62 protein-coding genes, 1 tRNA gene, 5 pseudogenes and 1 other annotated feature (1 of these 69 running past the window's edge) are annotated in these 57671 nt (G+C 36.9%); of the genes and pseudogenes, 58 read left to right on the forward strand and 10 right to left on the reverse strand.

What is annotated here, in order from left to right:
- Positions 1–69 (forward strand): annotated as a pseudogene (locus G7Y42_RS00005) (autolysin); the annotation flags it as partial.
- A gap of 308 nt (positions 70–377) precedes the next feature.
- Positions 378–518 carry a hypothetical protein gene (locus G7Y42_RS00010; RefSeq protein WP_165037787.1) on the forward strand — a complete coding sequence of 47 codons (141 nt, stop codon included), beginning with the start codon at positions 378–380 and terminating at the stop codon, positions 516–518.
- Between the two features lie 34 nt (positions 519–552).
- Here G7Y42_RS00010 and G7Y42_RS00015 read toward each other — a convergent pair.
- A protein-coding gene (locus G7Y42_RS00015) for an IS3 family transposase (protein WP_165037790.1) occupies positions 553–1709 on the reverse strand; the annotation gives its coding sequence in 2 pieces (ribosomal slippage) (positions 553–1451 and positions 1451–1709; 1158 coding nt in all).
- A gap of 303 nt (positions 1710–2012) precedes the next feature.
- On the opposite strand from G7Y42_RS00015, the gene G7Y42_RS00020 reads away from it, so the two are divergent.
- The 25 genes and pseudogenes from G7Y42_RS00020 to G7Y42_RS00140 all read left to right on the forward strand — a co-directional run bounded on the left by G7Y42_RS00020 (position 2013) and on the right by G7Y42_RS00140 (position 21845).
- Entirely contained in the window at positions 2013–2357 is a 345-nt protein-coding gene (locus G7Y42_RS00020) for an HNH endonuclease signature motif containing protein (RefSeq protein ID WP_002305386.1), read from the forward strand.
- Positions 2358–2361: 4 nt separating this feature from the next.
- Positions 2362–2643 (forward strand): hypothetical protein, encoded by a 282-nt coding sequence (locus tag G7Y42_RS00025; protein WP_165002690.1) that lies wholly within the window; start codon positions 2362–2364, stop codon positions 2641–2643.
- A gap of 102 nt (positions 2644–2745) precedes the next feature.
- Complete coding sequence (locus G7Y42_RS00030; protein ID WP_165002692.1) at positions 2746–3060, forward strand: P27 family phage terminase small subunit; 315 nt, start codon at positions 2746–2748, stop codon at positions 3058–3060.
- Positions 3038–4732 carry a terminase TerL endonuclease subunit gene (locus G7Y42_RS00035; RefSeq protein WP_165002694.1) on the forward strand — a complete coding sequence of 565 codons (1695 nt, stop codon included), beginning with the start codon at positions 3038–3040 and terminating at the stop codon, positions 4730–4732. Before G7Y42_RS00030 ends, G7Y42_RS00035 begins: the two co-directional genes overlap by 23 nt.
- A 19-nt stretch (positions 4733–4751) precedes the next feature.
- A complete protein-coding gene (locus tag G7Y42_RS00040; protein ID WP_165002696.1) occupies positions 4752–5930 on the forward strand; it encodes a phage portal protein in 1179 nt (392 codons plus the stop codon).
- Positions 5893–6579 carry a head maturation protease, ClpP-related gene (locus G7Y42_RS00045; protein ID WP_165002698.1) on the forward strand — a complete coding sequence of 229 codons (687 nt, stop codon included), beginning with the start codon at positions 5893–5895 and terminating at the stop codon, positions 6577–6579. Before G7Y42_RS00040 ends, G7Y42_RS00045 begins: the two co-directional genes overlap by 38 nt.
- Positions 6579–7736 (forward strand): phage major capsid protein, encoded by a 1158-nt coding sequence (locus G7Y42_RS00050; RefSeq protein ID WP_165002700.1) that lies wholly within the window; start codon positions 6579–6581, stop codon positions 7734–7736. The genes G7Y42_RS00045 and G7Y42_RS00050 overlap by 1 nt, the downstream gene beginning before the upstream one ends.
- Before the next feature lie 9 nt (positions 7737–7745).
- The gene (locus tag G7Y42_RS00055; RefSeq protein WP_002286524.1) at positions 7746–8621 is read left to right on the forward strand and encodes a hypothetical protein; all 876 of its coding nucleotides are present in this window, start codon (positions 7746–7748) and stop codon (positions 8619–8621) included.
- The gene (locus tag G7Y42_RS00060; protein WP_165002702.1) at positions 8618–8929 is read left to right on the forward strand and encodes a hypothetical protein; all 312 of its coding nucleotides are present in this window, start codon (positions 8618–8620) and stop codon (positions 8927–8929) included. Before G7Y42_RS00055 ends, G7Y42_RS00060 begins: the two co-directional genes overlap by 4 nt.
- Positions 8919–9272 (forward strand): phage head closure protein, encoded by a 354-nt coding sequence (locus tag G7Y42_RS00065; RefSeq protein ID WP_165002704.1) that lies wholly within the window; start codon positions 8919–8921, stop codon positions 9270–9272. The genes G7Y42_RS00060 and G7Y42_RS00065 overlap by 11 nt, the downstream gene beginning before the upstream one ends.
- Complete coding sequence (locus tag G7Y42_RS00070) at positions 9262–9663, forward strand: hypothetical protein (RefSeq protein ID WP_165002706.1); 402 nt, start codon at positions 9262–9264, stop codon at positions 9661–9663. The genes G7Y42_RS00065 and G7Y42_RS00070 overlap by 11 nt, the downstream gene beginning before the upstream one ends.
- Positions 9656–10060 (forward strand): hypothetical protein, encoded by a 405-nt coding sequence (locus G7Y42_RS00075; protein ID WP_002286516.1) that lies wholly within the window; start codon positions 9656–9658, stop codon positions 10058–10060. The genes G7Y42_RS00070 and G7Y42_RS00075 overlap by 8 nt, the downstream gene beginning before the upstream one ends.
- 11 nt (positions 10061–10071) lie before the next feature.
- On the forward strand, positions 10072–10677 hold the full coding sequence (locus G7Y42_RS00080; RefSeq protein WP_165002708.1) for a phage tail protein: 606 nt from the start codon (positions 10072–10074) through the stop codon (positions 10675–10677).
- 21 nt (positions 10678–10698) lie between these two features.
- Entirely contained in the window at positions 10699–11061 is a 363-nt protein-coding gene (locus G7Y42_RS00085) for a hypothetical protein (protein ID WP_002299170.1), read from the forward strand.
- Between the two features lie 2 nt (positions 11062–11063).
- Positions 11064–11246: a hypothetical protein gene (locus G7Y42_RS15180; protein ID WP_002305377.1), complete on the forward strand. Its 183-nt coding sequence runs from the start codon at positions 11064–11066 to the stop codon at positions 11244–11246.
- 16 nt (positions 11247–11262) lie between these two features.
- A complete protein-coding gene (locus G7Y42_RS00095; RefSeq protein WP_165002710.1) occupies positions 11263–14880 on the forward strand; it encodes a phage tail protein in 3618 nt (1205 codons plus the stop codon).
- 49 nt (positions 14881–14929) lie between these two features.
- On the forward strand, positions 14930–15667 hold the full coding sequence (locus G7Y42_RS00100) for a phage tail protein (protein WP_165002712.1): 738 nt from the start codon (positions 14930–14932) through the stop codon (positions 15665–15667).
- 9 nt (positions 15668–15676) lie between these two features.
- Positions 15677–17977, forward strand: a complete 2301-nt coding sequence (locus tag G7Y42_RS00105; protein ID WP_165002714.1) for a phage tail spike protein — start codon at positions 15677–15679, stop codon at positions 17975–17977.
- A 23-nt stretch (positions 17978–18000) separates the two neighbouring features.
- Positions 18001–18552, forward strand: a pseudogene (locus G7Y42_RS00110) (hypothetical protein); the annotation flags it as partial.
- A 483-nt stretch (positions 18553–19035) separates the two neighbouring features.
- A pseudogene (locus tag G7Y42_RS15185) lies at positions 19036–19329 on the forward strand (DUF2479 domain-containing protein); the annotation flags it as partial.
- A 16-nt stretch (positions 19330–19345) separates the two neighbouring features.
- Positions 19346–19693 carry a hypothetical protein gene (locus tag G7Y42_RS00120; RefSeq protein ID WP_165002716.1) on the forward strand — a complete coding sequence of 116 codons (348 nt, stop codon included), beginning with the start codon at positions 19346–19348 and terminating at the stop codon, positions 19691–19693.
- Positions 19686–19829, forward strand: a complete 144-nt coding sequence (locus tag G7Y42_RS00125) for an XkdX family protein (protein WP_165002718.1) — start codon at positions 19686–19688, stop codon at positions 19827–19829. The genes G7Y42_RS00120 and G7Y42_RS00125 overlap by 8 nt, the downstream gene beginning before the upstream one ends.
- Positions 19830–19894: 65 nt before the next feature.
- Positions 19895–20314, forward strand: coding sequence for a phage holin family protein (locus G7Y42_RS00130; RefSeq protein ID WP_206215420.1), 420 nt, complete (start codon positions 19895–19897; stop codon positions 20312–20314).
- Positions 20311–21576 (forward strand): LysM peptidoglycan-binding domain-containing protein, encoded by a 1266-nt coding sequence (locus G7Y42_RS00135; RefSeq protein ID WP_165002720.1) that lies wholly within the window; start codon positions 20311–20313, stop codon positions 21574–21576. The genes G7Y42_RS00130 and G7Y42_RS00135 overlap by 4 nt, the downstream gene beginning before the upstream one ends.
- 195 nt (positions 21577–21771) lie before the next feature.
- Positions 21772–21845, forward strand: a tRNA-Ile gene (locus G7Y42_RS00140).
- A 358-nt stretch (positions 21846–22203) separates the two neighbouring features.
- Here G7Y42_RS00140 and G7Y42_RS00145 read toward each other — a convergent pair.
- Together G7Y42_RS00145 and G7Y42_RS00150 are read right to left on the reverse strand one after the other, a co-directional pair.
- Positions 22204–22842 (reverse strand): CPBP family intramembrane glutamic endopeptidase, encoded by a 639-nt coding sequence (locus tag G7Y42_RS00145; protein ID WP_165002722.1) that lies wholly within the window; start codon positions 22840–22842, stop codon positions 22204–22206.
- A 100-nt stretch (positions 22843–22942) separates the two neighbouring features.
- Positions 22943–23575: a pentapeptide repeat-containing protein gene (locus G7Y42_RS00150; RefSeq protein ID WP_165002724.1), complete on the reverse strand. Its 633-nt coding sequence runs from the start codon at positions 23573–23575 to the stop codon at positions 22943–22945.
- A 311-nt stretch (positions 23576–23886) separates the two neighbouring features.
- Between G7Y42_RS00150 and G7Y42_RS00155 the strand changes: the two genes are divergently transcribed.
- Positions 23887–24180, forward strand: a complete 294-nt coding sequence (locus G7Y42_RS00155) for a bacteriocin immunity protein (RefSeq protein ID WP_165002726.1) — start codon at positions 23887–23889, stop codon at positions 24178–24180.
- Positions 24181–24668: 488 nt separating this feature from the next.
- The gene (locus G7Y42_RS00160; RefSeq protein WP_165002728.1) at positions 24669–26924 is read left to right on the forward strand and encodes a Cna B-type domain-containing protein; all 2256 of its coding nucleotides are present in this window, start codon (positions 24669–24671) and stop codon (positions 26922–26924) included.
- Positions 26925–27132: 208 nt separating this feature from the next.
- On the opposite strand, the gene G7Y42_RS00165 is transcribed toward G7Y42_RS00160, so the two are convergent.
- Positions 27133–28077, reverse strand: a complete 945-nt coding sequence (locus G7Y42_RS00165) for a glycosyltransferase family 2 protein (RefSeq protein ID WP_165002730.1) — start codon at positions 28075–28077, stop codon at positions 27133–27135.
- A gap of 339 nt (positions 28078–28416) precedes the next feature.
- On the opposite strand from G7Y42_RS00165, the gene G7Y42_RS00170 reads away from it, so the two are divergent.
- Complete coding sequence (locus G7Y42_RS00170) at positions 28417–28881, forward strand: methylated-DNA--[protein]-cysteine S-methyltransferase (protein WP_165002732.1); 465 nt, start codon at positions 28417–28419, stop codon at positions 28879–28881.
- Between the two features lie 82 nt (positions 28882–28963).
- Here the strand turns inward: G7Y42_RS00170 and G7Y42_RS00175 are convergent, their stop codons facing one another.
- Complete coding sequence (locus G7Y42_RS00175) at positions 28964–30007, reverse strand: putative sulfate exporter family transporter (RefSeq protein ID WP_165002734.1); 1044 nt, start codon at positions 30005–30007, stop codon at positions 28964–28966.
- Between the two features lie 172 nt (positions 30008–30179).
- Positions 30180–31145, reverse strand: a complete 966-nt coding sequence (locus tag G7Y42_RS00180) for a TDT family transporter (protein WP_165002736.1) — start codon at positions 31143–31145, stop codon at positions 30180–30182.
- A 193-nt stretch (positions 31146–31338) separates the two neighbouring features.
- Between G7Y42_RS00180 and G7Y42_RS00185 the strand changes: the two genes are divergently transcribed.
- From G7Y42_RS00185 to sufB, 12 genes are all read left to right on the forward strand, one after another.
- Positions 31339–32190, forward strand: a complete 852-nt coding sequence (locus G7Y42_RS00185; RefSeq protein ID WP_165002737.1) for a LysR family transcriptional regulator — start codon at positions 31339–31341, stop codon at positions 32188–32190.
- Positions 32191–32282: 92 nt separating this feature from the next.
- Positions 32283–33470 carry an FtsW/RodA/SpoVE family cell cycle protein gene (locus G7Y42_RS00190; protein WP_165002739.1) on the forward strand — a complete coding sequence of 396 codons (1188 nt, stop codon included), beginning with the start codon at positions 32283–32285 and terminating at the stop codon, positions 33468–33470.
- Positions 33471–33475: 5 nt separating this feature from the next.
- Entirely contained in the window at positions 33476–33832 is a 357-nt protein-coding gene (locus G7Y42_RS00195; RefSeq protein WP_165002741.1) for an arsenate reductase family protein, read from the forward strand.
- A gap of 1 nt (position 33833) precedes the next feature.
- Positions 33834–34172 (forward strand): glycine cleavage system protein H, encoded by a 339-nt coding sequence (locus G7Y42_RS00200; RefSeq protein WP_165002743.1) that lies wholly within the window; start codon positions 33834–33836, stop codon positions 34170–34172.
- 81 nt (positions 34173–34253) lie between these two features.
- Positions 34254–34509, forward strand: a binding site (T-box leader).
- A gap of 68 nt (positions 34510–34577) precedes the next feature.
- Complete coding sequence (locus G7Y42_RS00205; protein WP_165002746.1) at positions 34578–35612, forward strand: methionine ABC transporter ATP-binding protein; 1035 nt, start codon at positions 34578–34580, stop codon at positions 35610–35612.
- Complete coding sequence (locus G7Y42_RS00210; protein ID WP_165002748.1) at positions 35605–36291, forward strand: methionine ABC transporter permease; 687 nt, start codon at positions 35605–35607, stop codon at positions 36289–36291. Before G7Y42_RS00205 ends, G7Y42_RS00210 begins: the two co-directional genes overlap by 8 nt.
- Positions 36292–36314: 23 nt before the next feature.
- A complete protein-coding gene (locus tag G7Y42_RS00215; protein WP_165002750.1) occupies positions 36315–37160 on the forward strand; it encodes a MetQ/NlpA family ABC transporter substrate-binding protein in 846 nt (281 codons plus the stop codon).
- A gap of 330 nt (positions 37161–37490) precedes the next feature.
- Entirely contained in the window at positions 37491–38264 is a 774-nt protein-coding gene (gene sufC, locus G7Y42_RS00220) for a Fe-S cluster assembly ATPase SufC (protein ID WP_165002752.1), read from the forward strand.
- A gap of 12 nt (positions 38265–38276) precedes the next feature.
- On the forward strand, positions 38277–39566 hold the full coding sequence (gene sufD / locus G7Y42_RS00225) for a Fe-S cluster assembly protein SufD (RefSeq protein ID WP_165002754.1): 1290 nt from the start codon (positions 38277–38279) through the stop codon (positions 39564–39566).
- Positions 39563–40798 (forward strand): cysteine desulfurase, encoded by a 1236-nt coding sequence (locus G7Y42_RS00230; RefSeq protein ID WP_165002756.1) that lies wholly within the window; start codon positions 39563–39565, stop codon positions 40796–40798. The genes sufD and G7Y42_RS00230 overlap by 4 nt, the downstream gene beginning before the upstream one ends.
- On the forward strand, positions 40785–41255 hold the full coding sequence (gene sufU / locus G7Y42_RS00235; RefSeq protein ID WP_165002758.1) for a Fe-S cluster assembly sulfur transfer protein SufU: 471 nt from the start codon (positions 40785–40787) through the stop codon (positions 41253–41255). The genes G7Y42_RS00230 and sufU overlap by 14 nt, the downstream gene beginning before the upstream one ends.
- A gap of 4 nt (positions 41256–41259) precedes the next feature.
- Complete coding sequence (sufB, locus tag G7Y42_RS00240) at positions 41260–42651, forward strand: Fe-S cluster assembly protein SufB (RefSeq protein ID WP_165002760.1); 1392 nt, start codon at positions 41260–41262, stop codon at positions 42649–42651.
- A 97-nt stretch (positions 42652–42748) separates the two neighbouring features.
- Here sufB and G7Y42_RS00245 read toward each other — a convergent pair whose 3' ends face one another.
- Positions 42749–43891 carry a tyrosine-type recombinase/integrase gene (locus G7Y42_RS00245; RefSeq protein ID WP_165002761.1) on the reverse strand — a complete coding sequence of 381 codons (1143 nt, stop codon included), beginning with the start codon at positions 43889–43891 and terminating at the stop codon, positions 42749–42751.
- A gap of 50 nt (positions 43892–43941) precedes the next feature.
- A complete protein-coding gene (locus tag G7Y42_RS00250) occupies positions 43942–44739 on the reverse strand; it encodes a helix-turn-helix transcriptional regulator (protein ID WP_165002763.1) in 798 nt (265 codons plus the stop codon).
- A gap of 199 nt (positions 44740–44938) precedes the next feature.
- Between G7Y42_RS00250 and G7Y42_RS00255 the strand changes: the two genes are divergently transcribed.
- The 11 genes and pseudogenes from G7Y42_RS00255 (at position 44939) to G7Y42_RS00305 (ending at position 52862) form a co-directional block, all read left to right on the forward strand.
- Positions 44939–45238 carry a helix-turn-helix domain-containing protein gene (locus G7Y42_RS00255; protein ID WP_002287692.1) on the forward strand — a complete coding sequence of 100 codons (300 nt, stop codon included), beginning with the start codon at positions 44939–44941 and terminating at the stop codon, positions 45236–45238.
- A gap of 265 nt (positions 45239–45503) precedes the next feature.
- On the forward strand, positions 45504–46379 hold the full coding sequence (locus G7Y42_RS00260; RefSeq protein WP_165003340.1) for a hypothetical protein: 876 nt from the start codon (positions 45504–45506) through the stop codon (positions 46377–46379).
- Positions 46376–46596, forward strand: a pseudogene (locus G7Y42_RS14945) (hypothetical protein). The gene G7Y42_RS00260 and the pseudogene G7Y42_RS14945 overlap by 4 nt, the downstream one beginning before the upstream one ends.
- Positions 46568–49129, forward strand: a complete 2562-nt coding sequence (locus tag G7Y42_RS00270; RefSeq protein WP_206215479.1) for a pLS20_p028 family conjugation system transmembrane protein — start codon at positions 46568–46570, stop codon at positions 49127–49129. Before G7Y42_RS14945 ends, G7Y42_RS00270 begins: the two are co-directional and overlap by 29 nt.
- A 23-nt stretch (positions 49130–49152) precedes the next feature.
- Complete coding sequence (locus G7Y42_RS00275) at positions 49153–49338, forward strand: hypothetical protein (protein ID WP_165002767.1); 186 nt, start codon at positions 49153–49155, stop codon at positions 49336–49338.
- A 3-nt stretch (positions 49339–49341) separates the two neighbouring features.
- Entirely contained in the window at positions 49342–49680 is a 339-nt protein-coding gene (locus G7Y42_RS00280) for a hypothetical protein (RefSeq protein WP_099098420.1), read from the forward strand.
- Between the two features lie 148 nt (positions 49681–49828).
- Positions 49829–50326, forward strand: a complete 498-nt coding sequence (locus G7Y42_RS00285) for a hypothetical protein (RefSeq protein WP_047632222.1) — start codon at positions 49829–49831, stop codon at positions 50324–50326.
- Positions 50311–51648 (forward strand): relaxase/mobilization nuclease domain-containing protein, encoded by a 1338-nt coding sequence (locus G7Y42_RS00290; RefSeq protein WP_165002769.1) that lies wholly within the window; start codon positions 50311–50313, stop codon positions 51646–51648. The genes G7Y42_RS00285 and G7Y42_RS00290 overlap by 16 nt, the downstream gene beginning before the upstream one ends.
- 21 nt (positions 51649–51669) lie before the next feature.
- Positions 51670–51984, forward strand: coding sequence for a hypothetical protein (locus G7Y42_RS00295; protein ID WP_002320994.1), 315 nt, complete (start codon positions 51670–51672; stop codon positions 51982–51984).
- Positions 51977–52471 (forward strand): hypothetical protein, encoded by a 495-nt coding sequence (locus G7Y42_RS00300; protein ID WP_165002771.1) that lies wholly within the window; start codon positions 51977–51979, stop codon positions 52469–52471. Before G7Y42_RS00295 ends, G7Y42_RS00300 begins: the two co-directional genes overlap by 8 nt.
- A gap of 76 nt (positions 52472–52547) precedes the next feature.
- Positions 52548–52862: a hypothetical protein gene (locus tag G7Y42_RS00305; protein WP_165002773.1), complete on the forward strand. Its 315-nt coding sequence runs from the start codon at positions 52548–52550 to the stop codon at positions 52860–52862.
- Between the two features lie 52 nt (positions 52863–52914).
- On the opposite strand, the gene G7Y42_RS00310 is transcribed toward G7Y42_RS00305, so the two are convergent.
- Complete coding sequence (locus G7Y42_RS00310; protein WP_165002775.1) at positions 52915–53688, reverse strand: hypothetical protein; 774 nt, start codon at positions 53686–53688, stop codon at positions 52915–52917.
- 104 nt (positions 53689–53792) lie between these two features.
- On the opposite strand from G7Y42_RS00310, the gene G7Y42_RS00315 reads away from it, so the two are divergent.
- The 3 genes from G7Y42_RS00315 (at position 53793) to G7Y42_RS00325 (ending at position 55935) form a co-directional block, all read left to right on the forward strand.
- Positions 53793–54038 (forward strand): helix-turn-helix transcriptional regulator, encoded by a 246-nt coding sequence (locus tag G7Y42_RS00315; protein WP_165002777.1) that lies wholly within the window; start codon positions 53793–53795, stop codon positions 54036–54038.
- A 132-nt stretch (positions 54039–54170) separates the two neighbouring features.
- Positions 54171–55730 carry a hypothetical protein gene (locus tag G7Y42_RS00320; RefSeq protein WP_096081683.1) on the forward strand — a complete coding sequence of 520 codons (1560 nt, stop codon included), beginning with the start codon at positions 54171–54173 and terminating at the stop codon, positions 55728–55730.
- Between the two features lie 31 nt (positions 55731–55761).
- Complete coding sequence (locus G7Y42_RS00325) at positions 55762–55935, forward strand: hypothetical protein (RefSeq protein WP_157733684.1); 174 nt, start codon at positions 55762–55764, stop codon at positions 55933–55935.
- 561 nt (positions 55936–56496) lie between these two features.
- On the opposite strand, the pseudogene G7Y42_RS00330 reads toward G7Y42_RS00325, so the two are convergent.
- Positions 56497–56793 (reverse strand): annotated as a pseudogene (locus tag G7Y42_RS00330) (tyrosine-type recombinase/integrase); the annotation flags it as partial.
- Positions 56794–56998: 205 nt separating this feature from the next.
- On the opposite strand from G7Y42_RS00330, the gene G7Y42_RS00335 reads away from it, so the two are divergent.
- On the forward strand, positions 56999–57262 hold the full coding sequence (locus G7Y42_RS00335; RefSeq protein WP_165002779.1) for a helix-turn-helix transcriptional regulator: 264 nt from the start codon (positions 56999–57001) through the stop codon (positions 57260–57262).
- Positions 57263–57385: 123 nt separating this feature from the next.
- Positions 57386–57671: the 5' end (the start) of an AAA family ATPase gene (locus tag G7Y42_RS00340; protein WP_165002781.1), read on the forward strand. It continues 1097 nt past the right edge of the window; only the first 286 of its 1383 coding nucleotides appear in the window; it begins with the start codon at positions 57386–57388; its stop codon lies beyond the right edge, outside the window.

Consider the following 57671-nt stretch of genomic DNA (forward strand, 5'->3'; position numbering starts at 1 on the left):
ATGAAGTCGGAAGCTCTAGTAGAGTTCGCAGAAGCGTATAAACACGGAAGAATAATTGCATATAAATAATTTGGCGGTTTTTTGGCGGAATGATGGCGGTTTTTAGCCATTTACCAGTGATATTATGATAGTGTCGAAAGATCAGGAAACAGAATCGACAAAATAAACGAAGGGAGGAAATCTCCCTCATCGTTTTAAACTTCTTCTTAGATAGACAGCAACTAAATATGAAGAAAAGGATGTGAATTCAACTCCTCCTAAGTTCTTCATCGGTTGCTGTTTATTTTGATTAGACAGCAGCGCACAAAAAACTAAACACGTTCTTGTCGTCTTTCAACTGCTGCTGTCTATTAATTTATGTATTGGAGGGAAAACGAATGGAAGTCGAACAAATAAAGTATCAAGGTATGGATCGAAAACGGTTGATTGATATTATTGAGCAACAACGTTTAGAATTGATCCAAAAAGAAGCTGTATGTAAAGAGTACAAAAAACATTTGGAACAAGTAATTGGATAGATGTCAATAAAGTAGACACAAAAAGAGAAGATACTTAAAGACTTTCAAAATAAAGAGCCTCCTTTTCATTTGGTGTAAGCATATCTAATGTTCCATGAGGACGTTTGGTATTATAGAATCCTTCAATGTAAGTGAAACAAGCCAACCGTACTTCTTCGATCGAATGGAATGAACGACGGTTTAATTCTTCTTTTTTCATATATTTAAAAAAAGCTTCGGTGACGGCATTATCCCACGGATAACCTGGTTTAGAAAGAGAATGGACAATCGGATGATTCTCTATAAACTTTCTAAATTCAAAAGAGGTATATTGAGACCCTTGATCTGTATGAAAAAGAACAGGACTCATTAAACTTCGAGAATGAAGTGCTTTATCTAATGTTCTAATGGCTAGATTTGTATCAATCGTTGACCCTACGGTCCAAGCAATTACTTTTCTAGAAAATAAGTCTAAAATGACACACAAATACGCAAATGTTTTCTTACCGATGGGAATATAAGAAAAATCACTAGTCCAAACTTGATTTGGTGCAGGTGGATTGAACGCTTGCTTTAGATGATTAGGGTGTGTCAAAGAAACCTTGTTTTTCCTTTTTTTGAAAACAGGTTTTACTGTAGACATTTTTGGTAGGTTCATTGATTTCATCAAGCGATAAACTCGGCCAATACTAATCGAAATGCCATAATCACGCAAAAGGATCCGGCGGATCTTTGCAGCACCAAGACGTTTTTGAGAAGAAGTATAAATTTCTAAGATCACTTTTCTTAGGTGTTGATTTTCTTTTGTTCTTGGGGCTACTTTCCCAGAAAAACGTTTGTAATAGGTGGAACGATTGACTTTGAGTACACGACAGAGTGTAACAATACTGTGTTCATAACGAAGAATGTGTATGGCTCTTAATCGTTCGTCGAGTGAGGCGTGAATATGGCAATCGCTTTTTTTAGGATTAAATTTTCCTCCTCGAGTTGAGCATTTCGTTTTTGTAGCTGTTTGATCTGACGAGCCGTAAGGATCGTGTCATCATCAATTTTTACTTCGGAATATTGTTTGACCCAACGCGAAATCGAAGAAAGAGCAATGCCGTACTCCTTAGATAAAGCATTTTGAGTTTTACCACTTTCGTGAAGTTTAACAATGGATTTTTTAAACTCTTCGTCAAATTTACGTGGGGATTTTCTGTTATTTACCATATTAAAAAGTCCTTTCAAAATTTGTGTCTATTTGTTTAAGAGTATATCAAAAAATGTGTCCACTTTATTAGGATACATGCATTTTTATTTTGCGTAAAGGAGGCACGACAATGTATAGACCGCAATACTTAGAACAGAAGTATGAAGTAATTACTGTGCAAAATGGTAACGGTGAGATAGTACGAAAGTATAGAAGACCAATAAAGAGCGATACATACAAACGAAAGGAAAGCAATGAGGTTATTCCATTGTATGGCAAAAGAATAGCTAAGCATTAAATAAGATTGCGAAAGGAGACGGAACATGACCGAGGAATTCTATAGATGGCTATTACAGTTGATAAGAGAAGATCGTTTAGTTAAGTTCTATCAGTCTCCTAAATGGCGAAGGCTTAGAGAGAAAGCGATGAAACGAGATCACTATGAATGCCAAGAGTGTAGAAGACTAGGTAAGTATCATAGAGTAGAGAACGTTCATCATATAAAGGAAGTCAAGGATAGACCTGACTTAGCTTTAGATTTAGATAATCTTATTTGTTTATGTGTTGAACATCATAATGAAGTTCATGGCAGATATCTTACAGCGTTAGATAAACAAGAGAAGAAGATAGAAAGCTTTGCTAACTTCGATGCAAGTGAAAGGTGGTAAGTGCATGATCATCAATGACAATGGCAGAGAGTATGACACAGAAAAGATTGAAGAGTATTCATCTTATACTCAGGGATTAATTAAATGTTTGATATACGTTCGCTATGTAGGTATCAGGGATCTGTTATCAGATAACTGTTGCAGTAAATACAAAGTGAATCAAGTAAGAGAAGCGTTGAATAAAGATAATAACGTTGAAAGAATAAAAAATATTTTTGGATATAGCATTGAAGAGATTAATTATTACATTGACTTCGCTGAAGCTTTCATTCCGATGGTGAGATAACCCCCCCTTAAAATAAATCGCAAATTTTTTGGGGGTGATGAAACGGAGGGGGCTGTCAGAAAAAGAGATTTTTTCGAACTTTATCATGAAAGGAGGGCTAAAATGTTTAAAAACGAATTGTCTCAAAATCGCTACAGAGAAAAATTACGCCGCTCTTTAATAAGCCAATTGGAAAATCAGAAAACAAATATTGAGCCATTCTTAGATAATGTTGATCGTTATATCAGTTTATGGGAAACGGCGATATCACTGGAAGAAGATATATCCGAGAACGGTATTAGATTGGAGAATGGTAAAAAGAATGAATCAGTAGCGTTGCTTGTTTCTGTCAACAAACAAATGGGATTGATGTTGGATAAACTTGCCATTACTCCTGAATTGGTAGGTGAAGCAAATGAATCAATTCCTGAGTTATAAGCATATTGAAAATTGGTTCAAAGCTATAGAAGAAGGCACTATCAAGGTATGCAAAGAGCAATTATTGCTAAAAAAGTATCTAGAAGAAAGAGTCTTTACTAGAGAAGATATTTACTTCGATAAGCAGATGGTAGAGGATTCAATCAATATACCAGCACAATACTTTCCATTTGAATTAATTCCGTGGGAAAAATTTCTACAATGTTTTATCTATGGTTGTCGTTGGAAGAAAGATGGAACTTTGGTATTCAATAGATACTTAACTCTGATGGGTCGAGGAAATGGCAAAACGGGTTATGCATCATGGAACAACTTCTTTCTACTAACTGCGAAACACGGTATTAAAAATTATAATATTGACATTTTTGCGAATAATGAAGATCAAGCCAAGACTAGCTTTGAAGACGTCTATCAAGTGATTAAAGCTCATCCTGATTTAGATAAAAAAGTATTCAAAGCAACCAAGGAAGTCATTAAAAATATTGCTACAAATAGCAAACTTCGTTATAACACGGCGAACGCTAGAACAAAAGATGGTAAGCGACCAGGAGCAAACCGCTTTGATGAAATTCACGAAAATGAAGATTATTCAATGATGAATGTGGCTACTTCTGGTGGTGGTAAAATCCGGGATTATAGAGAATTTTATGATACAACTAATGGTCATGTTCGTGGTGGTCCGCTTGATGACATTATAGAAGAATCAAAAATGATTCTTTCTGGAGAACTTGGAATTGACAAGGATGGAGCAGAATTTTCTAGTTTGTTTCCATTTATTTGTCGCTTGGATAACGATAATGAAGTTGATGATCCCGACATGTGGGAAAAAGCTTGTCCAACTATTAATTACAATGCAGATTTAAAACGGAAAATGTTTCAAGAATACTCTCAAATGCAACGTAATGCTGGTTTAAGACTTACATTCATGACGAAACGAATGAACAGACCAATGGAAGATACACGCTTTGCTGTAGCTTCATATGATGATGTTCTTCATACAAAAGAAAAAGAATTTCCTGAAAAAATGGATGAAGTGATAGGAACAGTCGATTTTGCTGATAGACGAGATTTTGCCAGTGTTGGGTTGCTAGGAAAATATGATAAAGATGTTTATTTTACGCAACATACTTTTATCCACGAATCAGCTCTTCGATTACAGAACATAAAACGAGAGGTTATAGATATTTCTATAGATCAAGGCAAATCACAAATCGTTCATGGAAAAAATATAGAAGCAGATTATATCGTAGGTTGGTTTCTTGAAATGAGTAACAAATATTACATTAAAAAAATTGCTATGGATATGTACCGTGCAAAAATATTGAAGCCCGCTTTAGAAGAAGCGGGTTTTACTGTGGAAATTGTTCGAAGCGGATCTGTTACACATGGTATGTTAAAAGATCTGGTTGATGACCTTTTTATTAATCAACGTTTATATTTTGGCGATGATGTAATTATGCGTTGGTACTGCATGAATGTATATGAAGAGCATATTTCTAATGGAAATATACGCTATGAAAAAATAGAACCTGAAACTAGAAAAACGGATGGCTTTTTTTCATTCCTTCATGGTTTGAATTTTTTAGATGATATTTATGATTCTGCTCCTGTAACAGTCACAAATAGCTCGGTAGAAAATACAGGAACTGGATTTACTCCTCTAGTATTCTAACTTGAAAGGAGGTGAGAAAGTGGGGATTTTTCAAAAGGCGGTAGGATACTTCACAAAAAAAGCAACGGTTCCTTTAGAAGAATACTTTTGTAAATTGCAAGTTGATTTTGTGTATCGAAAATTTGCAATTGAAACTTGTATCGATTTGATTGCAAATGCGATGAGCAAAGCGGAATTCAAGTCATATGAAGATGGAAAAAATAAAAAGAATGATCTTTACTATAGGCTGAATGTAGCTCCTAATAAGAAAAATAATGCAACAGAATTTAGAAAAAAACTGATCAGGAGATTAATATTCTACAATGAAGTATTGATTGTTTCTCCGTCTAATAATTCTAGCGAAATATTTATTGCGGATAGTTGGGATGTCACAGAATATGCATTGAAAGACGATGTGTTTTCTCAAGTGCAAATTAACAACATAGTCCTTGATAGAGAATTTCTAGAAAGTGATGTTATCTATATAAAATACGCAGATCAACAAATCAGGCAACTAGTCGATGCGTATTATCAAGCGTATGGGAAACTCATTTCTAGTGCCATGAATGTTTACAAGCGTTCTAACGCTCGTAGATACGTACTGAAAGGTAATTTATTCCGATCGCAAGACAACTCTACTCAGGGACAAATAAATGAAATGATGACATCGCAGTTCAAAGCATTCATGGAAGCGGACAATGCAGGGGCAGTATTCCAACTACAAGAAGGATTCAATTTAGAAGATTTCAGCGGAAATTTTCAAAGCAATTCAAGAGATATAAAAAACTTAATAGATGACATCTTTGAGATGACAGCAGCAGCGTTTCACGTTCCGAAAAACCTACTAAAGGGAGACATGAGTGGGTTATCGGATCAAGTGGACGCTTTTTTAATGTTCGAAATCATACCGATTGCTGAACTTATTCAGGATGCGTTTAACGCTAGTCTCTATGAAGCAGAAGAATACTTGTCAGGGAATTTTGTACGCGTGGATACAACTATGATCAAGATTACTAGCTTCAAAGATTTGGTTGACGCTATTGATGTAGGCATTAGAAATGGGGTATTTACAATCAACGAAGGAAGAGAACGCGTTGGAAATGATCGCTCTGATAAGGCGATGGCAGATGAAATATTTATAACTAAAAACAACCAACAAGTATCGAAAGGAGGTGAGGCGAATGACGACAATGAAAACATTTCTAGCAGTAAAGAATGAAGGCACAGTACCGCAAATTTTTATTCAGGGATTTATTGGTTCTAGTTGGTTCTTTGAAGGGAATACTGACAAGGGAATCAAAAATATTTTGGATAGTCTAGGTGATCAAGAAGAAATTGAAGTAGTAATTAATTCAAACGGTGGAGACGTATTTCAAGGGATTGCTATTGGGAACTTACTTAAGTCAAATAAAGCAAAAATCAACGTTGTGATTAACGGATTAGCCGCTAGTGCTGCTTCAATTATCGCAATGGCTGGCGATACTGTAAAAATTTACAACAATGCGCAATTGATGATTCACCGCGCTTCCACATATGGAGAAGGTAATGTTGATGACTTCCGCACGATTGCTGACCAACTGGAATCAATTGATAAATCGGTAAAGGCTTCATATAAAACACGATTCAACGGTACAGATGAAGCATTGCAAGAACTTCTTGAAAAAGAATCGTTTATGGATGCAGAAACAGCTTTGAGTTATGGATTGGTCGATGAAATTATCGATGCAGAAAATAACTCAGGTATTGAAGCTAAAAAAGAACAAAGCGTTGAAGAAATTTTGAATGACGTTGAAGAAAAAAGAGCAGAAAAAATTGCTGCATTTACAGCAGCATTAAATAAAACATTTGGACAAGGAGATGCAAAATAATGACAGTTAAAAATTTAAAAGGTGTAACAGCTGCAAGCGACCAATTGATGAAAGCTTTTAAAGATGGTAACGAAGAATCTTTTAGCGCAGCTATGGTAAGTTTATCTAAGGAAATTCAGGATAAAATTTTAGAAGAAGCAACAGCAAAAAATCAAGATCAATTAGTATTAATGAACCGTGGTCAGCGTGTGTTAACTACGCAAGAAACAAAATTCTATAACGAAGTGGTGAATAACGAAGGTTTTGCAGGGGTTGAAGAATTAGTACCAGCTACTGTATTTGAACGCGTATTTGAAGATTTAGAACAATCTCATCCACTATTGCAAAAAATTACTTTTGTTAACACAACTGGTGTAACAGAATGGATCGTGTCACGTGGAGTCAATCCAGCATGGTGGGGTAAACTTTGCGAAGCTGTTAAAAAAGTTTTAGATAATGGCTTTGACGTAATTAACATGAAGCAGTTCAAGCTATCAGGTTATATTCCTGTATGTAAGGCAATGCTTGACTTAGGTCCAGTATGGTTAGATCGTTATGTCCGTACTGTTTTAGTAGAATCATTGAGAATTGCATTAGAACAAGCAATTGTTGATGGTACTGGTAAAGATATGCCAGTCGGAATGATGCGTGACATGAGCAAACAAACTAGTGGAGAATATGCTGAAAAAACAGCAGAACCTATTACAGCTTTAGATGCTGCAACTATGGGCGGTTTGATGGCACGACTATCAAAATTCAATATCGAAGGCGTAGATGATCCGATTTATCGTAATGTAAATCCTTCTGATGTGGTCCTAATTGTGAATCCAACAGATTACTGGTCTAAAGTTTTCCCAGCTAAAACCGTACTAACTGCTAATGGAGAATATGTACAAGTATTGCCAGTACCAGTTTCAGACTTGCAGTCAACAGCTGTGCCAGAAGGAAAAGCAGTTATTGGGGTAGCTTCAGATTACTTCATGGGTGTAGGATCTACGCTAAAAATCGAAGCTTCAGATGAATACCATTTTGTTGAAGACGAACGCATTTATCTAGCTAAACAATACGCAAATGGACAACCTAAACGTAACGATAGTTTCATTGTATTAGATATTAGCGCTTTGGGAACTACTACAACTACAAAACCAACAACCACAACAACTACAACACAAGCGTAGGTGATCAGAATGAAGTATATTCTTTGTCAGCCGGCAATCAATCGGTTTAAATGGGAGCTTGAAGTTTGTTTAACTAATCTGAAGAAACTAGGAATCAAAGATATCGTATTGCTTTTCAGCAGACACGATGATCAGATTCCTATTTTTTTTGAGAAGGAATATGGCGTTGAAGTTCATGTGTACGATGATCTGCGGGACGACAAAGAGTATATTCCTTCGATTAAACCATATTTATGGTGGAAATATTTAGAAGAAGATCATTCGCGTGAGGACGACCGATATTTCTATATCGATTCGGATGTCATTTTCAATAAAAGAATTAATTTGCGCAAATTGCCTTCTAAAGATGATGTTTGGTATTGTAGCGACTGCTGTAGTTATCTAAGTCTTGATTATATTAGAAGCTGTGAAAACGGAGAAAATATTCTAAAAGATATGGCAAACATTGTAAATGTTACAGTAGAATCTTTGGAAACTATAAACACTAATTCAGGAGGCGCACAGTGGGTTATTAACCGTCCTAAAGCGAATTATTGGAAAAAGGTTTATCTAGATTCTAATCGGCTATATCGCTACCTTAGAGGGCAAAAAACAAATATACAAATCTGGACAGCCGAGATGTGGGCACAGCTTTGGAACATGATGTATTTCAATATTGGTCCTAAAGTTCACGAGGAATTAGACTTTTGTTTTGCTACTGACCCAATAGAAAAAGTTAAAGAAGTAAAAATCTTGCATAATGCTGGAGTAACAACAAATGATGAAGATTTATTTTTCAAAGGGAGATACGTGACTTCCACACCTTTTGATGAAGATTTATCATTTGTAAACAAGAAAAAATGCTCTTACGCATATGTTAAAGCAATTAAGGCGGTGGTTAGATGACGCCTGAACAAGCGACTGAAGAATTGCTAACAGCTGTGAAGGATAATATTTACGTTACCTGGAATGAAGAAGATGAGTCAATTAAAAAGATGATAGCTAAAAATGCCGTTTATCTTCAAAGTAAAGTGAGTACAACTCTTTCTTTTTCTCCTGAAAGCTTAGAATACGGATTGCTAATCGAAAGATGTAGATACGACTGGAATCGTGCTTTAGATGAGTTTGAACAAAATTTCGCTAGTGAGTTATTAGGTTTCATTCAACATTATGCGCTACAAGAATATATTGCAGGTGATGGGAATGGCGAATAATCGTAGACTCGAAGAAACGTTCAACGATGGTTGGTTAAATATTTTGACGCAAACTACCAAAAGAAATGAACTAGGAAAAAAGATTGGTGTAGAAGATACAGAAATCACTTCTTTAAAATTTAGAAATCTTTCCATGAGAGATAGTGATATAACAGCTATGGATGCGATGGGATCGAAATTAACTAAGAAAGTAAAGACTCCATTTCATCCAATCGCTAAAAAATTTAATAAAGATCAATATTTTATCGTAATCGATAGTATGCGTTACAACGTTATCTATGCCGATTACGATAATTTTTATATCTATTTTTATCTTGAAAGTGTGGGCGAATATGGCGATTGATAATTCTAAAGAAAAAGAACGTTTAAATAAGCAAATTTCTGCTATCAAAACTTCCTTAGAAGAACATTTTGAGCTCAAACTCTTTCAAGACTCCGTAGGCGAGGATGAGATTCCTAAGGATTTTAATTACTTCATTCTCGAAACAGGAGAGATAGAGCTGGGCGCTGAACCAAAATATAGCGTGGGTCAAAATCTATATCTAACTTTCTATTCAGAAAATAGAGAAGATTTAACAGGAGATTCACTAGATATTATTTCATTGATTCAAAATCGTTCGATTCGTTTTCAGAGAATGGATCCCAATCATTTAAAACTAGAAAATCAAGATCGCTATATCGATCAATTGGTATTTACGTTTAGACGATTATTGAAGAGTGATTGTCATGGCTAAAAATAGTTGGGAGCTAAAAATAAATGGACATGATGAACTTCTTGTGCGGATGGAACGCTATTCAAGCGAGAGCGAACGACTGATCAATGAAGCGTTGAAATCGAAGGGTTCGGCTATTGCAGTGGATAGGATTACGGAAAAAATTCCTGTTTCTGAAGCAGATTTAAGAAGAGGACACCAACACGCAAAAAATAGTCGTCCACTTAAGACTCAATATATTAATTTAGGCTTCATCATTAGACCTACAAGAAAATTTGAGTATTTAAAATACCCTGATTTGGGGATAGGCACTTCTAAAAGAAATCAGCCAGACGAATTCATGAGAAGAGGATTAGGGCTTGCACTTGATCCAATTACAGAACTTCTGATTCGTCAATTCGATAAATTAAATAAATAGGAGGAACAACAATGGCTAAAACAACAACTGTAGTAACAACGTTCGATAACGTGAGTATCAAACGAATTGCTTTTAATTTTAAGAACGCAGAAAATGCAATCGCAACAGATTGTAACGGACAATTAGATGGCGAAACAGAAATGCAAACGGTGGTTAAAAAATGTGGAGCGGCAGAAGTAAAATCAAAATCTAAACCAATCAATATGACGGTAACAATTACTGCACATGTACCGATGGAAGTTTATCGACGTTTCAATGGGTTGAAACAAGATGAACGTATTAAACCAGGCATTTACTCTTACGGTCCTGATTCCGTAGGCGAAGATTTCTCACTTGCTGCAGAGATCGTGGATGACTTCGAGGAAAATAGCAAGTTAGTTGGTATGTTAGCATGCACTTCGAATACAGGATTAACATTCTCTATTGAAAATGGTGCGGATGAAGTAGCTGCGTTAGAACTAGAAACAAAAGTTATGCAAGATGAATTTGGTAAATTCTATCATGAAGCAATTGTTGCAGAACTTGAAGAAGACTTAACAGATCAATGGATGACAAATCTATCTGCTGATGTGATTAAAAAGAGTTCAACAACCACTACTACAACGACTCAAGCTTAAACATAAAACGGAGGTAGCGAAATGAACGAAGATTACTCAAAAATTGAACTAAACGATGGAACAATTTTGAATTTAGAACCTAAACTGAATATCAAGAAATTATTGATGATCAATAGAGATTTTAACACAGACGAGTTTGCAAAAATGTCGATGGGAAAAGGCTCTATGGACATTACAGTTATTCAAGGTGCAAAAGCCGTATATGTAGCTTATCGTCAAGCGAACATGGTCGATTACATTTCATTCGATGAATTTATCGACAAATGGGATTTTGATATGGAGGTTGCAGTAGCTGTATACAGTACTATGATGTTCAAACAAGCACGAGATGCCTATCAAAAAGAATTCGAAAAAGCAAATAAGGAAAAAAAGCTTCAAAAGTAAAAATGCCAAAGCTCTTAGTTGAAACGTGGGTCGATGTCTATTCGATGTTGACCGACGTTTTTTCTATGCCTTCAGATTTGGTTTTAAGCGATATCTGTTTAGATGACATTTTGCAAATGGCTTACAACAAGAGTGCTTATGAAGGATGGAAAAACTATGCAATAAACCAATCCCAGAAAAACTAAAGAAAGGAGGTAAAAAATGGCTAAAAAGAGAACAGAAGCAGAAGTAACTTTCATAGCTAACGATGACGGATTGAAATCTACGTTAAAAGAAATCAGTGCTGAATTAACTAAAAATAGAGCAGAATTAAAACTAGAACAAGCTCAATTACAACAGACTGGTTCTGAATCAGACAAGTTAGGAAGTAAATTATCTTCTTTAGAAAAGCAGTATGAATTACAAAGTCAAAAAGTTGAAGTAACTAGCCAACGTTTAGCCAATGCCAAAAAATATTATGGAGAAAATTCCACTGAAGTTCAGAAACTTGAAAGAGAACTGATTAATCAACAAACAGCGCAACAAAGGTTATCTAATGATATCGATAAAACGAGTAAAGCATTGGCTCAATCTAAAGGTGAATTTAAAACCTATGAGTCAACTATGAAGGATTTAGATAATGAGCAACAACACCTAAAATCAAGTGCATCATTAGTAGAATCCGAATATAAAAAATGGCAAGCAACTGCTGGTCAGTCTGCTACCGAATCTGAAAAATTAGCAAAAGCACAAGAATATGTCGGCAAACAGAGTGATATTGCTGAACAAAAAATCGAAGTGCTAAAAAAACAATTAGATGCCACACAAAAAGAATTTGGAGAAACATCTACCGAAGCTTTAGATATGAAAACTAAGCTTAATGATGCGGAAAGAGAATTCGAAGAATTAAGTAATGCTGCTAAAAACGTTGATACATCCACAGTAGACGATATCGGCAAAAAACTTGATATGGGTAATTTAATGGAAGCTACTGATCACTTGTCAGTGATCGGAGATAAGCTTATTGATGTAGGTAGTAAGTCTATTGAAGCAGCTGGAAAAGCACAAGCTATGCAGGCCCAATTTAAGCAAGTCTTTGGCTCTTTAGAAGGGGAAGCACAGGATGCCGTTGAGGGAATGGCTGAAGAGTTTGGAATGTTACCAAATACGATCAAGCCTGTTTTTACACAATATACGTCAATGTTTAAAGGACTTGGATATGATACCAAAGAAGCTATGGAGTTAGCTGGTGACAGTACTCAGTTAGCAGCAGATGCAGCAGCTTTTTACGATAAGTCTATGGATGATGCTAGTGAATCTCTTAATTCATTTATAAAAGGGAACTACGAAGGTGGGGAGCAAATAGGTTTATTTGCTAATGATACTCAAATGGCAGCTTATGCTGTTAAGCATAATTTGATACCAGCGACTGAAGGAGCAAAAAAAGCCAGTGAAGAGTCATTGTTAGCTGTTGAAAAAGCACAATCTAAGTATGCTGATGCTATTAAGAAACATGGTGAAGGATCTTTAGAAGCAAGAGAGGCTGCTTTAAAACTTAAAGACGCGCAAGATAAAATAAATGAAGAATTAGGTCCACAAACGCAAAAATGGTCTGATTTAGATGAGGCTACCAAGCAAGCAGTTCGAGTTCAATATGCTGAAGATATGCAAAAATTAGCCGGTGCTACAGGTCAGGCTAGTAGGGAGTCTGATGGTTTAGAAAACCAAATGACAAGAGCAAAGCAAGCGTTAGAAGATTTTTATGCCTCGTTGGGTGAAGATATATTGCCTGTGTTTATCAAAGGGTTACAAGCAGGCGCGAAAGCTTTGCAAGGATTAGCCGAATGGTGGAGTAAACTTGATGGACCAATGAAAAATTTCATTTTAGCTCTTGGAGGAATTCTAGCATTATTAAGCACATTAGCTCCTGTTATAACCGCAGTTGTTACGATAGTTGGCACATTTGGTTCTACAGTTTTGCTGCCAATAATAGGAATTATAGCGGGCGTTGCAGCTGTAATAGCGATTGTAATCACAGCGTTTCAGAACTGGGGCGCAATCACTGACTGGTTTAGTGATTTATGGAAAAAATTCACCGATTGGTTGGGTGATACCTGGAAAAGCATAAAAGACGGAGCTTCATCAGTCTGGGATGGAGTTAAAGAAACCTGGTCTGGATTTGTAGATTGGGTTCAAGATATTTGGCAAGGTGTTTCTGATTGGTTTGGAGAGTTATGGAACGGATTAGTCGAAGGGGCTTCCAATATCTGGCAAGGAGTCCAAGAGACTTGGAGCGAGTTTGTTAGTGATGTAAAAGACTTATGGAAAGGATTAACTGAATGGTTTAATAACTTATGGGAGTCTTTAACCGAAGGCGCATCAAACATCTGGCAAGGAGTAAAAGAAACTTGGCAGAATTTTGTTGATTGGGCAGCAAATGTTTGGGATGGCGTTAAAAAAGTTTGGTCAATCATATGGGATGATATTGTGGGTATTGTGCAAATACCATGGACATTCATCACATCAATTATTCAAGCGGCTATTAATGTTATCGTAGGTATTTTTGATGTAGCTAAACAGCTATTTTATGTAGCGTGGCAAGCTGTTTGGACTCCTATTTCTGAGTTCTTAAGTAATACATGGAATAGCATGACAAATTTCCTAACGAATACATGGAATAATATCGTTACTACATTGCATAATGTATTTGATCCTATTGTGACATGGTTTTCCAGTATATGGGAAAACATACAAAATACATTAACAATGGTGTGGAATAATATTCTAACTGTATTAACAAACACTTGGAATACTATTTCTCAAACGGCAATTGCAATATGGCAACCTATTCAAGATTTTATTATTAATTTATCCCATGCTATTTTGGATGGAATTATAAATATTTGGAATAGTGTTGTTACTTGGTTGACTGGTACGTGGAATACAATAGCAAGTACAGCTAGTACCGTATGGAATAGTATAAAGCTTATAGTTTATAATCTAGTCCAATCAACAAAAGACGGCATAATCAGCGTGTGGACTGCCATCACAAGCTGGTTAACTGATAAATGGAATGCTATCAAGAATAGTGCATCAAATACCTGGAATAGTGTGACAAGCAGTATAAACAATGCTACAAATACAGCAAATAGTGTAATTCAAAGTGTTTGGAATAGCATATCTTCATGGATTAGTGGCGTTTGGAACGGTATCAAAAATACTGCTTCAAATCTTTGGAATGGAATTACAAGTACCATTAGCTCTAAAGTAAACGATGGAAAAAATGCAATTTCAAGCGGTTGGTCAAACCTAACAGGTATTGTTTCCGGCATATTCAATAATGTTAAAAGTACGATTGCTAACATATGGGAAGGTATCAAAAAGACTATTAGTGCTCCAATTGATTGGATTAGGAATGCAATCAGCGGAATGTTTGATAATCTGAATATTTCGATACCACATATTCCGTTACCAGAATTTATCATGGAAGGCAGCTTTAACCCACTAAAAGGTCAAATTCCTCATTTGCGTGTAAAATGGCATGCTAAAGGTGGTATCTTTACTAAACCAACTTTACTAGGTGGAATGAACGGTGTAGGTGAAGCAGGGCCTGAAGCAGTTTTACCTTTGAAAAGATCTGTGCTGCAAGAAATTGGTGATCGTATCTTGAGTAGCACCTCAGTTTCATCTAGAGCACAAACGATTCAACCTGTGAATAATTACGAATTCAATTTCACAATTGATGGTAACGCAGATGAAGTTACTATGAAGCAAACAACTCAACAAATCATTGATAGTATTACAAAAGTTCAAAATGATAATGCTTCGGCATGGCGTTAAACAGGAGAGTATTTCTCCTGTTTTTTAGTATTAAAAAGGATGTGAAAAAATGACTGATTGTATACATTCTATAATCGATGGATTTCCTGATTATTTGCATAAATTGGCTTTAGCTGAAAGACCAACCATACCTTCTCCAAAAAGACAGAGAGTTGAAACTTCTGTTTTAGGAAGGTTAGGTGGCTTAGTACAAGATTACTCGTTTGAAGACATGTCGTTTACATTGCACTATAACTACTTAGAAGATGTGGAAGACCATCAAGCTTTTAAGCAATCGTTTTATATCATGCGTCATTGGTTAAACTATGCAAAGAAATTAGAATTCTCTGATGATCCCAATGTCTATTATGTTATCCAGACTATCGATATTGGGGATGCAGAAAACGATATCGTTGAATGGGGAGAGTTCGATGTAAACATTACTGCGAAACCATTCGCAAGAGTCCAAGAAGACGTACCTATAACCGTAGATAAACCACAGTCATTTAACTTGCTGAATAATAGTTTAGAAGAAAGTTTTCCGAAGATTATCATCACTCCTTCAGCTACTTCATGTCAGTTCATTTTAAATGATTATGTGTTTAGTTTCGAAGGCTTAGTAGCAGGAACTGAGGTAGTCATTGACAGTGATTTGATGCTTTGCTACGAAGAGCAATCGGACGGAGATATTTTAGATCGGTCCAACAAAATGAAGACCATGCAATATCCGACATTGCAAGTGGATATCAATCATTTTAATTGCACTGGTTTGAGCAAAATACAAATTTATCGTAACGGGTTAAGGTAGGTGAAATAGATGATCGATAATTTAATAACTATTTACGATAAAAATGACGCAAATAATTTAACTGAACATTTATATGATACACAAGGGTTAGGTGCTTTATCAGACTGGTTAACAGCCACTGTTAGCAATAAACTAAACGGAGCCGAGATATTTCAGGGTACTTATCCAATAAGCGGAACTAATGCAGATTTGATTGTAGAAGGACGTATTATTCAGTGTTATGTAGATGAAAATCGAGCAAAACAGCGTCTACGGATTTATTATGCAAAGACTTCTGTAATAGGCAATACGATAGAAGTAAAAGCTGAACCTATTTTCAATGATATAAGAAAATCGGTGTTGAATAAATATGACAGTGGAACAGAAAAGATCACTGCTACTCAGGCATGGCAAAACGCAAAAGCTTTAGCGAAACCAGCTATCCCTTCGCAGTTTTCTTTCTCGTCATTAGTAGATACGCTTGCTAATGTGAAGATAGAAAAGGCGAATTTTTTAGAATTCTTTGGTGGAAAAGAGGGATCTATTCTAGATCGATTCCATGGGGAATTTCTAAAAGATAATAATACATTACATCACGAAACAAGGCTAGGCACGGATCATAAAATCAAAGCGATTTATACTAAAAACTTAACTGGTCTTGACTTAGAGATAGATGCTCAAAGTGTTTTAGTTGGAGTTTATCCATTCATTAGCAGTTCGTCAGAAGGAGAAGACGAGGTCACTCTACCAGAAGAAGTTATTTTCACGGATTACGTAGATGATTATCCTGCTGGATATGTTTCTTTTGTTGATTTTAAAGACAAAGCGACTGATGTAGCCACATTAAGGGAAGTTGCTAAAGACTGGTTGAAAACAAACATAGATAAACAAAAACCACAAGTGAGTGGTTCGATTGAATTAGTACCATTGAGGCATCAAAGAGGCTATGAAAAATTTGTTGATCTAGAAAAAGTTTCGATGGGTGACGGAGTAGATGTGTATCATCCACAGTTAAAAGTGAATATGTCAGCGAGAATCGTGGAATATACGTTTAACGTTTTAACCAATTCATACGATAAGCTAGTTGTAGGAAACGTCAAAACAAACTTCTTAGAAAATACAGAAAATAATGTAAGTAATTTGATTAATGATGCCATTGATCAATTGAAAAATGGTGGAGAAATTAGCGATTTAATTAATGATATCGTCGATCATCAAACGGATTTAATTACAGGTAACTCGGGTGGATATGTGTTGTTAGACCCTAAGGAGTCACCTAGCCGTATTTTGATTATGGATACTCCAGATAAAAACACAGCGCGAAATGTTCTGCAAATCAATCAAAAAGGTATTGGTTTTTCTAAAACGGGAGTGAACGGAACATATGAAACAGCATGGACACTTGATGGTGGGTTCAATGCCTCGTTTATTACAGCTGGTGTGTTGAAGGCTATTAACATTGAAGGGGTAACTATCAAAGGTTCTACATTAATTAGCGAAAGTGACACGTTTAGAATAACCTTAGATAACGGTTCGTTAAAATGGTTTAATAAAAATGTAAATAAACAAGTTATTTCATTAGACCCTGCGGTTACCAACGAAGCAAATTTAGGTGAACTTTTTGTAAATATTCAAGAACAAGGCGGATTTACAATTCATGACCACAATGGAGATAGAGCATTTTCAATTTGGTCAAATGGTGCCCGAGGTTCTTCTACAGCTGCTAGAATGTATATGAATGTCAGTGAGTTTACTTTAACTGATGAACTACATTCAGGCTCAGGCAATTCAACAGCACTAAAGCTAACTAGAGGTAACGGATGGGCTATACACGGTGGCGGTTATATAATGAAATGGCAAAACGGCGTGTTAAGTCTTCCATCTATGGAAATAAGACCGACTGACCAAACAAGTTCATTTAAGGGTAGCGTAGTATTTAATAAAGATCTTAGAGTATATGGTACTAAAAACTCAACAGTTCATACAGAGTCGTACGGGCAACGTTTATTGAACGCTTATGAAACGCCAGAATATTATTTTGCTGATTATGGGGAAGCCGTTACTGGTGAAGATGGAAAAGTTCGTGTTGATATTGACCCTATGTTTGCCGAGACAGTAAATTTAAGTCGATATATGACACATGTGACACCTACAGAACTAGTTTTATGTGCGGTTACTCATGAAGATATTGACCATTTCATCATTGAAACTAGTAAGCCAAACGTATTGGTTAGATGGAATTTAGTGGCACACCGTCTAGGATATGAAGATATTAGATTAAAAGAGGATACAACATATGATAACACAGCGCTTGATCAAAAACATTTTTAAAATGAAGACAAGGAGGTATATAAATGGCTAGCAGTTTATATAATTTGGCTTTAGATTTCAGCAAAGAATTAAACTACACCAAAGCTATTATGGCTCGTCAAGGTGATAAAGGGATTACGGTGACGGTTAAACCATATTTAAATGGCTTGCAGATGGATACGAGTGACGGAACATTTATTTTAAAAGGAACAACACCATCTAACCGTTACGTAGATAGCGTCGCTACTAGTGTAACTAGTGAAGAAGTCACATTTTCTCTTGATGGCACATTTATGAGTGAAGCAGGGTATTATAAACGCTGCTATGTAGAATATAGAAAAGATGATCAAATTTTAACAACGCAAGACATCATTTTTTTCTCACTAGGAGTGTCTGACATTTCGCAAGGCCAAGCCGATGAATATGTTTCCCAATTGGAGGCACTCATAAAAAAATACAATGAAACATTTGAAGATTTTATGGTTGAGATCGTAAACCAATCGAGTCAAATCCAAAATGATTTAAATGCAATGTCTGGAAAAGCAAAAGAACTAAAAACACAGATGGACGGTCTACAAGAACAGATTGCAGCATTAGATTTAGATGCTTGGAAAGATGAAGTATTGAAGACAAGCAAAGGTTACACAGACTCAAAATACGAAGAAGCTAGTCAAACATTCGTAGCGCAAGAAAGTCTTGAAGCGGGTCCTTTGCTTTTCAAAAATACGCAGATAACTACTCAAGATTGGAATGATATAACTGAAAGCGGCATTTATTATTGCGCAGCTGCATCGGGCCCAAATATGCCTTATACAGGCAACCTGTATGGAATTTTAACTGTTTATAATGATGCTGCAGTAATTATCCAAAAATATGAATTCAATACTTCTGTTTATATGCGAACTTTTGCCGGAAATCCTCCGACATGGGGTAAATGGAAAAAAATAGCTCTTGCGAGTGAAATAGTTAATCTTACTAGTGATCAAGATATTGGCGGGAATAAAAATTTCTCAGGTGACGTTACTGTAAAAGGTAAAAGTGTACTAACTGTCGATGATAATAAGTATGAAATTATTAATTTGTCAGTTAGCAATGGCAATACAGGAACTGCCAGGCTCTATCGTGAAGGAAAAACCGTCACTATTTATTTTGTTGCGTTGAATGGGAAAAGCAGTGGTGGAAATGATTCAACGATACTAACAATTCCAGAAGAATATCGGCCACCAATTAGTTTTGAACAACTGGTAGGGTCGATAGATCGTTCTACCTTGAACAGTGCTCAATTATCCATTGGTGCAGATGGAGCAATTAAATGGCGAAGAAACTCAAGTTATGCATCTGATTATACCTTTGCAATTACTTACACGATTTAGAAAGGCGTGAATCGATATGAAGGCAGCATATAGACCAATTGAACCTTATGGCTTTGAACAAATCATTATTGACGATCATGAAAACATACCAGAAGGTTGCACAGAAATTGTTCCACCAGTGCCCAATTGGAAACCGAAATTTGATTTTGAGAAAAATCAATGGAGTGAGTTTGCGACTGAGGAAGAGAAGAAAGGCACAGCAGTTGATAATGTTGAAGAAGTTGATCAGTTAAAACAATTAAATGCTTTACTAACAAAACAGTTGACAGCATCAATACAAGAACAAGAAAAAATGCAAAAAATTCTTGCTCAATTAACGATGGAAGTCGCAAATCTTAAGAATGGAGGGACAGGAAATGAATAGTTTTCCAGGCTTTGAAAATATAAAGCAGTTCTATGATTGGGGATGTTATACAGAGCAAGACTTACTGGACTATGTAAACATGAATTGTTCACCCAAAGAACAATACAAGCAAATTACTGGTAAGACTATTGATTAAGCACAAAGTTAAATAAATATGGTACTCAAACGAGTGCGCTTTTTTGCATAAAGGAGAAATAGATATTGGAAAAATATTTAAATACACTCTCAGTAATGACAGGGGTGATAGGTGGGACAATTGTTGGTTTATTGGGAGGGATGGACAATATATTACATGTTTTAATTTTTCTTGTGGGTGTGGACTTCTTAACTGGACTTGCTAAGGCATGGAAATTGAAAGAAATAAGTAGTGAGATAGGTTTCGAAGGATTGTTGAAGAAAGTCTTAATCTTCGTTGTGATTGCCGTTGCGGTTGAAGTACAGAAAATCGTTGGGAATTCTATACCTCTAAGAGAAATAGTTATTATGTTCTATGTTGCAAATGAAGGGATTAGTTTTTTAGAAAACATTTCGGTATTCCTTCCTTTACCTGATAAGTTAAAAGAGGTATTCCAACAAATACGAAATGATACTGAAAATAAAGACCAAGGAGGAACCAAATGAAAAAGAAAATCTTTGTAGGAGCTCTTGTAGCTCTTTTTTTGTTGCCTGTAAATGTATTTGCTGCTAAAGGTGATCATGGAGTAGATTGGGCAGTTTATCAAGGAGAAAATGGAAGATTTGGGTATGCCCATGATAAATTTGCAATCGCTCAGATTGGTGGTTATAACGGGGCCAGTTTATATGATCAATGGACGTACTCTACGCAAGTTGCTTCTGCGATTGCTCAAGGTAAACGAGCGCACACCTATATTTGGTGGGATGTGTGGGGGTCTCAAGCGATTGCTAAACAAACGATGGATTATTTCTTACCAAAGATTCAAACGCCTAAAGGTTCAATTGTAGCGATTGATTTTGAGGGAGGAGCATCTTCTAATAAACAAGCAAATACGGACGCCATTCTTTATGGTATGCGTCGAATTAAAGCAGCGGGATATACTCCAATGCTTTATTCAGGAAAGCCGTTCTTATTGGCTAATGCTTATTATCAGCAAGTAATTAAAGAGTTTCCAGACTCTCTATGGATCTCTGCTTATCCTGATTATAATGTAACGCCAACTCCTAACTGGAATATTTTTCCATCGCTGGACGGTATCGGCATCTATCAATTTACCTCAACTTATATTGCTGGTGGATTAGATGGTAATATCGATTTAACTGGTATTACAGACAATGGTTATACTGGTTCAGATAAACCAGCAACAGACACTCCAGCAACGGATGCAGGGGAAGAAGCTAATGATACACCAAAATCAGAAATTAAAGTGGGCGACACTGTGAAAGTGAATTTCTCAGCGAAAAACTGGGCAACTGGAGAAGCGATCCCGCAATGGGTAAAAGGAGAAAGCTACAAGGTTCAACAGGTAAATGGCAACAAAGTTTTACTTGCAAATATTTTATCTTGGATTGATAAATCAAATGTAGAAATTTTGCCGGATTCTACAACTGTTCCAGATAAACCATCAGCTGCTAGCCAAATTCATGTCGTTCAATATGGAGAAACACTAACTTCAATTGCTACAAAATATGGAACAACGTATAAAACACTTGCTTCATTAAATGGACTAAGCAATCCGAATATTATCTACGCTGGACAAGTTCTAAAAGTGAGCGGAACAGCAAGTACTACTAGAAAATACACTGTTCGATCAGGCGATAATTTATCATCAATCGCATCTAAGTTAGGCACAACGTATCAAGCGCTGGCACAGCGCAATGGATTATCAAATCCTAATTTGATTTATCCAGGTCAAGTACTATCATAGTGAAAAAAGGTCCCTCGATGAGGGGCGGTACATAACTGTATTGACAACTATAAAAATCATTAGATAAAATAGTGATGTTATCGCATATCTTCACTATCACCCATAGATAGTCACACTCCAAGATATGCGGTAACAGGTTTGTTGCCACACATTCTAACTGGATGATCGTTTTATGGCTTTATGTGGCAACAACTTGTACTCTTAGCTCAGTTGGTCAGAGCAGACGGCTCATAACCGTCCGGTCGTAGGTTCGAGTCCTACAGGGTACATACTATAGTAATGTAAATATTTCTGTGATAGAATTTCTATGAAGGATATCGTACAAATCAATGCATATTTTTCATTGCTACTCTTTTGAGTAGCTTTTTTACTTGTGCCAAATTATGTGCCAAAAAAAATTTCAACACATACAAGATATATATATAGATTTCTGAAATAACCGTATTTTTTCAAACGTATAACAACGTATTTTAAATGTATTTCCCTATAGCTGGCATCATTAGAAAAGACAGATTGGTCGTGGATGTTCATCCGTTGATCGATCTGTCTTTTTTGTTATTCGCTTTTTTTAATCGGTTTCTCCTGAAATGTGAAGCTCGTCTTTTAGAAATCAGATCCCATGAACTTCTATGACAAAAAGACACTAATCAGGATAGCTGAAAAATCGAACAGAACGTGTACGCCCCAGCTTGTCAAAATAGAATTACTTTTGATGACCGCTTGATTGAAAACCAATCTAGCCACTCCCTGGATCAAAAGGATGTGTACGAGTGTGTGAAAAATATTCCCGTTATTATACGTACTATAATGAATCAATCCAAAAATGATAGCAGACAGGATACTAGACACCGGTAAGCTGAATTTACTAGAAAAAATAGAAAGAAAATAAATAGAGAATAATTCCTCACCTAACAGCATGACCGGCAAAATCAAAAACAATAAAGGACTGAAGGCTTCATTGACTGGATTACTAGTCAAGTCCCATTTCAAGATGTACTGCAGAATAATTGAGACTGGGAAACTGACTACAAGGTTGATAAAAAAATATTTGAGAATATTTTTGACTGGAGCAATGGGCTTCGAAAATATATTCCGTAACTCTTTTTTTCCGTAGACAACCCCAATACCTATGAGTCCGGTGACAGTCAAAGAAAATATACTGAGAAGAGATGGCCCATATAACAGCCCTAATAAACCTGCAGCAAGGATGATTGTGCCAAGAACTGTCTTTGTTGGATCTATTTTTTTTGCTAAAATATGATTCATGTTAGTAACCCCTAGTTATTCAATTTTTGGAAGATAGAGCTAGTATACATGAATAGTTAAAATAGGCAATGTTTTTTTATGAATATTCATTTTGGCACAGCTATACGATTTTTACTTGCAAAAATTTTCTGGCAAATTGAACTGCCTGTAACTGATTCAAGGTGCAGTTTTTTAGGTGTTCCATTCGTACGTCAATCGTTTCGAATGTATTGCTGCTCAAATCGATATTTTTTAAATCCGTATTGAAAAAACTAGCTTCATCAAGATCATTGCTGGAAAAAACTGTTTTTGTCAGCGAACAATCGATGAAATCCGCACTCGTTAAAATAGTACTTTCAAAAGCACTGGCTTTTATTTTAGAATCGGACAAATTAGCATAATCCATCTTGCAATTTTCAAATAGCGTATTTCCTATATAGCTTTCCGTCAGTTTCGTCCCGGTGAATTTGCAGTTGATAAACTGGACACGATGAAACATGCTTTTAGCCAATAAACAACCTGAGAAATCACAGTTTTCAAAGATACAATCTGTTGCTTCAAGCCGTTGGAAATCATTGGAATCAAAAAAATCATTTCTGAAAATACATTTATAGATCATTGGATGATCGATCGTCTGACCTTCAATCCGCTCATTTTCGGAAAGGATCTTTTCCACTTCAAAATCTTCATTCTCATAAATCTGGAAGAATGAACCTTTCATTACGCCTGTTTCGTTTACTTTAGGATCAATCATGTTTATTACCTCCGTTCATAGCTTCATAGTAGCAAAAGGACAGCCGATTTACATGAACAAAAAATGAGAGGTTTTTAGGCATATTTCGATAACAATCGCGTCGTTGTTTTTTTAAAGTGCTGAGAATGTCCCTGAGAGACATAAAATACTGCTAATTTTAATGGAATTATTAGAATAAATAAAAGATACGCTGTTTTTCAAAGAATGCCTCTCTAAAGCTAGATGTGCAAGCACTGGACGTTTTGAAAAAGAATCAGAAGTGGCGTATACTTTCTATGAGAGCATGATGGTTGAACTAGGAGGGATCAATGATGGCAAACAATAACGATAGAGAAGACATGATACTCAAATTATATGATTTAGTATTGAATCCAAAAATCAAAGAAGTCGAGCGTTCCAGATTGATCAAAGCAAAAACAGAGTTGGAAAAGGACCATTATTTCCCTAGAGTGATGAACGATTTAGAACGCCAGCTTCGTCCGATGGCAATCAAAGGGGAGCTATCAGAACCGGTCTCACCATTCTATCTGGAAATAGCAACGATAGGTAAATTTGAAAAAGAATTGGGAAAAGGGCTGGCTGCAACAACTATCACATTTGGATAGACATAAATAGTATTGCTCAGCAAGTAGTAATGACCGACTGTGGACAATGATCGTATAGATGATCATTATCTACAGTTTTTTTCTTTTAAATAAAGAAATGAGTGTTATTTTTGTAAGGTTCATTCGGTCAATGTCAAAAAGAATATAGTTTATAAAATAATAAAAGGCTGTGAATAGCTTTTTTTAAGTAACTAACGTTGTTTTTTATAGTTACATTTTTGTAAGAAAAAAATCGGAAATGTAAATTGTAAAAATGAAAACATTCGGTAAAATAAAATGAAAGTATTCTGAAATGGTGTATTTCAGAAGAAATAGATAAAGGATTTTTTAGTATGACCTATCATTGGCTAGATTACTTGGTAAAATCCATCGTTTTTGTTTGATTGTTGGGATGAATGGAGCAAACAATGTTGTTAAGGCCAGGGATAAACCGCCAATCGATAGGTTGACATTGGATGCATGTTTGAATTTATAGAAGGAGATGGAAAATGGGGAAGTATAGAAACATTTGTTTAACTGTGTTATTTATTTTATCTAGTATCGTATCGTTGACGCCGAGGTCAGCTCATGCGGACGCAGGGAGAGATATTAGCAAGAACGTCACATCGTTGAGTGTAGATCCGGCAGATGCTAGAGATGGGGAGAATGTAAAAGTAAAGTTTACCTTTGATGAAAAAGCACAGAATATCCAGCCGGGAGATTATCTCTTGATCCATTGGCCAAGTGAAGGAAGTATTCGAGGCGAAGGATTTCAGAAAGAAATTCCTTTGGTGATCGAAGGAAAAAATGTTGGAACTTTGATCGTCAAAAAAGATTCCGCACAAGTGATATTCAATGACAATATCAAAAACCTGGATGCTGTAGAGGGCTGGGGCCAATTTGAGATCCAAGCAAGAAATATATCAGACACAGCTGAAGAAAATACTGGCGCATTAGTGATCACAAGTGGGGACCAAAGCACAACTGTCAATGTGAAAAAGCCGGCTTCAGGGGGATCTGCCAGCGTATTTTACTATAAAACTGGCGACATGCTTCCAGAAGATACCCAGCATATCCGCTGGTTTTTGAATATCAATAATAACGCATCGTATGTAGAGCAGGAAGTTAGGATCACTGATGCGATCCAAAGCGGACAAAGGTTAGAGCCAAGCACCTTTGAAGTATCCCAAAACCATCTAGGTGTACAGAAAGTCTACCGGGGAGAAGAGGGAATCCAGCAATTCTTACAAGATTTTCCAGGTGCTGTATTCAATTATTCAGTAGATGAGAATAATATTGAGATCACGATCCCGAAAAATCTCGTGAATCTTAGAAAAATTCTGGTCAGCTATAAGACAACGATAGAAAATCCTGGACAAGAAAATTTTGACAATCATTCGAATGCCTGGTTCAAAGAATTCAATAAACCAGCAGTCGAAGGTGAAAGTTTTGATCATACAGTCAAAAATATTTCAGCTTCTGGCGGCATCAACGGTACAGTTAGAGGCGAATTGAAAATCTCTAAATATATCGATGGAACAGAAATCGGTATTCCCGGGGTCACATTTGAATTGAGACGAGCAGATGAACGACTGATTCAAGGTCAAGCCAGTATCCTGTTAACGACAACTGAACTAGGAGAAGCAGATATCAAAGGCTTGCCAGTAGGTGATTATCTCGTAAAAGAAAAAGAAGCCCCTGATTGGATCGATTTCGATCCTCTACAAGTTTCTGAATTGAGATTTACTATCAATGAAAATGATACTGAAGGCGTACATCTGCCGATCTATAACCAGAAAAAAGTCGCAGATATCACAGCGAATAAGAGTTGGGACGGCGGACAATCTCCGAGACCAAGTATTTATTTCCAATTATTCAGAGAAAGCATAAATGGCTGGGAGAAAGTACCAGAAGCAGAAATGAAACGGCTAGATGACGGCGTGACTTCAGTGACTTGGCAAGATATCCAACAATACGATGATAGCGGAAATCCTTATCGCTTCAAAGTACAGGAAGTCGATCAAGCAGGAAACGATTTTGTTCCAGAAGGGTACCAAAAAACAGAAAATGGACTCGTTGTGACAAACAGAAACATAGAAACGGTTTCGATTGATGGCCAAAAAACATGGGAAGATAATGAGAATGAAGCGGGCAAGCGTCCTGCCACTATCACCGTGAATTTATGGGCAGATGGCGAACAAATCCAACGAGAAGAAGTCAGCGAAAAAGATGGATGGGCTTATCATTTTGCGAACTTGCCAAAATATAAGGACGGCCAGGAAATCAGTTATACTGTGACAGAAGATGCCGTATCAGGATATGAAACAACGATCGAGGGCTACAATATCAAAAATAGCTATATTCCTCCAAAAACAGAAAAAGTCAAAGAAGATGGAAAAGAGACGCCATCAACGAAAAATCCGGAACCGGAGAAAAAGGAACCCGAAACAACCCCATCTGTCAAAGAGGAGATGAAAGAAGTATCAAAATCAGAGAATCCAGTCAATTTTGATGAGAAAAAGCTAGTGGACCATCCGGTTTTCTATACACCATTCATCCATCAAAACAAACAAGAGTTAACCAACGTCAATCATTATGATGTGTTCAATAAGGTGAATACTGCCGACAAACATGAGGAAAAGAAAAAAGAGACTTCCACCGGGAAACTTCCTAAAACAGGCAGTGAGAAATCAATGTCCATGCTTATGTCTGGTATTTTACTGGTCATGATTAGCGGTGGGCTGTGGATGAGAAAGCGATTGTGAAAAAGCTGTTCTGTATTTTTCTGAAGCTGATATAGAAAGTTAGTTACTCGGAAACCGTATATTAGAAAAAAGGTCCGTGATATGATTTTTGTCACAGCCGCTAAATTCTAAAAATAGAGCCCCCTGAAAGCTGATCCAACTCGCTTTCAGGGGGCTCTATAAGTTTTTTTTGAAATTTAAGTTAAAATGACAGATTTGTCGTATCTATTTAATGAGAGTCGATGTTTCTAGGTTTGGATTTTTCTGTTTCTCTCACGATGTAGACCGGACGTTGTTTTGTTTCCAAAAAGATTTTTCCGATATATTTCCCGATGATCCCCAGACACAACAACTGGATACCACCGATGAACAAGAAGATCGAGACCATGGAAGGCCAGCCAGTCGTTGGATCACCAAAAATCAGCGCTCGCAAAATAATGAAGAGAATCGCTATCCCAGAGCCGACACAAGAGAGCGCACCGATAAATGAAGCAATCGTTAGAGGCGCATCTGAAAAATTGACGATCCCATCGATCGAGTAATTGAATAATTTCCAAAAAGACCAGGAAGTTTCTCCAGCGACGCGTTCACGATTTTCAAAAGAGATATATTCTGTCTTGAATCCTACCCAGCTGAACAAACCTTTAGAAAATCGGTTGTATTCGGTCAATTCCAAAATAGCATCGACCATTTGTCGTGTCATTAAACGATAATCACGGGCACCGTCGACCATCTCTGTGTCACTGATCTTATTGATCAACTGGTAGAATTTCTTGGCAAAAAAACTGCGGATCGGTGGCTCACCGTCTCGAGTGGAGCGACGTGTACCGACACAATCGATGTCTGAATGAAGGATTTTTTCGATCATTTTCGGTAACAATTCAGGCGGGTCTTGAAGATCGACGTCCATCACTGTGATCAGATCACCCGTAGAAGCCTGTAACCCGGCATATAAAGCCGCTTCCTTCCCGAAGTTTCTCGAAAATGAGATGAAGCGGACATACGGATATTCGGCAGCTAATGCTTTGATCGTCTGCAACGTATTGTCTTTTGATCCGTCATCGATAAATAGATATTCGAATTCATGAGTTCCTTTGAATTTTTCGACTTCATTGAAAAAAAGTGGAACAGTCTTCTCCTCGTTGAAACAAGGAACTACAATTGATACTTTCATAGCTTTCTAACCTCTCAAGCAATTATTTGTATTTTTTAAGTGAACTAATTTAATTTATCCTTAAAAATAAAATTTTCAGGATAAAAACGTATATATATAGTGAAGCACCTGTTACAGTATAACACGAGCAAAGAGTTTCCTAAACAAATGAGCTGTCATTTTAGTAAAAAATAAGTGTAGCTCACGATAAAATTCACTGAAGTTTAGCAGACGTCTTTCTGGAAAAATGCGGAGAAACAGATTCAATGAATCATTTAGCATAACTAAACAATCAACATCGAACTCGAAGGGAGGAAGGCCCCAAATCAAGTGTACAGTATTGATTAGGGGGCAAAAAAAATGAAAATCAGCACACCAGTCGGGCATCTCTGGTTAGATGCAGACGAAAACGGTCTGACCGCTGTTTCGTTCCAGGAAATTGATGAAGACAAGAACGCAGATCAAGATGTACTGGTTCATACCGAGCGACAGATGGAAGAATATTTTGCAGGAAAAAGACAACGGTTTGAGATACCTTTATCTATCAAAAAAGGAACAGTATTCCAAAAGCATGTATGGGAAGCGCTACAAGACATCCCCTACGGAGAGAGCAGAAGTTATAAAGAAATCGCAGCGATTGTCGGAAGCCCTAAAGCAGTCCGAGCCATCGGACAAGCGAATCGGGTGAATCCTCTGCCAATCGTGATTCCGTGTCATCGTGTCATCGGACAAGATGGGAAACTGACGGGTTACATGGGGAATGCAGAAGACGGCGTAGCGATCAAACGGGATTTGCTCTTGCTTGAAGGAGCATTGGCAAAATAAAAATCGAGGGAACAAGACGATTTCATGTCCAGTTCCCTCGGTTAATGTAGTGTTAATAATCCATGTAATTTTGTTCCTCAAGTCAGAGTCTGATCAGCCAGATGAATAGGAGTGCTGCCGAAGTTTGCAGGATACCGACTGACAATCCATAAGATAAGAAACGCGCGCCTTCTTTTAAGAACTTAGCGAAATCCAAACGCAATCCGATCGCAGCTAACGCAGTGATCTCGAACCAGCTACTGATAAAGTGAGCCGACTGATCGATGAAAGCAGGTAAAGAGAATAGACTGTTGATCAGACAGAAAACCAGAAAGCCCAAAACATACCAGGGAAGTGGTAATTTTCGCTTTTTCGCTGATTGGACCGTTGAGTCAAACTTGTCGGGATGTTTTTTCTGCATGAATTTTTCAAAGAGATAAACAACGACGACAAGCATCATGATGCGCAAGATCTTGAATAGCATCGAAAATTCGACCACCGAAGGATCAAGCAAGCTTGCCCCAGCGACTACTTGGCCTACAGATTGGAGCGTACCGCCTAATAGAGCACTTTTTTCGATGAGGTCACCGCCAAATAGATGCAGACCCAGAAAAGGCAAAGTAAGCATCATCACAGTACCCAATAGATTGACTAAGGTGATGATCTGTCCTTTCTCCTCTTCTTTTGCGTGGATCGTCGGAGCGATCGAAGCAATGGCAGAAGATCCGCAAACGGCATTCCCGCCAGCCATCATCAGAGAAGAGGCATCGCTGAATTTCAGTTTTTTTCCGATAAGATAGGCCCCTAAAATAGTGACCGACATTTGTAGTAAAACAAAGCTGATTCCTTTTACACCGATTTGTGCGATCGTTTGTGCAGTGACGGTTGCGCCAAGCAGAAAAACAGAGCATTCCAGCAGTTTGCTTTCAGCAAATTTCGTACCGACTGCTAGAATCGGCTGTTTAAAAATGGTATTTCCTAATAAGATTCCTAATAAAATAGCGATCGTTGCTCCGCCGATCTGCGGTAAAAAGAGCGCAAGAAAACGGCTGATCGCCGCAACTGCAAAAGCAAGGAGTAATCCAGGCATGATGCGTCGTATTTCAGGTTCTTTGAGTGCGTGGAGTGGGTGTAGCAATGGTTTCATATGATTTTTTCCTTTCGATAAATATACTTGCAGGAATTCCTGAATCAAGTCCTTGAATATAGTAGCATTATTCTGTTTCTTTGACAAAAACGACAAAAACAACAGAAGACAACATAAAAAAACTCCTGATTTTCCCTGCTTGAAGTGGCATAGAAAATCAGAAGTCATTCTCTTAAGCGATTTTTTTAGAGATGAATTTTGTGTTTTTCCCATGTTCTTTAAGTAAGAAACGAAGATAGTGGACGAGCACGTACAGCACAACGAGACTTGCGATGATACACTCAGCGATTTTTAAGACATCTAGCAGTCCGCTTGCCATCCCTAATCCGTTAAAGTAATGGACCGCTGTAAACAGTGCAGTTGCGGAAATCACTAACGGGAAAGTAAACGCTGCGTAGCTTGGATAAAAATGGAGCTTGAATAGATGAGGCAGCATAGACAATACAACAAAATACAGTATTTGTGATAAGACGAATAGAAAAACGACTAAATACACATTAGGGTGTTCGAAGTTTTTCAAGTAACCTGTCAGACACAAAGAGCCTGGTGCGGCAACGATCGTGATCAGCGGAAGTGTCGGGTGTGCCATATTCTTGACGAAAAAGACCCGCTTGATAATTATCGGTAACAAGAAAGTGTAACAAGCCAAAGAGATCCAAAAGAAGATTTTTCCAATGAGAGGGAAAAAGTTTCCAGCTGTCACGGTGATCACGCCAAAGCCTACATAAATGATAAACCAGCTTGGATAGATCGCCTCGATGGAAAGATCTGCTTTGATCACATGATGGTATGTGAAATAAAGGACCAGTATCACTTGGAAAACCACTGCCGCTGCCCAAACGAATTTTACAATAGGAAGAATAGTGGTAAATGAGACAAAGTATGTGCAGATCACCATCAAAGCCATCGTGAAGGTGGGTGACACAGAAGCGATGATGGGATCATGCAACATTTTTCGAGTATGCTCGAATAGAATAAATAGTTTCACGAACATGAAAAGCATCAAGACCATACTAAGTACACCAATTACATTTCCTAATCCGACAAGATGATAGTCCTTGAATAAATTTCCTAAAGACGCCATTCCAAGGATCAGGCCGCAAATAGGGATAGGAATAATTTTTAAGAAATTTTTCATCGTTCTTCTCCTTTTGATTTTTAATAGTATAGATTTTTATATTGAAAAAAACTTCAGATCAATCAGTTTTTGAATCTGTCAGAAATTTATCACGAACTGTTGTGTTGTATATTTCCATTATAGTGTTTTTTTGGTATATTTAAATCAAATAGTTGATATAGTTACTATAATAAAAAGTTATGGAAGTGAAATCATGTTCAAATTATTAACGACTTTTCGAGCAGTATACGAAACGAGAAATTTCTCCCGAGCAGCAGAAGTACTGTTTTTGTCGCAGCCGGCAGTATCCAATCAAGTGAAGCAGTTGGAAAGAGAATTGAGTGTCGAGCTTTTCCAGCGAAATGGCAGAAAAGAGATGGTACCGACGAAACAAGCCGATCTTCTTTACGAACGGACACTGATTTTATTGGAAGAATGGGAAGACACTCAGCAAAAAATGCTTGATGAGCAGAACGAGGAAGAAATCTGTCGTATTGCTGCTTCACATACCTTTGCTGTTTATCTTCTGCCGAATCTGATGAAACATTTGATCGAGGCATTCCCTAAAGTGAAATTTGAAGTGGGGATCGCGAATTCCCATGAATCGTTGGACCAGGTGGCAAAGCATGAAGTCGATTTCGGTTTTATCGAAAAACCGTTAGAGACTTCTGGTGTACAGAGATATTCGCTGATGGAAGATGAGCTGGTGATCGCCGGTAATCCTAAAAGCAAGCTATGGCTTGTCAGAGAATCGACTTCTGGTGTTTTCCATTACACACAGCGCTATTTTGAAGAAAAGAACATCCAGGACAAAAAGATGCTGGTAAAAAGCAATGATGTGATCGTTGCTTTTTTGAAAGAAGGAATTGGCAGGTCCATTCTATCCAAACGTGCTGTTCCCGAAAATATCCCGGCCACACCTCTTGGATTTCAGCGGAATTTTTATTTCATCCAGCGGACCCATCTCGTTTCTGATCAGCTGCTGGAAGTAGCAAAAGAAATCCTTGTTTACAATGAAAGATACAAAGAAGCAGAAATGAGAAATGGGGAAAAAAGGGAAAGTTAATTTTTCCCAAATCTCCTTTGTAATGACTTTCAATTATTGAACCAGACCGTTATAATAAGTGGCAGTATGGTTTTTAAGAAAAGGGATGAAACATGGAAAAAAAATTAAAAGCTTCTACCGACAACCGAATAGATTATGGCGTGATCTTGCCGGTCTTTCTTTTATGTTTGATAGGTTTACTATCGTTATACGTAGCGCTTAGTCATGATCCGAATAATCCGTCTGTCTTAAAAGGTGTAGGGATGCAAGTCGTCTGGTACTTAGTGGGGACGGTAGCGATCGTAGTGATCATGCATTTGAATTCCAAGTGGATCTGGAAGCTCACACCCTATCTTTATGGGCTCGGATTGATCGTTATGGGATTGCTCCTGGAATTTTATGATCCAACCCTAGCTGCATCGACTGGATCGAAAAACTGGTTCCGGTTTGGTGCATTTACCTTCCAGCCAGCCGAATTGATGAAGATTGCGTATATCCTCATGATGGCACTCATTGTCACGAAACATAATACGCAAGTCAAAGATCGAACGACCAAATCTGATTTTTGGCTGATTGCGAAAATGCTGATGGTGACCATTCCTGTGCTAGCACTGATCATGGCACAAGAAGACTTCGGGACCATGTTGGTCTTTCTAGCTATTTTTGGCGGTGTGTTTCTGATGTCAGGGATCTCTTGGCGGATCATTGCTCCTGTAGTGATCTTGGCAGTGATCGTTGGTGCGGGCACGATCTTTTTAGTGACAACAGAAGGTGGAAGAGATCTGCTTTATAAAGTCGGATTCAAATCCTATCAGTTTGCCCGAATCGATTCATGGCTCGATCCGTTCCATGATACATCTGGGATGAGTTATCAGCCAGCGCAAGGTCTATTGGCGATCGGCACTGGCGGATTGTTTGGGAAAGGTTTCAATGTAAGCAATATTTATGTGCCCGTACGAGAATCAGATATGATTTTTACCGTGATCGGGGAAAACTTCGGGTTCATTGGCGGTGCGTTTGTCATCTTCTTATATTTTATTTTGATTTATCGAATGATCCGTGTCTGTTTCGATACCAATAATGAGTTCTATGCTTATATTGCCAGTGGCCTGATCATGATGCTCTTGTTCCATGTCTTCGAAAATATCGGGGCAAATATCGGCTTGCTTCCACTGACTGGGATTCCGTTGCCATTCATTAGTCAAGGTGGCTCCTCGATTCTAGGAAACATGATTGGGATCGGTCTGATCCTGTCGATGCGTTATCAGAACGAAGCTCCGGCAAAAAGTTCCAGGAGGTAAAAAGAATGTACACTTTTTATTGGTATCCTAAATGTTCGACTTGTAAAAAAGCAAAAGCATGGCTCGATAAACATGAGGTCGCTTATCAGACGATCGACATGATCCAAGAGGTTCCGGCTGCTGAAACGATCGAAGCCTGGCTGTCAAATAGTCAAGTACCGATTCGTCGTGTATTCAACACAAGCGGGATGAAATACCGCGAACTTGGCCTGAAAGATCAAGTTGGCAGCTTTACAATCGCAAAAGCCAGCCAAATATTGTCAACAGACGGCATGCTGATCAAACGGCCGCTCATCGTAAAAGACAAACAACTCGTTGCAATTGGTTTTAATGAAAAAACATATGAAGGAGTATTGACATAAAATGGCAGGAAAACATCTAAAGAAAAAAGATAACCTATGGATCCTATTCAATGGAAAAGAATATTGCGTGGGCCTGACGAATGAAGCACAAGAAGAACTAGGGGAGATCACTTTTGCGAACTTGCCAAAAGAAGGCAAAAACTACAAAATCGGCGATCCGTTAGTAGAAGTAGAAGCAGAAAAAGCGGTCAATGAATTTGCCAGCCCATTATCAGGAACAGTTTCTTCAATCAATGAAAAAATCGGTGAAGATATCAGTGTCTTGAATGATCAGGATGAAATGAATGCTTGGATCTTGAGTTTCAAGGACGTCGATCCGAAAGAGTTCGAAGCTTTATAATCATCCTGATGATCAGTTGAAAATCATTTGGAAAAAAGTTGACACCGATTCTTCCAGTTGCTATAATTCTAATCAATCATAAAGAAAGCTTTGAAAAGAAGAGTACATGCCGCAGAAGTTTGCAGAGAGCCCTGTTTGCTGAAAATGGGTAACGGAAATGGGATGGAAGATGGTCTTAGAGCAGAGTAGGCGAGCGAGAGCAAACCTGCTACGGGAGTGCCCGTTACAGCACGACAGTATACGGCCGGATTAGTAGCCAAGTACTGGAAGAGGCTGTTGCTGCAAAGTAACAGTGAATCAGGGTGGTAACACGGAAGTTCAAGCTTTCGTCCTTTTGTTAAACACAAGGGGACGAAGGCTTTTTTGTTTCCTGCGAAAAATTCAAAAAAGAAAGATGTGAGCAGTATGTCATTAATCCAATTGACGAATGTCAAAAAGACCTTTGGCGGTAAAAATGGAACGATCCACGCAGTCAACGATGTTTCGCTGACCGTTGAAAAAGGCGATATTTATGGAATCGTCGGTTACTCTGGCGCAGGCAAGAGCACACTTGTCCGATTATTGAATGGACTGGAATTGCCTACAAGCGGCGAAGTACGCGTGAATAATCAGGAAATCACGAAACTGAAAAACAAAGAACTGAGAACATTCCGCAAAAAAATCGGAATGATCTTCCAGCATTTCAACCTGTTGTGGTCAAGAACAGTCCTTGAAAATATCCAGCTGCCGTTAGAACTGGCTGGCGTACCTAAAAACCAGCGGAAAGAACGCGCAGAAGAATTGTTGAGATTAGTTGGCTTGGAAGGACGGGGAAATGCTTATCCTGCACAATTGTCTGGAGGTCAAAAACAAAGAGTCGGCATCGCTCGTGCATTAGCAAATGATCCGGAGATCCTCCTTTGTGACGAAGCAACAAGTGCGCTCGATCCTCAAACGACAGAAGAAGTACTGGATCTGCTGTTGGCAATCAACCAGAAATTGAATCTGACGATCGTCTTGATCACACATGAAATGAACGTTATCCGAAAAATCTGCAACAAGGTGGCTGTGATGGAACGAGGGAAAGTCGTGGAAGAAGGCGACACATTGACTGTTTTCCGTCATCCTAAGCAAGAAGTCACGAAACGATTCGTCCAGCAAGATATCGAACCTGAAGCTGACTCAGCAGAGCTATTGGCTGAGTTGATCAAAGAAAATCCTCGCGGGCGTTTGGCAACATTGACTTTTAGCGAGAAAAATGCGAATGAACCAGTGATCTCTCAAGCGATCCGCCGTTACAATGTGGATGTCAACGTGGTTTACGGAAAAATCAAACAAGCAAAAGAAGGTTCCTTTGGTTCATTGACGATTCTGATGACAGGAGAGGAAAAGGAATTGGATCAAGCGGAAGTGTTCATCAAAGAACAAGGCGTTGGGATGGAGGTGATCCATCGTGGATAAAAGCTTTTCAGAAACTTATTTGGATTTTAGCCAAATCAACTCAGAGACAATGAGACAGGCAATTGTCGATACATTATATATGACCGTGATCTCGATGGTTCTCGTGACCGTGATCGGGTTGATCTTAGGATTGATCCTTTATTCCATCGGACGGAAAAACAAGCCGTATGCACGTATCATCTATGGGATCGTATCCATTATCAGCAATATCTTCCGGTCGACACCATTCATGATATTGATGGTACTGATCATTCCTTTCACTAAAGCAATCGTGGGCACGATGCTTGGAGCACAAGCGGCAATCCCAGCCTTGGTGTTATCAGCAGCACCATTTTATGCACGGCTTGTCGAGATTGCTTTTCGTGAAGTGAGCCCTGGTGTACTGGAAGCAGCAGATGCAATGGGGGCAAGTTACTGGGAGATCATCTGGAAAGTATTGATTCCTGAAAGCATTCCGGCTTTAATCTCCGGCTTGACCGTTACGACGATCTCTATGATCGGATTTACGGCAATGGCTGGTGCGATCGGTGCAGGCGGTCTTGGCGGTCTTGCTTGGCAGGAAGGCTACCAGCGTGGTAATCTGACAGTAACATTCGTAGCGACTTTGATCATATTAGTAATTGTTTTTGTTGTTCAAGGAATTGGCGACTTTTTGACAAAGAAAACAGATAAAAGATAAATAGACAATAGGGGGATATGGATATGAAAAAGAAGATTTTTGGATTTGCGGCAGCATTGCTGCTGACAGTTGGTTTAGCGGCATGTGGAAATAGTGACAGTAAAGATTCAGCAAGCAATTCAGATGAGACGACGTTGAAAGTTGGCGCTTCACCTACACCGCACGCGGAAATTCTAGAACATGTGAAACCGTTGCTGAAAGATGAAGGGATCGATCTTGAAATCGTCAAATTCGATGATTATATCCTCCCTAACCAAGCATTGGAAGAAGGAGATATCGATGCCAATTACTTCCAGCACATTCCTTATCTGAACAAAGAAATCAAGGAAAAAGGTTATGATTTTGTCAATGCCGGCGCAGTTCATATCGAACCAATGGGCCTGTATTCTAAAAAGATTAAAGATATCTCTGAGTTGAAAGACGGAGCGACAATCATTACATCAAACTCTGAATCTGACTGGGGCCGTATCATCACGATCTTGCAAAATGCTGATCTAGTCAAAGTCAAAGACGGCGTTGATCTAGAAACAGCAACATTTGACGATATCGAAGAAAACCCTAAAAATCTGAAATTCAATCATTCGATCGATCCGTCACTTTTAGCTTCTACGTATCAGAATGACGAAGGTGACTTGGTAGCGATCAATGCTAACTTTGCATATGGTGCAGGCTTGAATCCATTAAAAGATTCTATTTTGCTTGAAGAAGACAACTCACCTTATGTCAACGTCATTGCAACTCGCAAAGAAGACAAAGACAGTGACAAGATCAAGAAACTGATCGAAGTGCTTCATCAAGAAGATGTCCAAAAATGGATCGAAGACAAATGGGGCGGTTCTGTAAAACCAGTAGCTGCTGAAGCAAAATAATCGGCCAGCCGGAAAACTGGTCGGCCAAAGGGCTGTGACAAAATTATTGTCACAGCCCTTTTTTCGAATAAACGGTGTTCTCCTGCCAACTCCTCGGGCACAAGTCACAATATTCATCAAACATGAGAAGCTGTTTGTTGAAATTGTTCCTTGTGCCTCAGAGTTGAACGGCAGGTTCACAACCTCTTTTTATATAAATTACAATCTAGAAATCAAGATAGTTTGATAATAAATAAAACTTATTCGATTTTAGTAAGGAAGATCATTGCGCTTCATTCTCAATTAGTCTAAAATGGGTGAGAACGAAAGAGAATTTGGGGGTAATTTGGCATGTCTGTCTTAGAAGTAAAAAATCTACATGTGTCGATTGAGGACAAAGAGATCCTTAAAGGCGTGAACCTGACAATGAAAACAGGGGAGATCCATGCAATCATGGGACCGAATGGAACAGGTAAATCCACCTTGTCAGCCGCAATCATGGGAAATCCCAATTATGAAGTCACAGAAGGCGAAATCTTATTCGACGGGAAAAATATTTTAGACTTGGAAGTCGATGAACGGGCACGATTAGGCTTGTTCTTAGCTATGCAGTATCCAAGTGAAATTCCTGGGATAACCAATGCAGAATTCATGCGTGCCGCTATTAACGCAAAACGTGATGAAGATGACAAGATGTCTGTAATGACTTTTTTGAAAAAATTAGATGAAAAAATGGCTCTATTGAATATGCCGGAAGAAATGGCTGAACGTTACTTGAACGAAGGTTTTTCAGGCGGTGAAAAGAAACGAAACGAGATTCTGCAGTTATTGATGCTTGAACCAACTTTTGCGATTTTAGATGAAATCGATTCAGGTCTGGATATCGATGCATTGAAAGTCGTAGCCAAAGGGGTCAATGAAATGCGCAGCGAGAATTTCGGCGCACTGATCATCACGCATTATCAGCGTTTACTGAACTATATCACACCAGATGTCGTCCATATCATGATGGATGGTCGTGTAGTGATGACTGGTAACGCAGATCTGGCAAAACGTCTTGAAGCAGAAGGCTATGCTGGTATCAGTAAAGAATTAGGAATCGACTACAAAGAAGAAGAAGCGTAAGGAGGAGCAGACATGAAAGAGAACAACTGGCTCGATTATCTTGACGCTGTGAACGATTTTTCTTTAAGCAAAGGTGAACCATTCTGGATGACTGAATTCCGCCGGCAAGCCATCGAAAAAGCAAGCGAACTGCCGTTACCGCACATCGATCGAGTAAAATTCCACCGCTGGTCTTTATTCGATGTCAAAGAAATGGCAGATGTGGTCAGCGAATCCGGGAATGTGGCTGCATTTGATGCAATGAAAGACAACCCGGTCATTGTCCAGCAAGGAACATGGACTGTTTTTGAACAGTTGTCAGCAGAGCTTACAGAAAAAGGCGTGATCTTCACGGATCTGTTTACAGCGATGCAGGAATATCCGGAATTAGTCCAGGAATATTATATGCAAAAAGCAGTGAAAATGGATGAAGACCAATTGACAGCCTTGCATGCTGCCTTTATGAACAGTGGGATTTTCTTATATGTACCTAAAAATGTCGTGATCGATGAACCGATCGAATCTTTGTTCATCCAAGATGGTGGACTTTCACAGCATTTCTTCAAGCATGTTCTGATCGTTGCAGATGAACACAGTGAATTTTCATACCTTGAACGATTCCAGACGACAAAGGAACAACTAGAAAAGGCATCCGGGAACATCATCGTTGAAGTCATTGCCAAAGCGGGCGCAAAAATCAAATATTCTGCAGTCGACCAATTAGGCGAAACGATCACTTCTTACATGAACCGCCGAGGCCATATCTTAAGAGATGCTTCTGTCGACTGGGCGATCGGTGTCATGAATGATGGCAACGTGATCGCAGATTTCGACTCGGATCTAGCAGGAGAAGGCGCACATGCCGAAGTAAAAATCGTAGCGATCAGCTCAGGCAGACAAATCCAGGGAATCGATACACGTGTAACCAATAAAGCACCTCATACGATCGGCCATATCCTGCAGCACGGTGTGATCCGGGAAAGAGGGACATTGACTTTCAATGGTATCGGGCACATCTTAAAAGGAGCAAAAGGTGCAGATGCACAGCAAGAAAGTCGGGTATTGATGCTTTCTGACAAAGCACGTGGCGATGCCAATCCGATTCTTCTGATCGATGAAAATGAAGTGACTGCTGGACATGCGGCGAGTGTCGGTCGGGTCGATCCAGAAGAGATGTATTATCTGATGAGTCGTGGACTGCACAAAGAAGAAGCAGAACGTTTAGTGATCCGCGGATTCTTGGGTTCGGTACTGACTGCGATCCCTGTGGAACAAGTACGTAAGGAACTAGTGGATGTGATCGAAGGGAAGTTGAATGGATGATCGAGGCAGAAAAGCTACGCAATGATTTTCCTATTTTATTCCAAGAAGTGAACGACGAACCACTCGTTTATTTAGATAATGCCGCAACGACACAAAAACCTAAGCAAGTACTTCAGTCGTTGACAGATTACTACGAGAAAGACAATGCTAACGTGCACCGTGGCGTCCATACATTAGCAGAACGTGCCACTCATGACTATGAGGAGGCCAGAGAAAAAGTACGTTCATTCATCCATGCCGGAGAAACCGCAGAAGTACTATTCACACGCGGGACGACGACAAGCTTGAACTGGGTAGCAAGAAGTTTCGGTGACCGGTTCATCAAAGCTGGAGACGAAATCGTACTTTCTTACATGGAACATCATTCGAACGTGATCCCCTGGCAACAGCTGGCAAAACGGACCGGGGCTGTCTTGAAATATATCGAGCTGACTGAAGATGGTTTTTTAGACATGAAAGACGCAGCAAGAAAAATCACGGAAAAAACAAAAATCTTAGCGATCGCCCACGTATCCAACGTTTTAGGTGTGATCAATCCTATCCGGGAATTAGCCGAACTCGTCCATGAAAAAGGCGGGATCATCGTCGTTGACGGTGCACAGTCTGCCCCACATATGACAATTGACGTGCAGGCATTGGACTGTGATTTCTTTGCTTTTAGCGGTCATAAGATGTGCGGGCCTACCGGAATCGGCGTACTATATGGCAAGCGCCAGTGGCTGGAACAAATGGAACCTGTCGAATTCGGCGGTGAAATGATCGATTTTGTCGAGCTTTACGACAGCACATGGAAAGAATTGCCATGGAAATTCGAAGCAGGAACACCAAATATCGCCGGAGCGATCGCATTAGGCCATGCAATCGACTATCTGCAGGAAATCGGCATGGACAACATCCATCAGTATGAAGAAGAATTAGCTGCTTATGTCCTGCCAAAACTGCAATCGATCGAAGGACTAGTTGTTTACGGTCCACAAGATCCGGCATTTCGCACAGGAGTCATCGCGTTCAATCTGGAAGGGCTGCATCCGCATGATGTAGCGACTGCGCTAGATATGGAAGGTGTGGCAGTCAGAGCAGGTCATCATTGTGCGCAACCATTGCTGAACTATCTAGAAGTAGCGTCAACAGCACGCGCCAGCTTTTATTTCTACAATACGAAACAAGATGCAGACCGTTTAGTCGAAGCAATTATCGCAACAAAGGAGTTTTTCCAACATGGGACTATCTAAATTAGACAATCTTTACCGTCAAGTGATCCTGGATCATTCTTCCCATCCGCATCATCGGGGAGCATTGACAGATTCGACCAGTAAAATCGAGATGAACAATCCGACATGCGGCGATGTGATCGAATTACAAGTCGACATAAAAGACGGCATCATCAAACAGATCGCCTTTGACGGAAGCGGGTGTTCCATCAGTACTGCCAGCGCCTCGATGATGACGGATGCAGTGATTGGAAAAACCGTGGAAGAAGCTGAACATCTAGCAGTTGATTTTTTACAGCTTGTCCAAGGAAAAGATGTCAAGGAATCGGATCAGTTAGGAGATGCTGCCATGCTCAGTGGTGTGTCAAAATTTCCTGCACGGATCAAATGTGCGACATTAGCCTGGAAAGCATTAGGAAAAGCAATGGAAAACGACGGTACCGCAGCTTTCCATCATTACCACAAGGAAGAGGAGTGAGAACATGGGCGTACCAGAATTAGAAGAATACAAATTCGGTTTTCACGATGACGTGGAACCAGTTTTCAGTACCGGAGAAGGCTTGACAGAAGAAGTCGTACGCGAAATGTCGCGTATCAAGGGCGAGCCAGAATGGATGCTTGAGTTCCGCCTGAAATCATTGGAAACATTCAATAAAATGCCGATGCAGACTTGGGGACCAGATCTTTCAGACATCGACTTCGATGCCATCAAATATTACCAGAAACCAAGTGACAAACCAGCACGTGACTGGGATGATGTACCAGATAAGATCAAAGACACTTTTGAAAAAATAGGGATCCCAGAAGCCGAACGTGCATACTTAGCAGGCGCTTCCGCTCAATATGAGTCAGAAGTGGTCTACCACAATATGAAAGACGAATTCGAAAAACTTGGGATCATTTTTACCGATACGGATTCTGCCTTGAAAGAATACCCAGAACTATTCAAAGAATACTTTTCAAAACTCGTACCGCCAACTGACAACAAATTAGCTGCACTAAATTCAGCTGTATGGTCAGGCGGAACCTTTATCTATGTACCAAAAGGCGTCAAAGTCGATGTGCCACTACAAACTTATTTCCGGATCAATGCGGAAAACACCGGGCAATTCGAACGTACATTGATCATTGTCGATGAAGGCGCAAGTATCCACTATGTCGAAGGCTGTACTGCACCAACATATTCAAGCAACAGCTTGCACGCTGCTATCGTTGAGATCTTCACGAGAAAAGATGCGTATTGCCGATATACAACGATCCAAAACTGGTCAGACAATGTATACAATCTTGTAACAAAACGTGCCAAAGCCTACGAAGGTGCAACAGTCGAATGGATCGACGGAAACCTTGGTGCGAAAACAACTATGAAATATCCAAGTGTTTACTTAGACGGAAAAGGCGCACGAGGAACGATGCTTTCCATCGCCTTTGCAGGGGCGAACCAGATCCAAGATACCGGGGCGAAAATGATCCATAATGCACCGAACACTTCAAGCTCCATCGTCTCCAAGTCGATCTCAAAAGACGGCGGGGAAGTAAACTACCGAGGACAAGTCACCTTTGCCAAAGACAGTGCTGGTTCGATCTCTCACATCGAATGTGACACGATCATCATGGACGAATGGTCGAAATCCGATACGATCCCATTCAACGAGATCCATAACAGCCAAGTATCTTTGGAACACGAAGCCAAAGTCTCAAAAATCTCTGAAGAGCAGCTGTATTATCTCATGAGCCGAGGCTTGACCGAAGCCGAAGCCACTGAAATGATCGTCATGGGCTTTGTCGAACCATTCACCAAAGAACTTCCAATGGAATACGCAGTCGAACTCAACCGATTGATCAGTTATGAGATGGAAGGGTCTGTTGGATAACAACTAATTCATTGCTCGAAACGTTGATATTAAAGCGTTTCGAGCATTTTTTTATTTGTATTTTAATAGTTGGCTACGTTTTTGGCTACGCTCGGAATTATTCGCCCATAAATTTTGCAAATCGGTCACCAGTTTTCTTGATAGATTGTGGTGTGACATGAGCATAGATATTCATGGTAGTTTTAATATCTTTGTGACCTAATCGTTCTTGTACTTCTTTTATCGACGCACCACTTTCAAACAATAAGCTGCAGTGGGTATGCCTAAATCCATGTGGAGTAATTTGAGGCTCCATCGGTGTCTTTTTGTAAATCCAGTCTAACCAATCGTTTACTACTTGGGGGTAGTACAACTTGTTTGTGTTTGTAGTGAAAAGAAACTGTTTTGGTGAATTCGTGTTATAGCCATATAGGATCATTATCTTCATTTGTTCTTGTTGCCAAATACGCAGTTGTTTAAGTGTAAAATCATCAAGCTGAATCGTTCTTGAAGAATTTTTAGTTTTAGGTACCTGTAGCACTACTTGATTAAACTCGTCTTGAGCGATAGTTTTACCAATTGTTACTGTTTTATTGAAATAGTCTATATCTTCCCATTGTAGCGCCAATGCTTCACTTTTACGCATTCCTGTATAAGCTAATAAACGGAAAAAAGTGTACAGTTTAACTGAATTATTTTCTTTAGTATTCTGTAAAAACAGTTGTAATTGATCTTTCGTGTAAAACTTCAAGGGTTGTTCTTCTTCAATTTTTCTTGGAAGTAATGTTTTAGACATAGGATTATCCTTACAGACTTCCATTGCTACCCCAAATTTAAATATTTGAGCAGTTGTTTTTCTCAAGAAACCATATTGTTTTAATGTTTTGTGCCATTCATTCACCTGTTTTTGGCAATAACTAACACTTATTTTATCCAATCGTAATTCCCCAAAAGCAGGTAATATATGGTTTTTGCAAAAACGTTGAGCAACGGCAACAGAAGACGGTTTTACTCTTGTTCTGTAGTTATTAATCCATAATTCATACAACTCTTGAAAAGTTGTAACATTGATTTTAAACTCTTGTTTTTCTTTAAAGTCTACAAGTAGTCTATTAAGTGCTGTTTGCGCCTCAGCTTTTGACTTGAATCTTCTACGCTTTGTACGTATATCCTTTCCAGTCTTGGGGTCTTTTCCTAAATAAGTTTCAAATCCCCAATATTTTTCGCCATTTTGTAATTTATAACTAAAAAATGTTGCCATTTGATTCTCTCCTTACTTCATGATTGCAGGTAGAGAAGTTATTTGAAGAATCAATTGTTTTTAAATTTATCGTGATTATTAGTTAGAAATTTTGCGATCATACTATTTTTCTCATATGGAAAATTGTATTTTTTACTAAGATCAGAGATAAATTTTTCTGTTTCAAATTGGTTTTTAGTAATTTTATAAAAGAAATCCTCGACAGATGAATACTCTGAAAAATCTTTATAAGCTAAGTCCATTTCGTCTAATAATTGTTTTGAAGATTCAATCATTGTTTCTTTTTCACCGTATTTGAAATCACCGTTTCTTATCTTATCTTGAAGTTTACTGTTGGCCCTTTTGAAGAATAGTTCTTTAGAGATAGAGTGTCTTTGGTTAGCGTACTCTTCAATCAGAGGATTGATATTATTAGCAAGTATCTCATTTAGATAAATTTCAAAATCTTTTGAGTAATATTTTGTAAATATATTTTTTATTATAGGATTCAATAACTCATAGTCTTTATCTAGCGAAAACGTATCACTATATCTTTCTTGAATGTCTTTAAAGACTTTGTGAGGTATTTCTGGGAAGTCCTTAATATATAGCTCATACCCTATATCGATAAGGTATGAAGTTATATATTCTTCTAAAGTTCCCCATTTAATCCAGTCAATTGTTGAATTAGTGATAGTTGATAATAATTTCAGCTTTTGTGGATTTGGCAAATTGGTCCCACGTTCCCAGTTGGATATGGTCGCACGTGGTGAATTATCTATTTTCCTTCCAAGTTCTTCCATAGTAAAACCACATGAAAGGCGTAATTGTTTGATTCGTTTTCCTGCTTCTGAAGGATTCGGCTTCATCTTTTTTCTCCTTTTTATTTTTAAAGATAGTATATCATATTTATAAAATAAAAGTATTTAAAAGTATTTACTTTTTATCTGGAGTATGATACTTTATTCTTATAAGTACAAATAAATACATTTTTACGCAATTTGTATTTATTTGTACTTATAAAGGTAGAGGAGTTATAGAATAATTAATTAAAAAGGAGAGGTTTTTGTGGAAGCAATAAAATTAATGATTTCAGAAGAACAGGAGGAAATGTTTCTAAAGCAGTTTTATCAAATTGCTACAAAAGCTATTGAAAAGGCTCAAGAAAATGCGGGGATGACAAGGGAATATCTCAATCAAAAAGAAATGGCGGAATACTTAAATGTGAGTGAAAACTTTTTAAAAAATGCTGTGAGAAATGAGGGATTGCCCGTAGTTGAATTAGGGGCAAGAAAATTTTATTCGAAAAAGGCAGTTAATGAGTTTATGTTTGCTCGAATGAAAAGGGGGGAAAATATTGGAAGATGATGAAGTAGAAATTATAAAAAAATGCTTTAAAAAAAGAAAAAAAGTGTTCCCAAAAGTTTGCAGACTGGGGGAACACTCAATAATAAAGTGCTGAGAAAACTTTATTTATAGCTATTATATCAAAAAAGAAGGTGAAAAGGTGTTTTCTTCTGGAAATGTTGTAGTTGACAAACTTAGAGAAATAAATTTTGACGGAAATGTAATTCCACACACATGGTACGATCAATTAAGAAAAAAAACGAAAAAAGGTGTTGAGAAGCCCTATTTGAATGCAATAGTTATCTTAGCAGAAATTACTTACTGGTACAGACCCCAAAAAATTTTTAACGATGAGGGCCAGTTAATTGGATATAAAAAGAAATTTATTGAAGATATTTTGCAAAAATCATATAAGCAATTAAGCAAAAAAACAGGACTATCAGAAAGAGCTATAAAAGATGCAATTGTGTACTTAGAGAAAAAGGGAATTATCAAAAGAGTTTTTAGAAATATTTATTATGAGCAAAGAGCAGTTACATTATCAAATGTTATGTACATTGTTTTAAATGTACATAAATTGATAGAAATTACTTTTCCTGCTTTAGATCGTGAAAAAAAGGAGTATGTGTCGAAAATCCGTCAGAGGGTTATCGAAAAAAAGAGATATGTCTCTTTAAAAAAAGGTAGAGGTATGTACAAATTCGTATATACGTATACAAAGACTACTTCACAGAACACATCAAAGACTACTCCCGTTATGGAAGAAGAGGATATTAATATAAAGAGGATTTACAGTAAGATTAGTGTTCTTTATGAAGCAAATAACGAAGATGGTCGAAAATTATTTCAAGTGTATCACTATTTGAAAAACGCTAATGTAGACATAAAAGATATCAGAAAAATCATTGAATTTTTATATGAAAATACTCAGTATCTTAACGCTCAATGCATTATAACACAACATAAAGCATGCGTTTTTCAAGCAAAAACAGATCAAGGACTATTCGATTACACAAAGTTTTTTCTAAAGGGACTTCAAATTAGATATAAAAATCAGCTTCTAGAAAATATAGAAACTACAGATCAATTCAATAAAGCCTTCAGAATTAAAGAGTTACCTAAAATCCCTATGCATAATTGGTTAGAAGGAGAAAAAACATGATTAAAAATCGTCTAATAGATCAAATATGGTGTCTTGATCAAAACACAGATACTCTCGAACTAATCGAGAGTATCTGCTTCAATACTGTAGTTCTCGATTTAAGATCTGAAAATGACAAATGTGTAAAACTCACATCATAATTGACAGAAAAACAGCTCAGAAGCTTTCTGAGAGCCTAAAAAAATGGGCTGAGGGAGGTAACAATGAAGGTAATTAAGAGTAAAATTAATTGGTTGTCGATTAGTTTTCTTATTCTAACAGCTATGATTATTTTTACGAGTAACGTTGCAGAAGGCAGTGTTTTCAACTGGTTTGATGATACAAAAAGCCAAACTGAGTTTTTAACTAATCCACTTTATCAGAATTATCTTAAAAAATATAACGGAAATTTTTACAGTCAGTTCGGTATGTGGATAGGTTGGTCTGTTATAAAATCAATGTTCGCTGTTGTCGATGGTATTCAAAATATGATTCCCGAGGTTTTAGATTTGTTTAGCTTTGTGGAAAGTGCTGGATTGAACAAAGTCTATCAATCAGTTTTAAGTACCATTGTTGTTGGCTTAATGATACTTTCACTAGTGATTATTGGTTATAAAATGATTACAGGTAAAGGAACGGTTGATCTAAAATCTGTTGGAATGAATGTTGTAATGTCAATTTTATTGATTCTTTTAATGCCAACTTTGATTCACAGCGGAATAGAGTTTTCTAAAACCTTTTATAATGATTCAACTACGATTACAGATTCAGATGAAGGCGTGGCGTGGTCGCTGATTGAACAAGGGGTTACTGATTTAGCTTATATCAATAAAACGGATCAATATTCAATGATCGATAAAACAAATGACCGAAATAATCTAACAAAAGAAAATTTCTGGAAAACAGATCTTACACAAGTATTGACAGATAATGTACTCGACAAAATGGAAAAAGAGAACCCAATAGCTGATAATCTGCGTTATGAATTAGTTGAAAATTCCGATAATGAATTTGTTGCAACAAAATTTGATGATAACTTCTTATCTACCTTTTCAGATGGTTTAAAGTCGGGATATTATCGTTATCAAGCGAATTTATGGGGGATAGCAATAGGATTGATAGCTTTAGCAGTCGCCTATGTTTTCAGTGCTTTTGTCATCATTACAGCAATACTAGAACTTGCATTTAAACGTGTGTTAGGTGTTCTTGTTTTTGCAACAGATATTGAGACAGGACAGCGTTCAAAAGTTGTTTTATCAGATATTCTACAATGTTACTTAACTGTTGGATTTCAAGGATTTGGACTATCCATGTTTGCTATGTTTATCAATTTTCTGAACTCAGGACAAGGTATCTCAACAAATATTTTTATAAAAACAATTGCTTATATTTGTGCTGTGTTTGTTTTAATAAAAGGCAGTGGAACAGTCATGCGTTACTTTGGCGTGGATATTGGTTTAAAAGAAGGCTATGGCCAGCTTGCTTCAGCATTCGGCATGGGCGCTATGCTGTTTAGAAAAGGATCAAATGGATTTAATCGTGCAAAAGGAAGTGGAAACGGAAATGGATCAGACAGCGGAGAAGTAGAAGATCGAAAACCAGAAAAGAATTTCGGCGAAAGTATATCAAAAAAAGCTGGCAAAACTGGAAGAGCTTTGGGATATGCCCATGAACGTGGATTATCAGGTTTAGCTTCAGATGGAGCTACAATGGCTAGTGAAAGAGCAACAAAACCATTTAAAAGTATGCGTGATATAGCTAATGATACCAAGAATAAGTTCAAAGAAGGTTTAGATGATGGTACAGTGTCCGCAATTAATAAAAATAGCAAACCTATGTTAGCTAAAAATAAAGAAGATGAAACTGGAAAATATGCTGATTCCATGCCAACACGTCTTTCGGATAGAAAAGATGGTGCTAAGGTTGAAAATGCTGATAGAATTATGTCTAGTTCTGAACGTATGCGTGAAGCAATGAAAAATAATGCTGAATCGAATAATAATCCTGTAAGTGCAATTCAGCAAAAAGTCCAACAAGATATTGAAGAACGTAAAAATGCTATGCACGGTCAAGCTAAGTCTGCTGAAGAATTAATTAATCAGAAGCGACAAGAAGCGAAATACACGCCTGAAGCAATGAATCACGAGGAAATGATAAGGAAACGTGTAGAAGGACGTACAGGCGCTAATATGGACGAAAAAGAAACGTTGACCAAAGAAAGAATTCAAGAAGCTAAAAATTCAAATACAGGATTAGAAAAATTAGTCAAAGAAAATCTACAAAATTCTACAAGTAGTCAAGGTGGCCGATCAGTAAATGTCCGAGAAAATATTCAAGGTTCACTGAATGGTCATGTCGGACGGAATGTTGATGTAAGAGAGAATTTACAAAGTTCTTCAAATGCTCAAGGTACTAAGACAATTGATGTTCGAGAAAATCTGCAAAGTAGCAGTACAAGTCAACCAAAAACAGTAGATGTTCGAGAAAATATACAAAATTCTACAAGTAGTCAAGGATTCAAAACAGTAGATGTTCGGGAGAACGTTCAAAAAGATAGTGGAGAAATGAAAGAAAAAACACAAAAAATCAATATCGTTGAAGACAGAAAGTCAGCGAAAAAATTTGATTCAAATCATGAAACAGTGATTATTGATAGTGAAATCCGTGAAAATGATAAGGGATCAAAACCAAGACGAAGATTCACTTATGAAGACAACGAGTTATTCAGAGATACACTTAATGATCCTAATCCGCTTTTCGATAATCTATAAAAAAAATAAAAGGGGGGATTGTCATGCAATTAATTCTAAAGATTAGTACGCATGATTTCTTAGAACTTGACGAATTATGTGAATCAGTAAAGAATGCAACAAATAAAAAAATCACGGTCACTAATTATATTGAACTGATGATTCAAGAAGAATTAAAGATGAAAAATGAGCTTATGAATGAACTTAGTCACATACAAAAAGGAGCATGAAAAATGGCAAGGAAAAAACAAAAATCAATTGCAGATTTGAAAAAAGAACTCGCCGAGTTGGAGAGAAAGCTTTATCCCGAACTGGGAAAGTTTGCCTATGAAAAAACAGGAATTTCATCAGTAAAAGAGTTTGAAGAAACTTTTGAGATTAATCAAAAAGGTACTCGAGAAAAATGGCAAAAGGCGGTAAATTTCGCGAATAGCGAATTTACCCTAGTGCATGAATTTCTTGCAAGCGATCAATTGTTGGAAACGAAGTTCCAACAATTTTTGAGAAGAAAAGGAGAGACAGCGTATCGAATTTTCTATCGAGAAGAGGCGCAAGAAGAAAGTGTTAGGTAGCTGATTTATCGGCTATCTAATCTCGATAAAATGCGGAGCATGAGGGTGCTCGTAGGGAGTTTACTCCCTCGACAAGCGGGGAAGGGTTCCCTTTCCCCTCGCTTGCTTCTTTTGAACTTAAAAATAATATTGGAAAGGAGAAGTGCGCATGGCAATTGATGTCAGTAAACTACCATTAGAAGAAAGGCGAAAGCGATATAAACGTAATGAAGATAGTCGACGACAAAATAGGCCGATAAAGTTTCGAGTAGACGATTATCAGTACCAAGAGCTAGAAAAAACAGCAGACATTTTTGGTTTATCTGTTCCAATGTACGTGAAGAAAATCGCAGTAGACAACGCAGGGAAAAGTCTAAAATATACCGATCGACAATATAAAGAAATTAATTTTCATTTACTAGCAATAGGAAGAAATTTGAATCAATTAGTGAAAACAGCAAATTATTTGCGTGTTCAGTTAAATAAAAAAGATACCGAGATACAAAAAGAAGAACATCAGAGTGTTTACTTATCTTTTACAACTAAGCAAGAGCGATTAAAGCGGCTATATGCTGAAAAAAATGACTTAATGATACAAATAAAATCAATAAGTGATCCATTGAATCGCTTGGAAAAAGAGTTGAATAAGTTATGGGCTCGATTATAAAAATTGCTTCAAAAAGTAGGAGTATTCATAATACAATTTCATATATGTTAAATAAACAAGAAGATTCTGAACTCGTGACAGGAATTGGCGTATCGAATGATTTAAATGCTATTGAGGATTTTAAACGAACCAATGAAATTTTTGGTGATAAAGGGAAAATAAAGCTTTGGCATTTTACACAAAGCTTTGATCCACTAGAAGATACTTCCGCTGAAAAAGCACATGAGTTGGGTGTTAAGTGGGCAGAAAAAATGTTTCCTAACCAGTCAATTTTGGTCGTCACACACACAGACAAAGGGCATGTTCACAATCACTTTGGTATTTCGCCAAACGATCAGCGAACAGGAAAGAAAATGGATATTCGAAAGAATGATATTCGAGTTTTGCAGGCCTGGAATGATAATATACTTATTGATAATGGAATTAGCCCACTTGATATGTATAAGTATAATCATTTAGTTGCAGATCGTGAAAATTGGAAAGAACGTGAATTTAGAACTGAAAATAAGATTTCAAATCGAGAAAAAATAAAACTAGCTGTTTCTGAAGTTGCTCAGTTTGCGAAAAATTATGATGACTTTCATGCGGAATTGAAGAAAAAACATTCTGTTGAGACCTATCGATTTGCCAAAAATCAGCGTATTGGGTACAAACTCTTAGATTCTGAAGGTGGGTTAATCTTAAAGATTGGCGGAAAGCGTTTAGGGCAAAACTATGATATGAATTATCTTGATGATTTGTTCACAGAAAATAAAAAAGCGGAGCAAATTCAATCTGAAGAGGTACTCACTGAAATTGCTATTCGACATCTTGGTAAATCGTTAAATGGTAGAGCGGATAGTAGAATTAATTGGCAAGAACGAGCGCAACGCTTTGAATTAGATAATGAGAATATACCATTTCTTAGATCATCAAAAGATTATGAAGAATTTTATGACAAATATAAATTTGAAATAGAGGACAGAATAGAAATTTTATTAGATGTTTTTGGTGAGAATAAAGCCCAATTCTTTGGATTTGCAGTGGAAGAGGAACCTTTAAAGTATAAGAAGAAATGTGTAGATTTGGTGTATAAAAAAGTTGTTTATGATATCGCAGAGAGTTTATCAACTGATTATGACCAATTTAACATTCATGATACTGAACCCGATTTAGAACGTAATTTTAAGAAGCGTTATATTCAAGAAACAAAACGTGTTCTTTATTTATTTAATCGTGCAATTGATGATGGTACGATTGAAAAAGCTCGGAAAGAGTATGAAGAAACAGCAAGAAAAATTGATTATCAAAAACGACAAAATCAATATGATATGGATTTTTGAGTAAACAGGGAGAGGGAAAAAATGAACTATCCATATTTTAAAGTCTCGGCTTCAGAAGAAACTAAAGAAATATTCAACAATTTTTACAACCAAAACAAAGGAGTTTTTGGTTCCAAGGCAAATATGTTTCGTGTTATGGTTTCAAATTTACCAGTGTTAGCTAGTCCATCAAATAATAAATTTAATGATCCTGAAAGCATTAAATTTGAACAAAAAATTTCAGAACTAGAATCAATGATAAGTAATGAAGTAATTGAAAAGCTGGATGACATTGATCAAAAGTTATCGTATTCTCTGAAAAACAAATACAAAACGGAGGAGAAAAAAGATGTTTAAAGTTTACTTCCCGTTTCAGTGGCTCGTTAAAGGAATTTTTTTAGTGCTACTAGGATTGATTCTTTTTGGAAGTTATCTAACAATTAAAGCCAGATATTTTCCAGAAGAAAAGCCAATAAAAATTGTAACAAAAGATTTAAAAATAGGTGAAACTTATCAGGCAGATGGGGTTGAATTAACATTTAAAAATATTGAATTGACCGAAAAAAGAAATGAATTTGCACAACATGATCGTGTATTACAAATGACCTATACACTTAAAAATGATACAGAAAATCCGATACGTCCGCAACAATGGTCGATTGAAAATAAGGATGGTGAAGAGCTTTATGAGTATGCTATGATATTGGATAATCCAGAGTATATTGAAAGTGGCAAAGAAGAAACCGTAAATTACTATTATGAATTACCGATTGAAAGGCAGGACTACCAAATCGTAGTACGTAGAGCGAATGGTTATTTTGTTGGATTACCCTTTACTTTGTAAGTCTTATTTTGTTAGTGGCTTTTAAGTTAATATCATTTTTGTGATTTTTGAAAATGAAAGTGAGGAAATTGGAAGAATGGCTGAAGAAAATAAAGTTGATCCGCTTGAAACACTAGTGATAAATAAGAAAGAGTTTGAGCAACTTTTTCTTGATTTTTTTGTTCAATATGACAGGATTTATGATTTTAGTTCGTCACTAGATTTATTTGAATTAGAAGCAGAAATAATAGAAAACAGTCGAGAGGAGAATGGTAAAATCATCATTTCAGTAGAAAAATTCAATGAATTATTCTCTGAAACATTTGAAATAGATACAGATTATTATCAACCACAAGAAGTTTTCCAATCATTTAGAAATCAGATTATTCGCTCAGGTAAGACCGTAAACTGAAAAACAATAAAAGGAACGTTGAAAGAATAATTATTCCTTCAACGTTTCTTTTTTAGAATGTTTTAATGACCAAAGCAGTTTCATTGTCAGGCTTAGGTAATTCATGAAATCCCGTATTTATAGTGCTCAATTGATCAACTAACCATGTTTTACTTTTTGAATTGTAGATAAATCTAAAATTAATATCGTTATTATCGTGTTGAAGGGGCGTCTCCAAATAATCTGCTGTATATTCATAGTCAACGTAACCTGCTAATACAAAAGAGAGTGATCCATTATTTAGTGTCAGATTTAATGGGCGGTCATAAGCTTTTATTTTTTTTAACGTCATATTGTACATATCTTCAGCCATAAAAGTTGAGTTCGTGATTTCATCTTGGGTTTCATTGAAAAAGTTATCCGAATAATCGCTTATTTTTGAAAAGTCTTTATTGGAACCAGCCTCAAAAAACTGTTCAACTTTTTCAGTATAAAGTTGTGCTAACGCTCCTTTTTCAATATTAGCTTTGATATTTTCATGTCTATCAATTTGTGTGCTGTTCAGTAAGGGAAGATCAGCTTTTAGTTTTATATCGTCTTGATTTCTTTCAATTTCAATTGACAAAATCTTTTCAGTAAATTCAGTTTCTGATAAAGGGACATCTAGCTTTTTATCATGATAATAAGCTTCAAATCCATCTGGAACCGGAAAAAAATGTATTGGGTAATTCTTTTCTGAGGTTGTTGTACTAGTTTCTGTACTTGTAGAACTTATGTCAGAAGTGGTACACCCGCTTATAGTTCCGATGAGTAAAGCGCAGGTTAGAATGATTGCAAATTTCTTCAAAAAAATTCCTCCTTAAAATTGTGTGTGGACTAATACTAGTCCCATTGTAGCATACCAAATCTTTAATATTAATAAGAAAAAGGACTAATTTTAGTCCAAAAGGTGTGCTATTCTTGAAAGAGGAAAAAATTAATGATAAAGAAAATGTAATCGGTAGCAATATTAGACGAATCCGAGTAGAAAAAGGAATGGGCCAAACAGAATTAGTACGAGAACTACAGCTTCGTAAAATTGCTATAACCAGGGAAACATTGGTTAAGATTGAAGGCGGCCGGCAACACATTAAGTTAGATCAATTGAGAGCTATTAGGGATATTCTAAAGGTGCCTTATGAAGACTTGCTTCAATGACTACTTGTAGTCAGCTGGATTTAAATTATTAATATTACACCCTTATATGTCACATGTAAATGTTGGTATAATAAGGATGATATATGTCGTTAAGGGTATACTTATAAATTGTATAGAGATAAGGAGATATTTATGGAAGGTCTATTAGATGATTTAGGGAATTTTATTGAACAGATGGAAGCAGTTGACAGTTATATTAATTCAATTGATGAAATTATGGGTTCGACTTTTCAACTTAAAGTAATTTTAAATGAAGAAGAACAAAGTATTCTTGATAGCTTTAATCTTTTAAATCTAATGTATATAGAAATGAAGGAAAATGAAGCACGTTTTATTGACAATTTAAAAAATATTAACGAAAAAAGTAACGGAAGACTATTCAATGAGCTTGGGAAGCCAGAAGAAGGGGCTCCAGACGAATTGCTCAAAAAATTGCTAAAAATGATTTCTAGTGAAGAAAGAGGGGTTCTATTTGAATTAAGTGAAGATGACTCTATTTCTTTATCTCTAAAAGATTCAAAAATGAGAAGTAAGATTGAAATTTATTTGGAAGAGAGTAGAAAAAGGACTAGACAAAGGCATTTATTATTTGAAACATCATTAATTACGATAAGTAACGCTTTTGAATCACTACACTCAAAACTAATTTCTTTTATCATAGTCAATTCATCTTCTTCAAAAATAAACGATAAGCAATTATCTTTTGAACAAATTATTGAATTAAGTAGTTTAGAAGAAGCAAAAGAATACCTAATTGAAAAATCCGTTGAGGATGTTATGAGAGGTTCGCAAATTACATGGCTAAAATATATTGGAAAAAATACTTTTAAAGAATTTTTTAAAGAGTTAGTTGATGAAGACGAGGAGAAATTCAAAGAATTCTTTTTAAGAAGAAACTTAATCATTCATAATAATGCTGTTATTAATAAAAGATATCTAAACAGTATAAAACAAATAAGTGATGAAAAAAAAGCCTTTCTTGTAGGGAAAAAAATAAGTGTATCTTTGGAATATTTGGAAGAGAACATGAATATTATTTTTCTTATTTCAATAAAGTCAGTTTTTTATGTTGTAAAGAAGTTTTTTCCTACACAGTTTAATATTTTTTTTAAAAAATTCCACAATATTGCTTTTAACTACTTGAAGAGCGAGAAGTATGAGATAGCTTACTCAGTTTTTGATATGCTTTGGAAGGATGCATCTAAAATAGATGCATCAAATAAGCTTTTATTGACTGTCAACTATTTGCAGAGCCTCAAATGGACGGGAAATTTAAAAAGAATGGAACAAATTAGAAAATCAGAAGATTTTTCGCTTGCTAAAAATGAGCATTTAATGTGTTTAGCTTTAATTGATGATAATTTCAAAGTGGCGATTGATATTTTAGAAAAATTAATAGCTGAAACATCTCAATCAGGAAAGGATGATGTTGCTTTAGTAAATGAATACTTAACATGGCCAATCTTTAAGGAATTTATTGAGACAACAGAACTAAATGAGTTTCTAAAATCGAAAGGATACATTGAAATAAAGAATCAGAAGGAAATTATTGATGAAAAGACTACAGTATGTCATAATAAAAAGAGAGCAGTTAAGTATAAATCCAATTTTGAAGTGAGAAAATCTGTATCCTCAAAAATTAGAAGGTATAGAACAGAAGCAAATAAAAGTTATTCATATTTTTTTCGCTAACTCACGTGTGAAGTAGAAAGATGGGATGATTATGGATAAAAAAAATCAAGAATTAGTAAAACTAATGAAAGCAGTATACTATAATGAATATGAGAAAAAACAAGAAAATCATGATTCTAAAGTATACTACAAAGAATTAGAATCAAGTAATGCGGTTTTTTCAAAAGATCCCGTTCACAATGTAGTTTTATGCTTGGAAGGCTAATCAGCCTTCCTTTTTGATTATTGAAAAAATATCAAGTAAAACAAGATAGCTTTTATAGCTATTATGATAGAAATGTGAATCGACATTATTGTATTCTTGCGATTTATATGACTAATTCTTCATAGATGAAAACAAGAAAATTCAATTGAGACTATTGGAGGATGAATATATTGTTAAAAGGAGAGAAATACTTCTACAAACAATCTTCTTATTGATTGGATCCATCTCCCAATGTTTTTTCTTCCATTGCATTACTATTTAAAAATTATTATTAAAAGAAACAGTTTATTCCTCAAATAACTTCTCTACCTGCTGTTTTGGATATGATATTGGCTACGTTCTCGATGATAGTACCTGATAATATACACTGTCAGTCCATAGCAATTTGTTAAATGAAATCTTTATATAAAGCCTATTCCTTTACTTTGATTCCCAAAAGAGTCATTGGAAGGGTCGGTAGGATAATAAAAATAAAGAGTACCAAAACATTGAATTAACAGTGTTTTGGTATCTTTTTTTGTTTTAGCTAATTAGAGTAAATGCTAAATTAAATGCCATCTGTTAAAAATTTACATAATTTGCAAATCGTTCCCCAGTTTCTTTAATCTTTTCAGGAGTAACATGAGTATAGATGTTCATAGTAGTTTTGACATCTTTGTGTCCTAATCGCTCTTGGACCTCTTTAACACTAGCCCCAGATTCGAAAAGTAAGCTAGCATGGGTATGCCGAAATCCATGTGGAGTAATTTGAGGCTCCATCGGTGTCTTTTTGTAAATCCAGTCTAATCAATCGTTTACTACTGGGGGGTAGTACAGATTGTTTGTGTTTGTAGTGAATAATTTTTTTCTGAGGTTGTTGTAATAGATTCAGTACTTGTAGAACTTGTATCAGAAGCGGTACACCCGCTTATAGTTCCGATGAGTAAAGCGCAGGTTAGAATGATTGCAAATTTCTTCAAAAAAATTCCTCCTTAAAATTGAATATGGACTAATACTAGTCCCGTTGTAGTATACCAAATCTTTAAGATTAATAAGAAAAAGGACTAATATTAGTCCAAAAGGTGTGCTATTCTTGAAAGAGGAAAAAATTATTGATAGAGAAAATGTAATCGGTAGCAATATTAGACGAATCCGAGTAGAAAAAGGAATGGGCCAAACAGAATTAGTACGAGAACTACAGCTTAGTAAAATTGCTATAACTAGGGAAACATTGGTTAAGATTGAAGGCGGCCGGCAACACATTAAGTTAGATCAATTGAGAGTTATTAGGGATATTCTACAGGTGTCTTATGAAGACTTGCTTTCAATGACTACTTGTAGTCTTTAGTATAAAAATCTATTGTTACACCCTTATGTATCACAAAGAAATACTGGTATAATAATGAATGGGATATGTAACGATAGGGTATACAGTTGTATATCACAAACTAAATATTAGGAGGTTATAAAAATGCAATTAATTAAAGGGTTTTTAATTGCCAATCTTTTTGGGGAAAAAGATGTTAATTTGAAATTTAAGGATAAAACTACAATCTATGTAGGGGAAAATGGTATAGGTAAGACTACTGTTCTTGCTCTTTTTTACTATACTATTACAGGACAGTTGGGGATGCTTGCAAAATATGATTTTGATTTTATTAAGATAGATTTTTTTAATGCCAGTTATACTCTTAACTATGAGGAAATTCAAAATTATGCTGAGTATAGTAAAATAAGAGCCAAAAGAGGGCGTATTT

The organism is Enterococcus sp. ZJ1622 (assembly GCF_011038845.1).
Taxonomy (GTDB): Bacteria; Bacillota; Bacilli; order Lactobacillales; family Enterococcaceae; genus Enterococcus_B.

Bases quoted from the DNA above. Each gene is read 5' to 3' on its own strand.
- G7Y42_RS00010 (WP_165037787.1), top strand. From the start codon at position 378: ATGGAAGTCGAACAAATAAAGTATCAAGGTATGGATCGAAAACGGTTG.
- G7Y42_RS00020 (WP_002305386.1), top strand. From the start codon at position 2,013: ATGACCGAGGAATTCTATAGATGGCTATTACAGTTGATAAGAGAAGAT.
- G7Y42_RS00025 (WP_165002690.1), top strand. From the start codon at position 2,362: ATGATCATCAATGACAATGGCAGAGAGTATGACACAGAAAAGATTGAA.
- G7Y42_RS00030 (WP_165002692.1), top strand. From the start codon at position 2,746: ATGTTTAAAAACGAATTGTCTCAAAATCGCTACAGAGAAAAATTACGC.
- G7Y42_RS00035 (WP_165002694.1), top strand. From the start codon at position 3,038: ATGAATCAATTCCTGAGTTATAAGCATATTGAAAATTGGTTCAAAGCT.
- G7Y42_RS00045 (WP_165002698.1), top strand. From the start codon at position 5,893: ATGACGACAATGAAAACATTTCTAGCAGTAAAGAATGAAGGCACAGTA.
- G7Y42_RS00050 (WP_165002700.1), top strand. From the start codon at position 6,579: ATGACAGTTAAAAATTTAAAAGGTGTAACAGCTGCAAGCGACCAATTG.
- G7Y42_RS00055 (WP_002286524.1), top strand. From the start codon at position 7,746: ATGAAGTATATTCTTTGTCAGCCGGCAATCAATCGGTTTAAATGGGAG.
- G7Y42_RS00060 (WP_165002702.1), top strand. From the start codon at position 8,618: ATGACGCCTGAACAAGCGACTGAAGAATTGCTAACAGCTGTGAAGGAT.
- G7Y42_RS00065 (WP_165002704.1), top strand. From the start codon at position 8,919: ATGGCGAATAATCGTAGACTCGAAGAAACGTTCAACGATGGTTGGTTA.
- G7Y42_RS00070 (WP_165002706.1), top strand. From the start codon at position 9,262: ATGGCGATTGATAATTCTAAAGAAAAAGAACGTTTAAATAAGCAAATT.
- G7Y42_RS00075 (WP_002286516.1), top strand. From the start codon at position 9,656: ATGGCTAAAAATAGTTGGGAGCTAAAAATAAATGGACATGATGAACTT.
- G7Y42_RS00080 (WP_165002708.1), top strand. From the start codon at position 10,072: ATGGCTAAAACAACAACTGTAGTAACAACGTTCGATAACGTGAGTATC.
- G7Y42_RS00085 (WP_002299170.1), top strand. From the start codon at position 10,699: ATGAACGAAGATTACTCAAAAATTGAACTAAACGATGGAACAATTTTG.
- G7Y42_RS15180 (WP_002305377.1), top strand. From the start codon at position 11,064: ATGCCAAAGCTCTTAGTTGAAACGTGGGTCGATGTCTATTCGATGTTG.
- G7Y42_RS00095 (WP_165002710.1), top strand. From the start codon at position 11,263: ATGGCTAAAAAGAGAACAGAAGCAGAAGTAACTTTCATAGCTAACGAT.
- G7Y42_RS00100 (WP_165002712.1), top strand. From the start codon at position 14,930: ATGACTGATTGTATACATTCTATAATCGATGGATTTCCTGATTATTTG.
- G7Y42_RS00105 (WP_165002714.1), top strand. From the start codon at position 15,677: ATGATCGATAATTTAATAACTATTTACGATAAAAATGACGCAAATAAT.
- G7Y42_RS00120 (WP_165002716.1), top strand. From the start codon at position 19,346: ATGAAGGCAGCATATAGACCAATTGAACCTTATGGCTTTGAACAAATC.
- G7Y42_RS00125 (WP_165002718.1), top strand. From the start codon at position 19,686: ATGAATAGTTTTCCAGGCTTTGAAAATATAAAGCAGTTCTATGATTGG.
- G7Y42_RS00135 (WP_165002720.1), top strand. From the start codon at position 20,311: ATGAAAAAGAAAATCTTTGTAGGAGCTCTTGTAGCTCTTTTTTTGTTG.
- G7Y42_RS00145 (WP_165002722.1), bottom strand. From the start codon at position 22,842: ATGAATCATATTTTAGCAAAAAAAATAGATCCAACAAAGACAGTTCTT.
- G7Y42_RS00150 (WP_165002724.1), bottom strand. From the start codon at position 23,575: ATGATTGATCCTAAAGTAAACGAAACAGGCGTAATGAAAGGTTCATTC.
- G7Y42_RS00155 (WP_165002726.1), top strand. From the start codon at position 23,887: ATGGCAAACAATAACGATAGAGAAGACATGATACTCAAATTATATGAT.
- G7Y42_RS00160 (WP_165002728.1), top strand. From the start codon at position 24,669: ATGGGGAAGTATAGAAACATTTGTTTAACTGTGTTATTTATTTTATCT.
- G7Y42_RS00165 (WP_165002730.1), bottom strand. From the start codon at position 28,077: ATGAAAGTATCAATTGTAGTTCCTTGTTTCAACGAGGAGAAGACTGTT.
- G7Y42_RS00170 (WP_165002732.1), top strand. From the start codon at position 28,417: ATGAAAATCAGCACACCAGTCGGGCATCTCTGGTTAGATGCAGACGAA.
- G7Y42_RS00175 (WP_165002734.1), bottom strand. From the start codon at position 30,007: ATGAAACCATTGCTACACCCACTCCACGCACTCAAAGAACCTGAAATA.
- G7Y42_RS00180 (WP_165002736.1), bottom strand. From the start codon at position 31,145: ATGAAAAATTTCTTAAAAATTATTCCTATCCCTATTTGCGGCCTGATC.
- G7Y42_RS00185 (WP_165002737.1), top strand. From the start codon at position 31,339: ATGTTCAAATTATTAACGACTTTTCGAGCAGTATACGAAACGAGAAAT.
- G7Y42_RS00190 (WP_165002739.1), top strand. From the start codon at position 32,283: ATGGAAAAAAAATTAAAAGCTTCTACCGACAACCGAATAGATTATGGC.
- G7Y42_RS00195 (WP_165002741.1), top strand. From the start codon at position 33,476: ATGTACACTTTTTATTGGTATCCTAAATGTTCGACTTGTAAAAAAGCA.
- G7Y42_RS00200 (WP_165002743.1), top strand. From the start codon at position 33,834: ATGGCAGGAAAACATCTAAAGAAAAAAGATAACCTATGGATCCTATTC.
- G7Y42_RS00205 (WP_165002746.1), top strand. From the start codon at position 34,578: ATGTCATTAATCCAATTGACGAATGTCAAAAAGACCTTTGGCGGTAAA.
- G7Y42_RS00215 (WP_165002750.1), top strand. From the start codon at position 36,315: ATGAAAAAGAAGATTTTTGGATTTGCGGCAGCATTGCTGCTGACAGTT.
- sufC (WP_165002752.1), top strand. From the start codon at position 37,491: ATGTCTGTCTTAGAAGTAAAAAATCTACATGTGTCGATTGAGGACAAA.
- sufD (WP_165002754.1), top strand. From the start codon at position 38,277: ATGAAAGAGAACAACTGGCTCGATTATCTTGACGCTGTGAACGATTTT.
- G7Y42_RS00230 (WP_165002756.1), top strand. From the start codon at position 39,563: ATGATCGAGGCAGAAAAGCTACGCAATGATTTTCCTATTTTATTCCAA.
- sufU (WP_165002758.1), top strand. From the start codon at position 40,785: ATGGGACTATCTAAATTAGACAATCTTTACCGTCAAGTGATCCTGGAT.
- sufB (WP_165002760.1), top strand. From the start codon at position 41,260: ATGGGCGTACCAGAATTAGAAGAATACAAATTCGGTTTTCACGATGAC.
- G7Y42_RS00245 (WP_165002761.1), bottom strand. From the start codon at position 43,891: ATGGCAACATTTTTTAGTTATAAATTACAAAATGGCGAAAAATATTGG.
- G7Y42_RS00250 (WP_165002763.1), bottom strand. From the start codon at position 44,739: ATGAAGCCGAATCCTTCAGAAGCAGGAAAACGAATCAAACAATTACGC.
- G7Y42_RS00275 (WP_165002767.1), top strand. From the start codon at position 49,153: ATGCAATTAATTCTAAAGATTAGTACGCATGATTTCTTAGAACTTGAC.
- G7Y42_RS00280 (WP_099098420.1), top strand. From the start codon at position 49,342: ATGGCAAGGAAAAAACAAAAATCAATTGCAGATTTGAAAAAAGAACTC.
- G7Y42_RS00285 (WP_047632222.1), top strand. From the start codon at position 49,829: ATGGCAATTGATGTCAGTAAACTACCATTAGAAGAAAGGCGAAAGCGA.
- G7Y42_RS00290 (WP_165002769.1), top strand. From the start codon at position 50,311: ATGGGCTCGATTATAAAAATTGCTTCAAAAAGTAGGAGTATTCATAAT.
- G7Y42_RS00295 (WP_002320994.1), top strand. From the start codon at position 51,670: ATGAACTATCCATATTTTAAAGTCTCGGCTTCAGAAGAAACTAAAGAA.
- G7Y42_RS00300 (WP_165002771.1), top strand. From the start codon at position 51,977: ATGTTTAAAGTTTACTTCCCGTTTCAGTGGCTCGTTAAAGGAATTTTT.
- G7Y42_RS00305 (WP_165002773.1), top strand. From the start codon at position 52,548: ATGGCTGAAGAAAATAAAGTTGATCCGCTTGAAACACTAGTGATAAAT.
- G7Y42_RS00320 (WP_096081683.1), top strand. From the start codon at position 54,171: ATGGAAGGTCTATTAGATGATTTAGGGAATTTTATTGAACAGATGGAA.
- G7Y42_RS00325 (WP_157733684.1), top strand. From the start codon at position 55,762: ATGGATAAAAAAAATCAAGAATTAGTAAAACTAATGAAAGCAGTATAC.